This is a genomic window from Agrobacterium sp. 22094, from assembly GCF_052046015.1.
GTDB lineage: Bacteria > Pseudomonadota > Alphaproteobacteria > Rhizobiales > Rhizobiaceae > Agrobacterium > Agrobacterium cavarae.
On sequence record NZ_JBQEPX010000001.1, the window covers coordinates 2,050,572 to 2,106,415 of the forward strand.

Consider the following 55,844-nt stretch of genomic DNA (forward strand, 5'->3'; position numbering starts at 1 on the left):
CCGACCGACTCGACCGAAACCAAGATCACCGACGACGGCATCGTTTCGGTGCGTATCGGCCAGTCGAACCAGATGACCGAAGTCGGTCAGCTGACGATGAGCAACTTTGCCAACGAAGCGGGTCTGCGTCCGCTCGGTGATAACCTCTTCGCCCAGACGGATGCCTCGGGTGCGGCTGTCGACGGAACGCCTCAGTCGGTTGGCTTCGGCTATCTGAAGCAGAGCTATCTGGAAGGGTCCAACGTCGATTCGGTCAAGGAAATCACCGACATGATTTCCGCCCAGCGTGCGTATGAGATGAACTCCAAGGTCATCACCACCGCCGACCAGATGGCTCAGATCGTCAGTCAGAACCTAAAATAAGTGGAAGGTAGGGTAACATGAAGTTCCGCCCGAAAATCATGCCTGTTCAAGGTTACAAGGTGACGTTTGCGTTGGCACTCGCTTTTGCGATGTGCGCTCCGCACGGTGCCATGTCGCAGCAGAAGTTCGCTGTCGTCCCCACGGTCACGATTCTTTCGGGCGAGATCATCACCCAAGGCCGGGTGACGGAAGTTCCCGTCACCAACCCCAACATCGCTCCCGGCTATTCCCAGTCGATCGAGGAAGTGGTGGGCAAGGTCTCCAAAAGGACACTGGTTGCCGGGCGGACCATTCCAATCGGCGACCTGCGCGACCCTTATGCGGTGGAACGCGGCGCTGCAGTGCGCATCACCTACAACAATAACGGCATGAACCTTTCGGCCTCCGGCGTTGCCATCGAAGACGGCATGGCCGGCGATATCGTTCGCGTGCGCAACAAGGACACCGGCGTGACGGTGAGCGGAACGGCGAAGCTCGACGGGACCGTGGAGGTTTTCCAAAAATGAGTTTTCGTCAGCGTTTTTTCGCCGCGGCAGTTGCGGCAATGGCTTTTCTCGCAGCCGCCCCGGAAGGCTTCGCCCAGACGATGGCGCGCGTGAAAGATATTGCGTCACTCCAGTCAGGGCGTGAAAACCAGTTGATCGGCTATGGTCTTGTCGTCGGCCTGCAGGGGTCCGGCGACAATATGCGTGCCTCGCCCTTTACCGAGCAGTCGATGCGCGCGATGCTGCAAAATCTCGGCATCTCCATGCAGGGCAACCAGACCTCCTCCAAGAATGTCGCCGCCGTCATGGTGACTGCCAACCTGCCGCCTTTCGCAAGCCCCGGCAGCAGGCTGGACGTCAATATCAGCTCGCTTGGCGACGCCTCGTCGCTTCGCGGCGGAACGTTGATCATGACCTCGATGTCCGGCGCAGACGGCCAGATCTACGCTGTTGCTCAAGGCTCCGTCATCGTCTCCGGCTTCAACGCCGGAGGTCAGGCGGCACAGGTGACGGAGGGTGTGACGACGGCCGGTCGCGTCCCAGGCGGCGCGATCATCGAGCGCGAGCTTCCCTCGCAGTTCAAGGATTCCGTCAATCTCGTCCTGCAACTGAGAAACCCTGACTTCTCCACCGCCATTCGCATTGCCGATACGATCAACAGCTACGCCCGCACCTCCTACAACGAGCCGATCGCCGAGGCGCGCGATTCTCAGGTCGTCTACATCCAGAAGCCCCGCACAGCCGATCTTACCCGCCTGATGGCAAGCATCGAGAACCTTGCGGTGGAAACCGATACGCCGGCGAAGGTCGTCATCAACGAACGGACCGGCACGATCATCATCGGTGCAGATGTCCGAGTATCGAGGGTTGCCGTCAGCTACGGCACGCTGACAGTCCAGGTTACCGAAATGCCGCAGGTCGTGCAGCCAGCGCCCTTCTCACGCGGACAAACCGCGGTGCAGGAGCAGACCGACATTCAGGCTATGAAGAGCGGTGGCCCGGTTGCTATCCTCGAAGGTCCAAGCCTCCGGTCGCTGGTGGCGGGTCTCAACAATATCGGCGTCAAACCGGACGGCATCATCGCCATCCTCCAAGGCATCAAGTCCGCAGGTGCGCTCCAGGCAGAATTGGTACTACAATGATGATCGCCATCTCCAAGATCTTTACGCCTCAACGCGTTCTTCTGGCACTCTTCGTGGTCGCTGGTTCGCTTCCTTCGGCGCGTGCGCAGGAGCAGGTGCGCGTCACCACCGGCGAGACCAGCGGACAGGAAATCCAGCAATACTGCACCAACATCGTCGATCAGGCGCGCGACCAGCGCTATCTGATGCAGAAGCAGGATCTCGAGAAGCTTCAGGAAGACATCAACGAGCGTGTTGCCATTCTGGAAGCCCGCAAGGCCGAGTATGAAGACTGGCTGCAACGCCGTAACGACTTCCTCAAGCAGGCAGAAACCAACCTCGTCGAAGTCTACAAGACGATGAAGGCGGATGCGGCTGCTCCCCAGCTTCAGGAACTCGATCCGGGAATGGCTGCGGCCATCATCATGAAACTGCCACCGCGCCAGTCCGGGCTGATCCTCAGCGAAATGAACGCGAAGAAAGCGGCGACCGTCGCTTCGATCATGGCCAGCGCGACCGATAAAACCACATCAAGAGATCCGTCATGAACAAAGCGCTCATTCTCGCCCTTTCAGCCGCGAGCATCCTCACGGGGTGCCAGAGCGTCACGGAAAACCAGACCCTCAAGGAAATCGGCAACGCGCCGGCAATGAGCCCGATCGGCAGCGGCTTGCAATTCAACCAGGCACCGCAGCTGGCATCCTATCCGAAGCAGCCGCTTCACGCGGCAAGCGGCTATTCGCTCTGGAGCGACAGCAAGGCGGCGCTCTTCAAGGATTCACGCGCGCTCAATATCGGCGACATTCTGACGGTGAACATCCAGATCAACGACAAGGCGTCGTTCGACAACGAGACCGACCGCAGCCGCAAGAACAACCGAAAGACCGGCTGGAAGGCAGATGCGGAAATCCTCGGCTGGAAGCCGAAGGCGGACTCGTCTTTAAGCTTCGACAATGACAGCGAAGCCAATGGCAAGGGCTCAATCAACCGCGCGGAAAAGCTTACGCTCCTCGTCGCAGCGGTTGTGACCGGCATTCTGGAAAACGGCAACCTGCTGATCAGCGGTTCGCAGGAAGTGCGCGTCAACCACGAGATCCGCATTCTCAACGTCGCGGGTATCGTCAGGCCGCAGGACGTCAATTCGGAAAACACCGTATCCTACGAAAAGATCGCGGAAGCGCGTATTTCCTATGGTGGTCGCGGACGCATCATGGAAGTGCAGCAGCCACCGGTGGGGCAGCAGGTCGTCGACCTCTTCTCGCCGATCTAAGACGCTCGAAATGCGATGCTGATAAATCGCGGTACGATCTTGCGAGGCGTTCGACATGGCAGATGAGGTTGTCTCGTCCAGCCGGGTACAAATTGAGAAACAGGCAACAGACCTATGACCGACCAGTTGGCACTTGACGGACCGACACCGAAGAAGAGCTCGCCTATCCCGGCCATCGGCGCGATCGCGGTGCTGTGTCTTCTGGGTCTTGGCGGGGGCTGGTTCGTCGGCAAGATGCTCTTTGTGCCCGCCCCACCGGCTGCGGCCGCACCGGCCCATGAGGCTCCAGCGGAAGTTGCAGCAGCGGCAGAGCATGGCGAAGCACCAAAAGCCGAGGCTCATGGCGAGCCCGCCAAGGATGGCCATGGCGCGCCCGCAGGTCCGAGCCTGGTCTCCCTCGATCCGATCATCACCAATCTCGGTTATCCTGCCGAAAATTGGGTAAGGCTCGAACTTGCACTGCAATTTAATGGTCCTTCAGACCCGTCCGTGGTTCAGGAGCTCCATCAGGAGCTCATGGCCTACATCAGAACCGTTCCTCTCCAGCAAATTCAGGGCCCGCGTGGCTTTCAATATCTTAGGGATGACCTGAGAGAGATCGTTGACCTCAGGACGAAAGGGCGCGTATCCAAGGTTTTATTCAAAACCTTCGTGATAGAATGATTCGCACCCTTATCTGCCTGATTGCTTTCGCCCTGATCCCAGGGATTGCTTTTGCGCAGCAGTCACCGGCAGATTTGTTAAATCTGCCTGTCGACGGCTCCGCCGCGGCATGGATCATTCGTACCTTCGGATTGCTGACGATCCTTTCGATCGCGCCCGGCATCCTAATCATGGTCACGAGCTTTCCCCGCTTCATCATCGCCTTTTCCATTCTTCGGTCCGGCATGGGACTTGGCACGACGCCATCCAACATGATCCTGACGAGCATGGCGATGTTCATGACGTTCTACGTGATGGCGCCAACCTTCGAGCGCTCTTGGAACGATGGCATCCAGCCGATGATGCAGAACCAGATTACCGAGGCGCAGGCAATCGAGAGGGCCGCCGAACCCTTCCGCACCTTCATGCTTGCCAATACGCGCCCGAAGGATCTTGCACTCTTTGTCGATCTTGCAAGCGAGCGCGGCCAGGAAACGATGAATGGCACGCAGCCGCAATATCGCATCCTCGTGCCGGCCTTCATGCTGTCTGAAATCCGCCGCGGCTTCGAAATCGGCTTCCTCGTCATCCTGCCCTTCCTTGTCATCGACATGGTGGTGGCAACGATCACGATGGCCATGGGCATGATGATGCTGCCCCCGACCTCGATCTCACTGCCGTTCAAGATATTGTTCTTCGTGCTGATCGATGGCTGGAACCTGCTGGTCGGCTCGCTGGTGCGGTCCTTTTATTGATACGAGTTCCGAAAAGTTGAGCTGCCGGCCTGCCGCTTGGCCGACGCCCGTCACGTCCACTTTTTCATCTGCCTCGGCAGGCCGGGCGCCAGATCCAGCCACCCCCTACCATCGATGCGCGATTGCGGCCTCTGCCAACGCGCGCCGAGAAGATGGATTCCACTCTGTCGGACAGGCGGTCTTAATAAAGCTCGCCCGGGAACGGAGCTTCCTTTACCGGGCGGACTTGAGAAGACGAGACGCGTTTGCGGAGGGAACCGCGACACGCCCGACCGCTAATGGTCGTCAATGGGATGGGCTGGCTGCTGCCGCCTTTGGCGGCTCGGGATCGGTGTTGATCACGATCTTCTGCGGCTTGCGGGTGGAGTCCCTGGCGTCCAGGATCTCCTTGGTGATGTAATCCATCTGCTGGATCATCACGTCGCGGACAAGCGGCTTTTCCATACGGGCGTTGATGCCGTCTTTGATCTTGGTCTTGAAGCCTGCGACATCGAACTTGCCGACCTCCTTGACGTCGAGGATCTTGTCGCCGACCAGCAGGCCGAAAAGCTCGTCCGTCATATAAGCCGTCATCGGTGCCTTGACGTCCTTCATGATGACGGAGTCGACCAGAAGCGTAGAACGTATCAGGAAGTAGCCGGCCACCGCGCCATTGGAAAGGACAGGCAGCGTCATCAGATCGCCCTGCACATATTGCGGCGGCGGCGGCGCATCGACCTTGTGATCATCCGCGGGGGGCTGGCCAAACTTGACGGCGGCGAAGACGCCGCCAAGGGTCATGACAAGCACCAGGACCCCTGTGGCAATCAGCTTTATCATTGCGCCTCACGAGCGAACTGTTGCAGCGAATAGGTGCCATCGTCCTCGGCATTCTTCTGCGCGTCCTTCAGCAGCTCAACGACCGCCTTGACGGCCTTCATGCTCGCTTCGACGCGGCGGGTATTGATGGCGAGCTTTTCCTTGATGTCGAGGATCTGCTGACGATGCACCTCGGCGATCTTCGGGCTTTCGACGTCGCGGATCAGCATGGTGAGTTCGTAGAGGCAACGGCTCTTATGGGCGTTCGACAGTTTGAAGTCGAAGTCAGGTTCTTTGCCGATCCTAGCGTTCTCGTTGTCGATGACCGCTTCGAGACGACCAAGCACAGCCTGAATTCTGTAGTCGTTGTTGACAATTTCCATGTTACTTCAGCGCTCCGCCTGACTCAGCTATTGGTTTTTTTGGTTTCGGTGTCGGAGAAGATGCGTCGCTGGAAGTCAGTGACCATGCTCATGGCAATCTTCTTGTCGTCTTCATTAACGGCAGAGACGGGGGCGGCATTGCGCTGGCGCTGCAGCGCCTGCGAATAGACCTGCTCGGCGATGCCGATGCCGCCCTTCTTGGACATCTCGTCGGCCATCTGCTCGGACATCATGCCTTTCCAGAACTCGCCTGCTGAGCCTTTGCCATAAACCTCTTCGGTATCGGATGGCATCATGTTCTGGATAAACGTGTTGAGAACGCTCGCCTCGAACTTGCGGTAGGTTTCAGGGATCTTTTCGTGATGCTCCGGCCTGTGGATGTTTCCGAGGCCCGCCTTGCTTGCTGGTGTCTCGATACTGTTGATCGCGGACTCAAAGCCGGCATTGCTGGCAGTCAGGACCGAAGCTTCCCGCGTCGCGCTCACCGCGCGCAGCTTTTCACGGGCCGCGGAGACCTGCATCGGGTCGGCCGCATTGACCACATCAAGCACAAGATCGCTTGGAGGAGAAATCGCCACGTCGTCATCCTTTCCGTTTTGATCGGATGACGATAGGCGCCTAACCTTGCTGGAGGCTGGAGGCCTTCATGCTGATCTGCAGATCGATCAGCTCATAGATGCTGTTGTCGTCACGCACCCTCGCCTCGTCCTCGCGGGCGCTGTCGCGCTTGTCTTCCAGCTTCTCGCCCTTCTTGGTTTCCTTCAGAAGCTGCGTTTCCTGCGCTTCCTGGATGGATTCAAGACGGACATCGCGGGCCATCAGACGGCTGTGTCGCATGACGTAGTGCTTCAGCATGTCCTGATGCAGCGGATCATAGGAGGTCAGATAGCCGGACAGTGTCTCGATCTTCTCGGCAAGCTCGGCGCGCTCACGCGTGGTGATGGCAAGTTCATTCTCGACCATCTTCGTCAGATGCCCCTGCACCTTCACCAGCCTGTCGAGTTTCTTGGATTTGGAAAGATCCGCCATCTCACTCACATGTTCGAGAAAACGAGGAAGAAGCCATTGACGAACTGGTTTATCACCGCGGCAATGCCGAAATAGAGCAGCAGCAGACCGCCGGCCAAAGCATAGGGGGTAGAGATGAAGTAAACCGGAATCTGCGGTGCGAGCTTGTTGATCAGGCCGATCGCCACGTTGAACAGAAAGCCGAAGAGGATGAAGGGGCTTGCCACCCGGATCGCCACATTCATCGAGGCCACGAGCGTATCGGTCAGCGTGATCAGCATGCGCTGGGCTGAGATCGGTCCGCCGAGCGGGATCGACGAGTAGGATTCCACCAGCGCTTTGAAGATGACGTGGTGAAAATCCAGAATGAACAGCACGAGCAACACGCCGAATGTCAGCATGGCCGCAAGCTGGCTTTCGGAGGTATCTTCCAGCACATCCTGCGCGGGCGGGCCGGTGAAGGAAATGGCCGTGCCCATAACGGTTGCGGCAAACTGCATTCCCAAGAGATAGAGATGGGCGATCAGGCCGAACATCGTGCCGATGAAAGTCTCATAGAGCATGGCCCGGAAGAACGTCACCGTGTTGCCCTGCGTGACGGGATAGATGACATCCCAGAGCAGCGGCAGTAGGGCAATGGAAAGCGTCAGCGCAAGGAAGAGCCTGATCTGGACAGGAAGCCTGGCAGAGGAAAAGCCAGGCATCGCCATGAGGCAGGAACCGATCCGGCAGAAAGCCAGGAACAGCGCCATGATGGTTCCTTGCGGGTCAGAGATCATGAAATGGAGCCGAGGATCTTGATTTCCGTACCCTTTGCCAGTTCGACATGTGACAGCACCGGCAAGGTGCTGAAGAGTCGTTCCGTAATCATTCTTACATATGCGCGCGTTTCCGGCAGCGTGACAAGCACGAATGGCAGGCCGACATCCATGTATTCACGGATTACTTGGGTCGCCTCGTTGGAGAACTCTTCCACCTGGCGCGGATCGATATCGAATTCGATGACATCGCCCTTCGGATCGCGCTTCAGCGCCTGCTGGAAGATGACGTCCCACTTGGTGCCGAGGCGCAGGACGCGCAGAACGCCATTGTCGGAGAGGTCGCCGCAAATCTGCTGCGCCATACGGATACGGACATGCTCGACGATCTGTTCGGTCTTGCGCAGATGTGGGGCCAGTTCCGCCACGGCTTCGAGGATCAAGTGCAGGTTTCGGATGGAAACGCGCTCTGCCAGAAGAAGCTTTAAGATTGCCTGAAGGCCGGAATAGGACATGTGCGACGAGCAGATCTCGTCGGCGAGCTTCTTGTATTCTGGATCGAGCCGGTCGATCAGGACCTTGACGTCCTTGTAGGAGAGAAGCATCGGCAGGTTGTTGCGGATGACTTCGCTGACATGCGTCAGAAGCGCGGAAATGTTGTCGATCGGGTGGAAGCCTTCGCGTCGCAGATCTTCGACGAAATGCTCCAGCACCGAAACCGCTGGCATGCCGAAAGCGGGTTCTCTGACATCGTCACCTGGAACAGATGGACGTCTGCCCTTGCCGGTGATGACCAGCACTTCCCCGACGCGCAGCGTATTGGCCGCAACCGTCGTTCCGTGAATGCGGATCTGGTAGGATTTGTCGGGAATGGCGATATCGTCGGTGACTTTGATTTCAGGCACGACGAAACCGTATTGCGCGGCAAACTTCTTGCGCATCTTGCCCACCCGGAAGCCCAGCTCCTGGTGCGCGCCAAGAAGGCGTGGCGAGACCTGTTTGCCAAGTGCGAGCTCGATTTCCGTGGTGCGCAGAACGCTCTTCACCGTCTCGCTTTCGGCCTGCGTGGCGTCAGCTGCCTTCTGGTCTTCTTCCGCACGAGCAACATCCTGTTCGCGCTGCAGCTGGCGAGGAATGAACCAGGCACCCAGTGCCAAGAGGCCGCTGAGGAACATGAAGGGAATGAAGGGCAGACCCGGAACGAGGGCAAGAATGAACATCAAGCCGGCAGCGACGGAAAGCGCCTTGGGATAGCCGCTCAACTGGTTGATGACGGCAGTATCGGTGGAGCCGAGCGTGCCGCCGCGCGTGACGATAAGACCGGCCGCGAGCGAAACGATCAGCGCCGGAACCTGCGAGACGATACCATCACCGACGGAGAGCTTGACGAAAACGTCCGCCGCTTCGCTGACCGGCATGCCGTGACGGAAGACACCGATGATGATGCCGCCGCAAATGTTGATCATGGTGATGAGCAGGCCGGCGACGGCGTCGCCACGCACGAACTTCGACGCACCGTCCATCGCACCGTAGAAGGAGCTTTCTTCTTCCAGTTCGCGACGGCGAAGCTGCGCTTCCTTCTCATTGATGATGCCGGCGGACAAATCCGCATCGATCGACATCTGCTTGCCGGGGATGGCGTCCAGGGTGAAGCGCGCGCCGACTTCGGCGATACGCGTGGCACCCTTGGTGATGACGATGAAGTTCACCACGATGAGGATGAGGAAGACGATCAGACCGATGACGAAGTCGCCGGACATGACGAGGCTCGAGAAGCCGGCGATCACGCCGCCGGCGGCATCGTGGCCCTGGTGACCATGGGACAGAATCACGCGCGTCGTCGCAATGTTGAGCGCGAGACGGATCATGGTGGAAATCAGCAGGATCGTCGGGAAGGAGGAGAAGTCGAGCGGACGATGAATCCAGAGCGACACCATCAGGATCAGCACGGAGAAGGCAATCGAGAATGCCAGTCCCATATCGATGATAAAAGGCGGGATCGGCAGGAACAGGATGCACAAAATGGCAACGATGCCCGCTGCAAACCCAATGTCGCGCCCTCTGGGGGCGACTTTCGGAAGTGGCATTACGCTGGGCGGGGTAGCCATTCTAACTCCATCTCATCATGAGAACCGGCAGGACGTCCGGACCCTTTCCATCATGAAAAGGCCTTGCCGACCCGTTGGACGCAGATCAACGACCGAGGCTTAATGGGTCAAGCTTGCGCGAGAATGGAGACAGGGTGAGCAATGGGCGCGAGACCCGACGAGGCGCAAAAAGCCCGCAATTTCCGCATTTCGATGGACTGAAATGGATTTTTAGCTTTGGTCAACCGTCATCTTGTAATATGATCGAGTTCAACATTTGCGCCATGACCGCGTATCCGTCGACCATGAAGGGTCTTCAACGAACTAGGGCTCGTCATGGTTCTGTCGACATACAGCAGTTATCTCACCGTCAATCGGGATATGAAGGCCTCTCTCTCCAAGGTCGAGAGCCAGGCTCCGGTCAAGCGCGATACCGAATATTACGAAGCCAATATCGGCAAGGTGAAGACTGTCGACGACTTGCTCGGCGATTACCGTCTCTATTCCTATGCGATGCAGGCCTATGGTCTTGGGGAAATGACCTACGGCAAAGCCTTCATGCGCAAGGTGCTGGACAGCGATCTCAGCGACACCAAGAGTTTTGCCAATACGCTGACCGACAAGCGCTACCTCCAAATGGCCCAGGCCTTCAACTTCAACGGCGATGCCAAGGTAGCGCAGAGCACGGCGCAGGCCGATAGCACGACCGATGCTTACAAGGCCTCATTCCAGACCGAAGAGACCAATATCAAGACCGAGGCTGCGTATTTCGCCTCGAAGATCGGCGCAATCACCAATGTCGACGATCTGGTCAACAACACGCGGCTTCGCACCTATGTCCTAGATTCGGCCGGCCTCGATACGACCTTCACCTCCAAGGCCTATCTGAAACAGGTTCTGACAAGCGATCTCGCCGATCCCGACAGCGTTGCCAACCAGGCGAAAAATCCTGCCTGGAAAAAGCTCACGGGGTTCTTCAATTTTAATGCGGACGGCACGGTCAACGGCCAGGCACAATCCGCCGACCAGACGGAAGATCTGAAGCTCGATTACGTTGCCAGCATGTCGACCTATCCGTCGGCCACATTGCTGGATGCCAATCAGCGCTACTGGGACAAGCATGTTCCCCAGGTCCAGAGTGCGCAGGATCTCGTCAAGGACAGCCGTCTCGTCGCTTACGTCAAAACGGCTTTCGGCCTCAACCCCACCATGCTTGCAAGCAGCGTGGCGAGCCTGATGTATAGCCAAAACTTCGCTCAGACCTACGGCAACACCAAGCTGCTCGACGCCTTCGAGTTTTCCAGCGATGGCACTCTTCCTGCCGGCACGAGCGCGCAGACGCCCGCACAGATGTCAGCGGTAGCAAAGCAGTACACAACTGAGTTCAGGAAGGACGCGGACAAGAAGATCGCGGATGCGGTCACCAATTACGAGACCCGCATCGCCAAGATGACGAAGCTGGACGACTTCTTCGTCTCCAACAAGAAAGACGACGACAAGAAGAACGACGAGGTCAGCGAAGTCTGGGACGTGGCTTTGCGCGCCTTCGGCATCAATCCGGATGAGGTCTCCAAATCCGAACTCAAGAAAATCCTCTCAAGCGACGTGACCGACAAGAAAAGCTACGTCAACAGGCTGGACGACGACCGCTATGTCAACCTCGTCAAGGCCTTCAATTTCACCGCCGATGGGGGAACGGAGGCACCATTGACCGCGCAGTCGCAGCGCATGGTGGCCCAGGTGACTGCAGACTACAAAGCCGTAAAGCTCCGAGCTTTGACCGGTACAGCCAAGGAAAATGCGTCCAAGGCCGCGGACAAGGAAATCGCCTACTACACCTCGACGATTGCCGGGATCAAAACCGCCGATCAGTTCCTGGCGGATAGCCGGCTGACCAAATTCGTGCTGGAAGCCAATGGTCTCGACCCGAAAGAGGTGACGGCCACCGATCTGCGCAGGATGTTCAAGTCGGACCTTTCCGATCCAAAGAGCTTCGTTAACACACAGAGCAACGGCAAGTTTGCAGAAATCGTCGCGTCCTTCAATTTCAGCGCCAAGGGACAGTTGGATGCTACGGCTGCCGAGGGCGTTCAGCAGCGCGGCGCGATTTTGGAGACGACCAACCAGTATCTGCAGCAGACACTGGAAGTGCAGCAGGGCGAGCAGAATGACGGCGTTCGCCTGGCGCTGTACTTCAAGCGCAAGGCACCGGAAATTACGAGTCCCTACTCCATCATCAGCGACAAGGCGCTCTTCACCTTTTTCAAGACCGCCTACAATCTGCCGACTGCCATTGGCAATATCGACGTGGCCAAGCAAGCCGATCTGGTGAAGAAATACATCGATGTTGGGAAGCTCGGCGATCCGGACTATGTCGACAAGATCGTCAAACGATTTACCGCGCTTTACGATACGCAGAAGAACGGTCCGACCTCAACGTCGCTCAGCCTCCTGGGACGGTCGGCCTCCATCAGTGCGGATACGCTTCTGGCGGTCGCTCAGCTCAGAGCGGGTTGATAGAGTCCGGCTGAACTCGCATTGCGTCAGCGCCCTCGCAAAGCGAAAGCGGCTGCGGTAGCAGCCGAAGCCACGCTTAATAATCGCTGTCGTTATCCGTGCGGCGCTGGTTGTCCGCAAGCTCCTCGTCATCGGTGACGGGAATGGCATAGGAGCCGTTCAGCCAACGGGATAGATCAAGCGACCGGCAGCGATCGGAACAGAATGGATAATCTTCGCGGGTCGAGGGCATGCCGCATTCGGGGCATGGCTGTGCCTTGCGAAGAGGCGTAACTTTAGGATCCGACGTCATGCTTCTCAGCCTTCCTGCCAGCCCGACGTGACTTCGAAGCCTTCGCCCGCCAGGAGGGCGGCCGTTTCGTAAAGCGGCAGTCCCACGACATTGGTGTAGGAGCCCGTCAGCTTCTGGACGAAGCAGCCGGCGATACCCTGGATAGCGTAGGCGCCAGCCTTGCCGCGCCATTGGCCGGACGCGATGTAGTTTTCAATTTCGAACTGCGACAGACGCTTGAAGCGGACCTTGGTTTCGGCCACCTTCTGACGCACCTTGCCGTTCGGGGTGATCAGGCAGATGCCCGTATAGACCCAGTGGCTTCTGCCGGAGAGGAGATGGAGCGCCGCCGAAGCGTCCTCGATATATTCGGCCTTGCCAACGATCCTGCGACCGACGGCGACCACCGTATCGGAACCGAGAATATAGGCATCCCGCCAGGCCAGTTCGCCCTTGACCGCTTTGTGAGCGGCCTGTGCCTTCTGCAAAGACAGGCGGCGGCAGAGTGTGCGGGGATGTTCGAGGCGTGCGGGTGTTTCGTCGATGTCCATCGGCATCAGGCGCGTGGGCTCGATACCCACCTGATGCAGGAGCTCAAGACGGCGTGGCGATCCGGAAGCCAGAATCAGCTTTTGTTTTGGGTCTGTCATGCTCTGCCAGCCGTCCGATCTATCGGGCGATTACTTGAAACGGTAGGTGATGCGGCCTTTGGTGAGGTCGTAAGGGGTCATTTCGACCAGGACCTTGTCGCCAGCCAGAACACGGATACGGTTCTTGCGCATGCGTCCCGCCGTGTGAGCAATGATCTCATGCTCGTTTTCCAGCTTCACACGGAACGTCGCATTGGGCAGGAGTTCGGTCACGACGCCCGGGAATTCAAGAACTTCTTCTTTTGTCATATAGGTTTGTTTCTTCCTGTTGATGATGCCAGGCGTAAAGTGCCCGGGAAAATTGCGCGGAAACTACACAATCGCCGCACATTTGTGAACCTAAATTGTCGTCCGCTTTAAAGCGTTTCCGAAAATGGCTGCGCGCGTTGCGGCAGGCGCTCGGAAATGAGCTTTTTCAGGTGATCGCGAACCTCGCGATAGGCTTCCAGCCTCTGCTCTCTGGAGCCCGTTTCAACCGTCGGATCCATGGTCGGCCAGTAGACGACGTCGAGCGCATTGTACCGCGTCAACTCGAGTGCGGCGTGATGGGCCTCTGGCGTCAAGGTAATGATCAGATCGAAGAAGTCGTCCTCGATCTCATCCATGGTGCGCGGTTTGTGCTTGCCAAGCGTCAGGCCGGCTTCGTCCAGAACCGCATCGACGAAGGGATCGCGATCGCCTGCCCTGACGCCTGCGGACTGGATATAGATGCCGGGAGCGACGATCTGCTTGGCGATGACCTCTGCCATGGGAGAACGGATGGAGTTCATGCCGCACATGAATAATATGGCGCGCGGGGCCTTGTCTTTCAAGTCTGGAGCGGCCGGACCTTCCATGCCTAGCCTCGCCAATAAAGGACACAGACGAGGGTAAAGAGGCGGCGTGCGGTATCGAAGTCCATCTTGATCTTGCCCGAAAGACGATCCATCAGCGTTTGCGATCCATCATTGTGGATACCGCGCCTGCCCATATCGATCGCCTCGATCTGGCTGGGCGTCGAAGACCGGATCGCTTCGTAGTAGCTCTCGCAGATCAGGAAATAATCCTTGATGATGCGGCGGAAGGGCGTCAGCGACAGAATGTGCGTGGCCACATCTGTCCCCTCCTCCGTAGTGATGGAGAAGACGAGCTTTGCATCCACCAGCGAGATATTCAGCCGGTACGGCCCGCCCACATGCCCAATCGGCTCAAAGATGTTTTCCTCGATCAGGTCGAAGATCGCGACGGCGCGCTCATGCTCCACATCAGGCGTGGACCGGCCGATACTCTCATCCAGCACCACGTCGCAGAGTCTGAAGTCGCCTGCCGCCATCTGCTACCCTTCCGGATTGAGGCGAATGCCGACAGACCGTGCATGCGCATCGAGCCCTTCGGAATTGGCAAGCGTGATGGCAGCGGGTGCGAGCTGACGCAGCTGATCCGGGCCTAGTCTCAGGATCGACGTGCGCTTCACGAAATCAAGGACCGAAAGACCGGACGAGAAGCGTGCCGAGCGGGCGGTGGGCAAGACGTGATTCGATCCGCCGACATAGTCGCCGATCACTTCGGGCGTATAGCGGCCGACGAAGATGGCGCCCGCATTGCGAACACCCGCCATCAGCGCATCGGGGTCATCGACGGCAAGTTCCAGGTGTTCAGCGGCGATGCGGTTGGCAAGCGGGATAGAGGCGGCAAGATCATCCACCAGGATAATCGCGCCGAAATCGCGCCAGCTGGCGGTGGCGGTCTGCGAACGGGAAAGCTGCTTCAATTGGCGCTCGACAGCCTTTTCGACAGCGCGGCCCAGCTCCGCATCATCGGTGATCAGAATGGATTGAGCGCCCGGATCATGTTCTGCCTGGGCCAGAAGATCGGCCGCGAGCCAATCCGGATCGTTGTGTCTATCGGCAATCACCAAGACTTCGGAGGGTCCGGCAATCATGTCGATGCCGACCGTCCCAAACACATGGCGCTTGGCCGCAGCCACATAGGCGTTGCCCGGTCCGACGATCTTGGCGACGGGTGCAATGGTCTGAGTGCCGTAGGCAAGCGCTGCGACAGCCTGTGCACCACCGATGCGGTATATTTCCTCAACGCCTGCGACGCGCGCTGCCGCTAGCACCGCCGGATTGATCTTGCCGGCATTGGCGGGAACGACCATGACGATGCGTTCGACGCCTGCGACCTTGGCTGGAACGGCATTCATCAGCACCGAGCTTGGATAGCTTGCCGTGCCGCCTGGAACGTAAAGACCGACAGCCTCAATCGCCGTCCATCTGGAACCGAGGCCGACCCCGATATCGTCTTCGTAGATATCGTCTTTCGGCATCTGCCGCGCATGGTGCTTTTCGATACGCTGGGCTGCAAACTTCAAAGCATCGAGAACGGCAGGATCGACTTCCGCAAGGGCGGCGTCGATTTCCGCTTCCGTGACGCGCATCGAGATCTTCGAGAAATCCAGCCCGTCGAACTTCAGCGAGTAATGGGCCAGCGCCTCATCCCCACGCTTTCGAACATCTTCGATGATATCACGAACGACAGCGTTCACATCTTCCGAAACCTCGCGCTTCGTCGTCAGGAACGCGGCGAAAGCCTGTTCGAAATCAGAAGAGGATTGCTCCAGCCAGATTGCCACTTCACGTCACCCTTTTCGAGAGCCTCGCGTTGGATGCGAGGCAAAATTCTCTGCAGCCTCAACGATGAGACGGCACATGGGTATGTGGCATAAATCGAAACATGCGGGCAAGGCAATTCCCTGCCCGCTTCGTCAGCTCAAGATTTAGTCTGCCGGATGGAAGGGGCGGGATTCGGTTTCCCATGCACCGCTGAGATCCGTCAATTGCGCCTCGATGCATTCCACGTCGAGCGCGATCGCTCCCCCGCCGGAAAGCGTCAGCTCGATCGTTCCATCGGGGCCCTCTCCCTTCTGGATGAAGCGTATGGCGAGAAGGGAATGAACCTGCTCCTTGTCGGTGCGGTTTATGCCGCTGGAGCGGACCGCCGACACGCGTTTGAGAACCAGGGCGGAGCGGCAGCGTTCTGGTGGATGGTTCTTCTTGGCGCCGTGTTCCCAGACAAACCGGTTGGCTGAGAGAACGAATTGGCCGGGCCGAGGCTCGAAGGACACGTCTTTCAACTTGAAGACGCTGTCCTGCATGTGGGTAGAAATGATGGCAAGGTCTTCGCCATCCAGCGCCATGAGTTTAAGGCCGCTCATCGTCTCTTGGTCCTCATCTCGCGGACAGGTCCGCTATCTCGCGTTCAACATGTGTGAAACACGACGCGTGCCGCACGCGGCATTTGCGTCGTCGTTCAAGTGGTTGATCTGGAGATAGGCAGTCGGGGCCGGTTCTTCAACGGACACGGCCCCCTCATCGAGAATCGGCGATGAAGGATCAATCGCTGACGCGCTCGACTTTCGCGCCGCAGCGGTTCAGCTTTTCTTCGAGACGCTCAAAGCCGCGATCCAGGTGATAGACGCGCGACACCATGGTTTCGCCCTCAGCCACCAGTCCGGCAATGACCAGCGAGACGGAGGCGCGAAGGTCGGTCGCCATCACAGGCGCGCCGCGCAAGCGGGAGACACCTTCGATACGCGCCATCTGGCCTGACAGAGAAATCTTGGCGCCAAGGCGGGCAAGTTCCTGAACGTGCATGAAGCGGTTTTCAAAGATGGTTTCGGTGATGTGCGAAACGCCATCGGCACGCGTCATCAGTGCCATGAACTGCGCCTGCAAGTCCGTCGGGAAACCGGGGAAGGGTTCGGTGACGACATCGACCGGGCGGATGCCGTTGCCGTTGCGCACGACGCGCAGGCCACTCTCCGTTTCGGTGATGGTTGCGCCGGCAAGCCGCAACGTATCGATGGCGTTGTCCAGCAGCGATGCGCGCGTGCCTTCCAGAAGAACGTCGCCACCCGTCATCGCAACCGCCATGGCATAGGTGCCCGTTTCGATACGATCGGGAAGGACCCGGTGACGGGCGCCGGAGAGTGACGTCACACCTTCAATGGTAATGGTCGAGGTGCCGGCACCTTCGATCTTCGCACCCATGGCACTCAGGCACTGGGCAAGGTCAACAACTTCGGGCTCACGAGCCGCGTTGTGAATGATCGTCGTGCCGCGGGCGAGCGTTGCCGCCATCAGCATCACATGCGTTGCGCCAACGGAGACTTTCGGGAAGGTGTAGGTGGCGCCGATCAGACCGCCGGCAGGCGCTGTCGCGTTGATGTATCCGCCATCGATTTCCATGGTTGCGCCTAGCGCCTCCAGTCCTTCGATGAAGAGGTCGACGGGACGTGTGCCGATGGCGCAGCCACCGGGCAGCGAAACGCGCGCCCTGCCCTCACGGGCAAGAAGCGGGCCGATGACCCAGAAGCTTGCACGCATCTTGGAGACCAGCTCGTAAGGAGCGGTCGTATCGACGATCGTCCGGCAAGTGAAATGCACGGTGCGGGAATAGCTTTCGCCCTGGCTTTCACGACGGCCATTGACCGAGATGTCGACGCCGTGGTTGCCGAGAATACGGATCAACTGTTCCACGTCTGCCAGATGCGGCACGTTTTCCAGCGTCAGCGTATCGCTGGTCATCAGCGATGCGATCATCAGCGGCAGTGCTGCATTCTTGGCGCCGGAAATAGGGATGATGCCGTTCAGCTCGTTCCCACCTGTGATTCTGATGCGATCCATTCGTCCCTTACGAGCTTCGCGCTCGCCTTTCCTTGATGCCGTCGAGGCATGTGTTGGTGCCGGCCTGCCGACAAACGGCAGCACAGCTGAAAAAGAGTTGATGCCGCCCACTCAGACAAGAGTCGACGCGAAAGATGAAACCCCTGTCCGTTTCAATTTCCCCGGTCTGTTGTTGTCAGCACGATTCGTTCGTTTTTGCGGCAGGAAGTCCGATTGTATCGTCTTCGTCACCTGCACGGCGGGCGCGCAACTGCTGTTTGCGGCGAGCAAGGTTTTCACGCAGCTTCTTTGCAGCCCGCGCCTTGCGTTCCGCCTCTCGCTGCTTTGCCTTTTCGCCGGGTCCAGTTTGCCCGGATGCCAGCGGCTTTTGCAGGGTTTCATCGTGATCATCGTCCATAAGCGGTGTCATAAACGAATTTCGCGCGGTCCAACAGTGTCCGTCGCTTTTTTCAGAAAGGTATGGTGAAGTCGCACTTTGACGCTTGCGCTCATCAAAAACCTATGGCAATAGGCGCCCACTTGATGTCGAGGCAGCGCTTCGACGACAGATGCTGCGGTAGCTCAGTGGTAGAGCACTCCCTTGGTAAGGGAGAGGTCGAGAGTTCAATCCTCTTTCGCAGCACCATTCAATTCTCCCACACTGTACAGAGTTTTTTCGCTCAATTGCTGGTGACGCCCGACCGTCGTTATGCTTTGGGCTTAATTGGATTTCCGAAAAGATCGACGGGTTCAGGCTCTGGAGAAACGCCACTCTTGTGGGCCGAGAGGCGACCGCTACACGACCGCAGGCTGTTCGGGCGTCCTGCCCAGAGCGCGAGTTCGACTTTCTCTCCTGCCTTGATATCGCGGTCTGCGATGAAGTAGCCGCGATGGTCAGGAGCGGTTTCGTGCCCAGCTTTTTCGTTTTCAAACAAACAAACATCTCCGGGCTTTGCATTGTAAGCCATTCAGCGTCCTCCCTTTCAATGTGAGCCACGGCTTCGGGTGATGGATCTATATGGTGGATGGGGAATGCTGAGGCTAGGCTAAGCTGTGACGAGGGCTCAATAAACGCTCGGCGGCGGATCCTTAATGTCCGAAGTCTCGTCGCCGCGTGCTTTGGCGGCTCGATCCAAGTCTCACTCGCCCATCCACGCGCAGACGAGCGCAGCCAAGGAATCCCCGAAAGCCTTCCTTCCAAAATCTGGACATGACAGGACGCGCACTTGAAAGCTCATACAGCCATCATCACATGAACGTAGAGAGAACATTCATAGGAGCCGTCATAATGACATCTGGTGAAAAACAGCTTTCACGAAGTGCAATCCGCTCGTTGTCGGCGATCCACCAGTATCGTTATCAACGGCGTTCGGGTCGGGTGTGGCTGGTTGGCGACAAGCGCATCTCGACCTCAACCGTCGCTAGCCTTGAAAGAGAAGCCTTCGTGCGAGAAATCGCTTCGAATGGCGCGCCTCGCCTTGTTCTGACTGACGAAGGCAAGCGCTTTATCTCTCAGGGCGGCGGCTGAAGAGTACAAGTGTCGACGAGACAGACGGCGCGGCTCCTATAGTGCAGTTTAGGTTTCAGTTAGTTCACGAATATAAGACCTCTAGTAATGTGAGCGTTCTGGGATATAAAATTGGCGCAAAATTGCGTTGGGGATCGCATCAATGTTTGTTAAGCGTTTCTTGGTGGGTGCAGCCATTGCCGCTTTGTTGTTTCCCGCCGGGGCCACGGCGCTGACGTTTTCTACCGAGCCCATTGATGCAACGAAGTCTGTAATCCTCGTTTCGGGCGTGTTTGAGCCAAGCGAAAGTCTGTCGTCGTTCGTATCGCTTGCGAAAGGGCTCGGCACACGTTCTGGAATCGTCGTCTTCAACTCCATAGGAGGCAACCCCTCCAAAGCTATAGAGCTTGGCAGGCTTATCCGTGCTCTTGGCCTTCCGACGTTTCAGATGCGAGGAATGGAATGTTCTTCCGCCTGCGCTCTAGCTTTCATGGGTGGAACTGTCCGTTTTGCCGAGACGGGTTCCATAGGCGTTCATAAGACTTCTTTCGCCGACACCTCAGCAATCTCTGTGGATGACGCGGTATCCTATATCCAGCACCAGACAGCAGAGACAATCGGCTACATGACAGAAATGGGGATCGACCCATCTCTGCTGCAGTTATCGCTGCGGTACGAGAAGAACGATATGCGTTACCTATCTAAAAGCGAGATGCAGCAGTACCGCGTCACAACTCTTGGAAACGTACCGCCTCCTCCTGAAACGGAAGTCTCAGCGAACACGCAGCCTTCAGCGTCCGAAACTGCAGCGCTGCCGGCATACCGTATCGCTGAAGACGATCCTCGCTTCCAAATACCGCTCGCGAAAACTGGAAAAATTCGTGTCCCCAAAGGTAAGGAATTTTTACGAGCTGGCGAAGATCAAAAGTCGGAGAAGCTGATCTTGTTACGTAACGGCGACAAGGTAGACATACTGGCTGTTGGAGATAGATGGTACTTAGTACGAACAAAGGGGAAAGAGGGCTACGTGCACCATAATTGGGTAAAAGTAGACCAATTTCTCAGTCAGCCGTTCGACAACAGGTTCATCCAGATCAAAAGCTTCGATAATTTCGCAGAAGCGGCCGCTTATGTTCGGGGTTCCTCGCTGCCGGTGACAGCGTATCTTGCGACCAACAACTGGTTTGCGGTTGCGCTGATGCGTTCACTTCCCCCGGATGAGGCCGCCGGACTTCTCAAAGATTTAAAGGACAAAGGCTCTGTGCCGGACGACGCGTTCATGACCGTCGGCAACACTTATGTGAAGAGCGTTTGCTGCTCCAACTGATTGGAGAACGTCCTTGCGGCGGGTGTTAGTATCGCCCCTAGGGCTTCTTTTTCGATGCTAAACCGCAACGGCTGATCGCCATTCTCGCTGCTTCGCCTGCGCGTTCTACAGCATCAGCCCGTCCTGTATGCGTCCATTAGGACGCACGGCGTTTAGGACTCGTGTAACTTTCGCTGCATGCCCCTCGATGACTGAACAGCAGACGATAGAAACGCCAATCGGGGGGCCAACAAACGCGGTCGCTTGGTCCAGATCAGAATCCCGACTGAATGCGGGAGAACACCAGATTGGTGAAGAGGGAGATCTGCGCACCGACAAAGGGCGCTGAAAAGGCGATGGCCACCATGACGGCGATGATCTTCGGCACGAAGGTGAGAGTCATTTCCTGAATCTGGGTCAGGGCCTGCACGAATGCGATGATAATGCCGACTGTCATTGCGGCAAGAACCGCAGGACCCGATGCGATGAGCACGGTCCATATCGCATTTTGCATGATATCGAGAGCGTCTGCCTCGTTCATCTCGGTCCGCTCGTCTCATTCGGCTAAAGGATGCCGAACCTGAAACGGTGGGCATGGCCGCATGATGCGACCATTAGAGATGCTATATGATTCGACAGAAGGCGTTAAGACGCCGTCTGCGAGATTTTGATGCCTTGGCTGATTGCAATCGTTGAGCCGGCAACCGTGGTGGCGGAGAGGCCCTCGGCTGTAACTTCCACCGACTTCACGACACCGCTGGTCTGGCCGTCTGCGCTGGTAATCGTCTTGCCGATATAGGAAGACGCGTTCGACAGCGACGATGCCGAGATCAGGCTTTCCAGGTTCGTATTCATCTTGATCGACTGCTCGACCTGCGAGAAGGTTGCCAACTGGGCGACCTGCGCACTCGGATCCATTGGATTCGTCGGATCCTGGTTCTTCATCTGGGTGATCAAGAGCTTGAGGAAGTTGTCGTAATCCAGCGACGCCTTTTTGGAGTCGGTTTTCGATGCAGAGGTCGTCTGTGTCGATGTGGCACTCGCTACAGCGTCTACCATGGTGCGATTTCCCTTCGCAATTCGTTGACAACAGCCGGCGTGATTTCATGGCTGTTGAGAATGGTCTCTTCCTTGGCGTAGAGACCACGGATGGTCTTCAGCGCGTCGAAGGGACGGCCAGACGAGACGGTGGCGTCGATGCGCTTCAGCTCAGAACGGATCTCTTCGTTCTTGAAGGTCGCAAGCAGCATGGTGATCGACTTGCGGAAGAGTGTCAGAGACTGCTCCTTGCCTTCCGGATTGATCAACATCATCTGTACGATGAAGTACAGCTGCCGCAGAGGTGTCGTCGTATCCTCAAGCTGCAACACATGGTTCTCAAGCAGAAATGTCACATCATTGAGGAATTCCAGGGAAACCTTCCGGTCGACGCGAAGAACGGCGCCGTTGATGAAGATCTTTTCCCCAGACTTCAAGGAAATCCGCAGTGTACTTTTCATTTAAGTCCATCCTTGATGATGGTTGTCACGTCAATAATGCCTTGGTAGTTCGTCGAATTACGCTTGCGTATCTGCTCGCATTCTTTGAGAATCCAGATGGCGATGGAAATCAGGTTGGCTTTGAGTTCAACCGGCAGTTCATTTTCTGGCTGCTGGAGATCATCTACGAAGCGCGTCCAGACCCGCCTGGTGTAGAAAATCGCCTCGATCCCGTCCTTGCCATATTTTTCCTGTCGCTTGGCGACCTCCAGGAGTTCGATAGATCGCTCAAGGACCTGTCTCTCCCTGTTGCGGGCAATATGGGGGTCATCCTCCATGATCTCCGCATATGAAAACTGGAACATTTATCTTTCCTTCATGGCCCGATGTGCCGCCCGTCATCGGCGGAATTATTCCTGCTAGATGAAATTGACGAGGCTAAGCCCCTGGATCTTCGATGTAATTGTATATGACGTCTCGACCTGGTTCAGAAGGGTCGTAAGGCGGGTCGACGCCTCGTAGGTGTCGATGCCAACAAGATCGGTCAGCTGGGTATCGATGATCGTCTTCTGCGCGCTCATATAGGTATTCGCCTTCTCCACTCGCTCCTGGGACAAGCCGATTTTGGCGCGCTGGGTATCGATGTTGGAGATGGCGGAACCCGCGAGCTTCGTCGTGGCGTCATTGACCACCGAAAGCGCGTCGGGGCCGAGACCGGCATCGACCAGCTGCGAGGAGATGACCGTCGCCAGGACAAGGTTCTTGAACCCGGATTCATTGGCGCTGGCGGATGTCGAGACGGTCTCCGAGGTGCTGATCCGGCTGCTCATGGCCGTATCGGAAGCGTTCGTCCAGGACGGCCAGTCGAAATTGTCCTGGTAGTCCTGCAGGAAGGCTGCAACGTCGCTGGCAGAGGCCGTCGATGGGTCCGGAAAAGCAGTGTCGAAAGCCGACTTGAAGTTGCTCGTGATGTTGCCGATGAACCCATCATCCAGCGTCTGCGCGTCGGTGTTGATGCCCGAAAACAGGAACTCGCCGTTGACTGCGGTGTTCGCGTAGCTCGTGAAGTTTTCCAGCACCGACATCGCTGTCGTCTTCGCCACACCGAGGCTGCTTGCGTCGGTATTGCCGCTGAGCGCGATGACCGAGTTCAGCAAGGTCTGCGCGGAATCCGACATGTTCTTCATCGCCAGCTGCGAAGCATCCATGCGCTGCTCGGCCACGGAGTTGGAGTCGACGATCGCCTGAAGGCGTTTGCTTTCACGCGTATAGTCGAGGCTCGTGGAGGTCCGCGTTCCAAGTTCCACGCCGACGTCGGAATAGGTACCGGTGACGGCTTCCTTTTGCAGCTTACTGATTTCAGCCTGCGCATTGGACACCGTCAAATGCATGGCCGTGCTAACGCTTTGGGATGAGATCGAGGTGGTTTTCATATCAGTTCGCCGCCGCCAACAGTGTCTTCAGAAGTTCATCGACCGTCGTCATCAGCTTCGCCGCAGCCTTGTAGGACTGCTCGATGTCAAGAAGCTGGATCAGTTCCTCATCGAGATTGACGCCGGTCGCGTTCGAGTAGGCCTCTTTCGATTTCGTCAGCATCGCAGAGGTACTATCCGCCGCCGACGTGGCGTTGCTCCGATACTCTTCGGCAAAGCCGACCGAATCCGTCGCAAAGCTGAGCAACGTCGTATTTCTCGAAATGCCTGCCGCCGGATCGAATTCGATCGGCGTGTTCATCGCGGTCGCATATTTGTACAGGACGTTGGAATAACCGCTCGATCCGTCCACATTCGGGCTGACGCCCGCAATGTCGCCATCGCGCAGCTTCGTCGGGGTCGCGACCGCATCGGCCGAAACAGAGATCAGCCCGGCAAGACCCGGAATCTTCTGCGGTGTTTCGAAATCGACCGTCGAGCCATCACGGGTGGTGAACAGGCCGGCAACCGGATTTCCACCCCCATCCTGTTCGGCAAACGTGCCCATGAGGCCGCGGGCGATTTCGTCAAGCTGTGCCTGATAGGTTGGATAGACTTCGTCACGCAGCTGCAGAAGTGCCGGAAGGCTACCCTTCGCCGTGGTGTTGCTGCCAGAGCCCGTCTTGACCATCACGCCGTCGATGAAAATCCCGGAACCCGTCGTGTCCGCATCATAAGCGGCGCGGGACTCGAAGGAGATCTTTCTTGGCGTCGTTTCGAAAAGGGTCGTGCCGTCCGTTGTGTAGATGGCGACATCATTGCCGGGACGGGTCGCTGTAGAGACGCCGATGATCCCGGATATTTCCTTGAGCAAGCCCTCACGCTTATCGAGCGCATTGTTCGGGTCGCGTCCGACCTGGGTCGCATATTTGACCTGATCGTTGGCATCGCCGAAGTCCTTCAGCAATTGGTTCAGCCGTGTGATTGCCGTGTTGATTTCGCTGTCGGCATCCACCCGTAACTGCTGAACAGCCTTTGTGGAGGTATTCAACGCATTGGTCGTATCGGTAGCGGCACTGACGACAGCAGAGGCCAGCGTGATGTCCGTTGGCGATGCGGCGTAGGTATTCAGGGCATTCTGCAGGGATGCGAGATAGGTGGACGGGGCAGCGGTGTATTCCTCACCGCCCATCACCACGCTCAGCGACTTCATACCCGCCAGGAATTTCTGCTTGCCCGCATCATCGGAAGCGGCGGAAAGATACTGCTTCAAAAGAGCGCTATCTTCGGCACGCTCGATCTTGACGGTAATTGCTCCCGTCAGCGTATTGACCGTGGTGACAGCGGCGCGGCGGTTATAGTCGCTTGAGCTTGCGTTCGAAATGTTATTCGAAACGACGGCACTTGAGAGTGACGTGTTACCCAGAGTGGCCTTGGCCGTATTAAGTGTCGTACTGAGCGCCATTCACCCGCCTCCAGAAACCGTTATCGTGCCAGATTGATGAGGACGTCCATCATATCGGAGCCTGTTTGGAAGACTTTCGAGTTGGCGGTGTAGCTGCGCTGCGCCTGGATCATTTCCGTCAGTTCGTTGGCGATATCAACGTTCGACTGTTCCAGCTGCTTGGACGCAATGGAGCCGTAGCCTGTCTGACCGGCGAAGCCCAAGGTGACCACGCCCGATTCGGCGGTCGTCTGGAACGCGTTACCGGAGAGAACCTTCAGATTGTCGGGGCTTGCCACATCGGCCAGCGGCACACGATAAAGCGGACGCGGCGAGGACTTGGCGTAGGTCGCATAGACCGTGCCATCAGCCGTAATAGAGATCGACTGAACCGCTTCGGCCGCGTTACCATTGACGCCACCCTTTGAGATCGTCGACTTGTCGGCGCCCAGCTGAGACATTCCCGAAAGATCGAACGTCACTTCCATGTCGTTGGTGGTATCGTCGAGGGTGATCGTCGGAGGATCGTTTTCCAGCTTCCCGGCATCATACGTCAATGTCTCGGTCAGCAGGGCTGGTTGAGTGTACGGGAAACCACCTGGATCTGTCGCGAACTTGGAGTCGAAAACGGAGACTTCCCACTGATTGTCTGCGGTCTTCGTGAAATAGAAATCATATTTGACTGAGTTACCCAGCGGATCATAACCGGTGACGGACGTTTTCAGCGTGCTAACCTGGTCGACATTCACGGAGGATGCGGTTGCACCGGGCGCTGACGGGCGATTGGCGGCAGCCACAATCGGTGCCGAAGAGGCCAGATTGCCTGTCAGCGAACCAAGCGTCGATGCCGTTGCCTGCATGCCGTCGGCAGACGCATTGACAGGCACAAGACCGTCATAGCTGTTGACGACGGTGGTTGGCGTGGTGCCATCATATTTGTAGCCCAAGAGCTTGAAGCCGGAGGCATTGACGAGGAAGCCGTCTTCGTCGGGAACGAACTGGCCTGCGCGGGTCAGGAAGACGTTTCCGCTCGGGTCCTCGACCACGAAGAAGCCATCGCCCTGAATGGCGATATCGGTCGGCGATTGTGTCGACTGCAACGGTCCGTTCTGCGTGATGGAGTAATTGACCTTCGTCATCACGCCGCCGGAATTATAGGTGCCGCCGTTCGCGCCCAGAACGAGCGTCGAAAAGGAGGTCGATGCGCTCTTGTAGCCAGTGGTGCTGGCGTTGGCGATGTTATCACCGACGGTCCCGAGCTTGTTTGCCTGAGCGCCCATGCCGGATACAGCAGTTTTCATCGTTCCAAAAAGGCTCATGTCGAATCCTCTATTCCTGTTCCTGATGACGTTAGGATGCGGGCCTTGCGTGAGGCTGTCTGTTTTCTCCACCACGGAAAATTTCGGCGCGGTTGGGGGACACAGAGGAGCGGCGAACGCCAGAAACGAAAAAGACCGGCGCGGGCCGGTCTTCGAGAATGGTGTTGCTGAAATGAATAAACAAAAATCGCGGGCGTTTTGAACCCGCGATGACGTTCAGGACCAGTCGATGCAGTATCCGAGGAACCGCTTGGAGTCGATTGGATCGAAGCCGAGCTTCTTGCGCAGCTTCTTGCGCAGCTTGCTGATGTGGCTTTCCACCACGTTTTCTTCGACTTCCTCATCGAAGATGCCGTAGATCGCGTTGAATATCTGCGCCTTGGAAACGCGACGACCGCGGTTCGCGATTAAATATTCCAGGATGCGTCGTTCACGACGTGGGAGTGGGAAGACCTCGCCCGTCACTTCCGGATCGCGACCATCGGAGAAAACCCGGATGGGACCGACATCGGTAAATTGCGTGATGACGTTGAGCCTGCGCCGAATTGCTGCCGCCCGAGCCAATATCTCACGTGGATGTACTGGCTTGCGGACGACATCGTCGACGCCGCAATCGAACAAGGCCAGTGTTGCATCGAGAGAATGCTGATCGCTGACCGCAATGACAGGTGCCTGGGAACGATCACGGATCGTTCTTGGCAGTTCATACGTTGTATCCGCCTGACCAATCAAAAATGCTTCAATCGCAGCGATGTCCGAATCCGCTGCGGTGTTCACCCATTCTCCAAATTCTGCTGGATCAAATCCAGTCGAGGGTATCCCCTCTCGTCCAAACAGGGCTGTATACCCTTCCTTAACGAGCTTGCGCTCATCAACTACCACGATCATTCGTCCGCCTCCGAATCAGTGTAGCTCACCTACGTCCTAGGGTGTACGAATCGGGTGAATCTCTCACAATTACAGGAAAACACAGGTAATTATTAATAGTTGATTAACCATACTGTGCCGATTTGGACTATATCTAGTATGCGTTAACCAAAAATGGGATATTTTTTCATGGGATAAACCTGTGGAAGATAATAGGGGGATTGACTCACCTAATTTGGCCCATTCTTGCCGCAATTCAAAAACGGGCAAAAATGGAACTCGGTGATGCAACTTAGGATTGGTTAAGCCTGGCAAAATTTGCGAGCGTTGGCGGTCCATTGACCGTAGCCCGTTGCGACCAGATTGCTGATGACCCGGCAGACATAGCGCTGTTGCGCGGGGTCATTATTGGGGCCGGCATGGTATCTTGCGACCGCCATCGTCCATGTCTCATGCCGATCGTGGAGCTGCTTTAGGAAGCGCGCAGCATAGGCGACGTTCTTCGCAGGCTCGAACATCTCGCCAATCGACCTGAACTCCGCCCCATGAAAATAGACGTTGATCTGCATGCATCCGACATCGATCAACTTGGCGCCACGTGCTCGCGCTTCCTCCACCAGACGATAGGCTTCCGCCCTGCTTTCCGGAAAAAAAGCCTTGCCTTCGATGTTGATCGCGTAGGGGCTGAGCGAGCCTTTGCGTCCCGTTTCCGTCAGCCCCACCGAATATAATATTCCTTCGGGAATACTATACTGGCCAGCGGCATCATGAATCTGCCGCTCGCATTCGACCGCTGCGGCAGGCTGGGAAGCCTCACAGGTAAACGTGGTCAGGACGAGCGCTGGTATCGCGAGGAAGTGTTTCAGGCTGAGCCGAAATATCATTGCCATTGACCTCTTCGGGCGCGCTCTGACGCGTCTGCCGATAGAATTGCTCCTGCGATCGATCGTCGTTGCCACGCTGGCCCTGCTGTGCGCCTTGCTGGTTCAGATCGTTCGGCTGGCGATTGGTGTTGCTGTTGGTGTTATCCTGACGGTCGGATGTGGAGGAAAGCGACACGGTCACCTGGTCAACGCTGAAGCCCTGGGACTTCAGGGCATCCAGAATGGCAGAGCTGTCTTTCTGCAGCTCGGCATAGCCCTTCAGCGTATGGGCCGTCAGGTGAACGCTCAACTCATCGCCAACCAGCTTCATGGCGGCCGTCACATGACCGAGTTCGACCGGGCTCATCTGGATCTTGAGTGTGTGAACGACCTGCCCGGTGGACGTCACCAGAGGCGCTCCGCTGGTCTTGGCCGCCATTGCGGTTGCCCAATCCGGGTCGGTTGCCATCGACGCCGTCACGTTGGCGGCATTCGAGGTGGGCGAGAGAGCAAGATAGCGCCTGCTATCAAGGACCTGCACCACGTCGACGTTCGGAGCAGAGGATAGGGATGCATCAACCTTCAGCGACCCATCCTCATGCGATGCGATGTGGAGATCGATCGCCGGGGCATCCCCCTTGGAAAGCCTTACCACGGTCGTGGGCATAGCCAGATCGTCTTCGGATGGTGGAGCCACGGGAAGCAAGGCTGCGCCATCAGCAGGCTTGGCCTTTGCCTCGGCATGCACCGGCACCACAGGCTGGTCCGTCGGCGCGGTTGTGGCTGCGAGAAGCGACATCAGGTCGGCACTCGTGCTGGCAACGTTGGTCAGATCAGCATCGTCTGCAGGTTTGTCGCTGTCCGTATCGTCCTTATCGCCTTCAACCGGCACTTCGCTCGTATTCGTGGCCTTCGTCAGCGTCTCGATGAATTTGACCAGATCTGCCAGTGACGTAGCGGGCTCCTCAGTCTCGGTCGGGGCTTCCGCGACGACAGGTGCAACAGGCGCAGTTTGAACGCTCACGCTCGTATCGACGAGCTTCAGCAGGAGAGCAGGTTTGCTCTGCGCCGCCTCATCGACAACCTCGCCTTCAGCGGGTGGTTGCTTGTCGTCGGCGCTTGTGGAACGGGCTGGCGCAGCATCCTGAGATTTATCGGCAGGGCGATCGCTGACCGTTTGCTTCGTATCGGTCGGCGCGGCGCTGGACGGAGCGCGCTGGGCCTTATCACTATCTTGCGCCTTGGAATCGGCGTTGGCATTGTTCGCCGGTGCAGGTTGTCGCGCAGTGCGGTCACCCGCAGCGCCAAGCGCATCCGAGAAGCCCGATCCGCCTTGTTTGGACGATCCGCCACGGTCCCGACCATTTGTGACCTTTACGGCCTCGGCGTGGCTCGGCACCAAGTTGCTCAGGACGTTCATATTATCCCCCTTCCTGCTTCAGCATGGAGTCGATCTCGTTCAATCGAGCGCGGTTCTTGTCGAAAAATGTCTTTAGTGGCGCCGCATCGGCTGCCTGAGACGCCGCCTCCTCGGTCTTTCCGGCCGGCACAGGAGCCCTGCTACCCTCGGTCGCAGGGCCGCTACTGCTCGAAACAGTCGTCGCGGCGGTAAGAGACGGCGGCTGCATAATCTGTTCCGCAATGGTTTTTGCCGCGTTGCGTAGCGCGAGGTCACGCGGCGAAAGTTCCGATTCCGGGATGCTTGCCAGCTTTTCCTGTGCGGCCAGAACATCCTGTCCTGATATGTCGGACAGCCCCGAATAGAGCTTGGAGAGAGGCTCACGGGTGGTGTCACCCGTGTCCTCAGCAATTCCATTGGCTTTCTCTGCCGCAAACTGGGCAAGCTCCATCTTGCCTTGCAAGGATGCTTGCCGCGCGATGCGCAGATAGATTTCCTGCGCTCTCTCCGCATCCATCAATTCGGCGATCTCACCGATGTCCTTGGTCGTCACGGGGCCAAAGCTATCGATGGCGAGGCTGACAAAGAGATCGGCAAACTGCGACGCATAAGGAGAATGCAGAAATCGGACGGCGTATTTGCGCGCGTAAACCATTCCCTTCTCGGGCTGCTTCAACTGCATCGTCGCCATGATCGAGCGGCGCAGCGCGGCTTCCTCGATGATCGTGCCTGGCGCGCTCAACCGGGCATCGTCGAAGAATGGCAGGGCTGCAGCCGGGTCTTTGGTATAGGCGATGTTGCCCGCAATCAGCATGAGATAAGGTCCCAGGCGATTGTTGCGATATTCCGGAATGAGATCGGAGACGACCTTGTCCACCAGGCCGCCACGACCGCTCAGATATTTTTGCAGGACGTTGACCACGCGCGAATCGAAGTATCCCTGCACGTCCTTGGCGACGAGATAGTTCAGCGTCGCGGGATTTCCGCCGCTCATGATGTAGATCAGTGCCGCGTCGGCGTTCTTCGTGTCGGAAAAGACCGACATGTCCGAGGTGCGCAAGGTGGTGTCGAAAGCGCTCAGCAAAAATTTCTGCATGTCGCGCGCGGAATGATCGCCCATGACGACCGAATCCTGCACGAACTGCAGAGACCGCAAGATCTTGGCGGGCGGCAGATCGCTCTGGGCCTCGGCCTGGCCAGCCGCCAGAAGCAAGGACACCCCCATCAACAATCCAGCAATATGAGTGGCTCTCATCATCCGCTGGCCTCAACCGTCCTCGAGCAATATCTCGATGCGACGGTTCGCGCCGTTCATCGGGTCGTCGGTACTTTGCAAGCGACGGTCGGCAAAACCGGACAGCTGCTTGATCCGTCCTTCATCCAGTCCGCCGCGCACCAGCATGTAATAGGCCGCATGGGCGCGATCCATCGATAGCGTCCAGTTATCCTTGCCGCCACTACTATAGGCTCTGCCATCGGTATGGCCGCGAATGACGACGGCGCCCTTCTGCTTGCTGAGAACCTCGCCGATCTTGCCCATTGCCAGGACGAGATCGCGCTGGGGTATGGCAGAACCGACACTGAACATCGCAGTGCTTGCCTTTTCCGAAATGGTGATCAGCGTGCCGCCTTCGGCAGGGGTCACGACAATGCCCTCGGCCAGCTTGCCGGCCACGCCGGAAACCTGTTGCGAGATTTCCGCGCGCAACGCGTCGGCGGCCTTCTCGCTCTTTTGCGATACCTTGACGGGCGTGGCAGGCTCGCTTTCAGAGTCCTGCTTCACCTCAGCGTCCTGTTTGGCCGGTTGCTTACCGGATGCCTGATCGGGCTTGGGGCTGGGCACGGGAATGGCCATTGCCACTTCCGTTGGCTTTTGAGCCTCCGGATCCAGATCGTCTGCCGCAACCTGCTCGGCTTTCGCCGTCTTAGCATCAGGTGGTGCTCCAAGCTCGTTGGGGTCGCCGATAATGCCTGCGACATCTTCCTTCGGGGGCGTTTGCTTCACGCTTTCAGACGTCTGCTCCTTTTCAGGGAGCTTGGTGTCCTGGACCACCACAGAAGGGTTCTGCTGAGCGGTGTCGATCTGCTTGCTCCAGAAATCCGGATCGAAGGGATCGCGGTAGGCTTCACCGCCGGAGGCGCCGGTCGAAGGGCCGGATTCGCTTGCACCGCCCTCCCCCTTGGCGCTGACATTGGCTTGCTGGCCGACCTCCTGGGCAATCTCCGCAAGAACCGCATAGGGGTTTTCGAAGAACGCCGCTTCGGAGAAATTGACGTTCTGACCGGACGTCGTGGTCGAATCCTCGCCGCTTGCAGCCGCACTGCCTTCCGTCGATTTGGTCGACTTGGTGTCGGACTTTGCGCTATTCTCCTCGCCTTGCTCCTTCTTGGCGGGCTGCTTCAACCCACGTTCGGCCGGCTGTTCGTCCGTCAGCTTGATGGGATTGAAATAGCTGGCGACCGAGGCCGTCGTCTTCTCATTGGAAGCGTTGACGAGCCACATAACGAGAAAGAAGGCCATCATCGCCGTCATGAAGTCAGCAAAGGCGATCTTCCAGGCACCACCATGCGCACCGTCATGCCCACCCTTGTGACGCTTGACGATGATGATTTCATTCTTGCCGTGATGGTGATTTTCGCTCTCACTCATCCGACAAGCCCCTCAAACCTTGGAAAAACTCCGACAGTCTCGTCATTAGAACTGAATTATCCATTTGAACCTGAATATCGATGTCGTCCGACACCTCGTAATCGACAGGATGGTCAATTTCTTCCAGGCCTTTGCGCATCTTGGAAAGCAGTTGCTCCGGCCCGCTGATCTTGACCGTGCCAGCGTAGCCGTCGCGGATTTCGCGGAGAACTTGCGCTGCCATTTCGGCTGCCGTCTTCTGTGCAAGCTCCTGCTCGACAAACTGGCTGAGAACCTTGAGACAAGCGGCCTCGACGTGCTCGTTCATGACCTGCTTCATGGTGATGACCGAGGTCGCAAGGTGACCGGCAATCTCTTCCTCGAACCGGACACGTTGGGCCTCGAGCTCTTCCTCATGGCGCAGCTTCAACGCGTCGAGTTCGGCCTGATGGCTTTCTTCGAGAGTCTGTTTTGCGGATTGCTCGCCATCCTCGAAAGCCTTGCGCTTCTCTTCCTCAAGATCGACCAAAGGCTCGAGAGCAGCCGCCCAGTCATTCTCAAAGGTCACTGCCGGCAACTCGATATCGAGTGCCACGGGTTCTTCAACCGGTACGAACTGGCTGAAATCCTTCAAGTATTTTGTCAGCGCTGCACTCATCGACGCACCTGATGACAGACATCACATCTGTCGTTTTCAATCCGGGAAGCCTTGCGGGAAAACCGCAAGGTATTCGCAACTGCCTCAGCGAAGGAGAAGAGTCCTGCCATGACAGCTTTTCATCCGGCAGGGTAAAGAGCCAAACTTGTGCGAGGGTGAACCTCTCCACCATTAGCGCGACCGACCGACGATATTGCGGAAGAGGATAGGTCTATTGCGGCAGACAAATGGGGTAATGGCCATGATATGCTGCGGCATTTCAGGCAGAACGACGTAGCTCTTCTTGTGACAACGACATGCGTCGGGCGCAGAATTCGAGCGGACATTCGCCTGCGAGATCAACACCGTTAAGGCAAGCACGCCGGCGAGGTTTGCGGTCTTCGGACTGCCATCATGCCACTCGTGGGATCGCTCCCCCGAGTGCCTTCTTGTGGTCCAAACCTTAGCCTTGGAACAGACTTGCAAGGCTCTTTCGGAAGCTATTGGCCATCGAAACGACCTCGACCGCCAAATCACGCTGCGATTTATAGGCGGCAAGCTTGGTCGATTCTTCTTCCATATCCGCGTCAACAAGACGGCTGACGCTTTTGTTCAAGGAGTCGCCAAGCGCACCCACAAAGGATTGCTGCTGATCGATGCGGTTCGACATGGTCCCGAGAGAGCTGCCGAGCCCCTTCAACTTGGCGGAAAGCTCGCCAACGACGGCCACCATGTCGTCAAGTTCTTCCTTCGTCGTGCTCGACGAAATGGCAATTTCCTGACCGCCCGGTGGCGTCGCCCCGTCGGGGCTCATCAAGTAGTATTCGCGGGGCGTGCCGGAACCATTGGGGTTTAGCGTGTCAGCATCAGTCGCCTTGGTGAACAGACCACGGCTCGGGTCGCTTGAATCGATGAGAACGGTGTCGGAGGTCTTGATGCTCAGATATTGCAGGCTGACCGCACCGTCTGCTCCCTTTTTGTAAGAGAAGGGGATGGACTTGCTGTCTGGCAGTTGCGGGGTGGTGTTCAGGAGCCAGTTATCGCCGGAAAAGGATGCCGCCTGGGCGACCGACGCCAGATTTTTCTTCAGTGCTGCGATCGACCCATTGATGGTGTCGCGGTCCGTGCTTTCCTCGTAACCGGTGATCAGCTCAGTGGTAATCTTGTCCAGAATGTCGATCGCGGAGGCAACGCCTTCGTAGGTCGTGTCGACCTTTGAGGCGCCGAGGCTCAGCGCATCGCCAACGCTGCTCAGAACGTTGCCTTCAGATGTCAGGTTCTTGGCGGTGGACCAGTATCCGGCATTGTCCGCAGCCTTGCCAATCTTCAAGCCGCTACTTGTGATCTGCTGGGTCTTATCCAGATTTTCATTGCTGAACAGCAGCGTTTGAAGGGCGCTCTGCACGTAGCTAGAGGTCATGATTTTTGTCATGTCAGCAATCTCAAGGCGAGGGAAGAACATGCCATTTTTGGCGGTCGCAGCCTCATCGTCATGAAGAGGCGAAGGTCATGGGAATCAAAGCGGCCAGACAGGCGATCAAACCATGGGCAAGCTTGCGCGAAACTGGAGAAAAACCTCTTTGATCGTGACATGCCCTTAATGACGAAGGCCGCGCTTCCAGAAAACGCGGCCTTTGCCATAGATTGAAGCGAAACCTTACTGACGGAAGAGCGAGAGAAGGTTCTGCGAGCTGGAATTGGCAATCGACAGCGACTGGATGGCAAGCTGCTGTTGCGTCTGGACCGCGGAGAGTCTGGCGGATTCTTCTTCCATGTCCGCGTCGATCAGACGGCTGACACCGGCCTCGATCGCATCTGAAAGCTTGCTGGAATACTTGTCCTGAAGTTCGACGCGAATCTGAAGAGCACCGATCGCTGCCGCGGAATCGGTCATCTTGCTCAATGCCGCTTCGACAATATTCATGAAGCCATCGATATCGCCCTGCGTCGAGACGCTGGTCAGCGCGACCGACATGATAGAGCCCAGAACACCGCCGCTTCCGAGGCCGTTGGCGCCGATCGTCGAGAACAAGGCGTAGGTCCCGACATTGAAGGTCGCAACGGTAACCTTGACCGTGCCATCCGCTTCGCGAACAAATCCGTCCACGACATTGGCTTGCGTGTTTTGAGTGACCAGCCAGTTTTCGCCCGAGAAGGAGGCACCTTGAGCGATCGCCGAAAGCTGTTCCTGCAACTTGCTGATTTCGAGCTGAATCTGTCCCTTATCAGTGGATTGTTCGCTTGCTGTTACAAGCTTCGCCTTGATCTCGTTGACAGCACCGATCGCGCTTTCCATCGCCGCGTAAGCGGTGTCAACCTTGGCTGCACCGACGCCAAGTGCGTCGGCAGCGGCGTTCAAGGCCTTTTTGTCAGAATTCATCGTGGTGGAGATTGACCAATATGCAACGTTGTCACTGGCCTGAGCGACCTTGTAGCCGGAAGAAACCCGGTCCTGGGTATTGGACAGGCTGGTATTGATCGAACGCAATGTCTGCAATGCGGACATAGCGGATGTATTGGTCAAAATACTGGTCATTTGAATTGGCCCCTTTGGCAATCTCTGGAAGAAGGGACATTCCGGTCGTACCGGGAAACGCGGCAGGTAGCTTCATGCTTACCGAATGGTTGGTCCGGTGCGCTGTTTCGATGGCCGCAGAAAACCGCTTTATGGTTAACAAAGCCTTAAATTTAGGGAAGTTTTTACTTGAATGAACGCCGTGTTAACGGAGACGCCCTCCGTTAACGTTGACTAACAAATTGATAAAAAATGATATTTTTGATTTTTGTCGCGGCGAAATTTTGTTGTCGAGACAAACAAAAAAAGCCGCGCTAGAGCGCGGCTTTTATCGTTGAAGCGGAAGCGATTAGCCTCTGAAGAGCGAAAGCAGCTGCTGAGAACCGGAGTTCGCGATCGACAGCGACTGGACGGCCAGCTGCTGCTGGGTCTGAAGTGCCGAGAGACGAGCAGATTCTTCTTCCATGTCTGCATCGACCAGGCGGCTGACGCCCGACTTGATGGCGTCCGAGAGCTTGCTAGAGAAATCGTCCTGCATGTCGATGCGGGTCTTCAGTGCACCGAGAGCTGCGGCACCGTCCGTGAGGTTATCGAGGGCGGTCTGAACCGTGTTCAGGAAGGTATCGATCTGGCCCTGCGTGGTTACGCTGGTCAGTTCGATGGTCATGACTGCGTTCAGAATACCGCCGCTGCCTACGCCGCTCGCGATTGTCGAGAACATGGCGTAGCTTCCAGCCTGGAACTCGGCCGTGTTGACCTTGACCGTGCCGTCCTCTTTACGGATGAAGCCATCGACAACGGTCGCCTTGGTGTCGTTGACCATCCAGTTTTCGCCGTTGAAGGATGCAGCCTGGCCGATCGCCGTCAGCTGTTCCTGAAGCTTGTCGATTTCAAGCTGGACCTGCTTCTTGTCGACGGAGCTTTCGCTTGCCGTCGTGAGCTTTGCCTTGATTTCGTTGACGACGTCGATCGCGCTATCCATTGCAGCATAGGCGGTATCGACCTTTGCAGCGCCGACGCCGAGAGCGTCTGTCGCAGCGCCGAGCGCCTTGTTGTCGGACTTCATGGTCGTGGAAATGGACCAGTAGGCGACGTTGTCAGATGCCTGTCCTACGCGAAGGCCAGAGGAAACGCTGCTTTGGGTATCCTTCATATCCGAGTTGATCGAACGCAGAGTCTGCAATGCGGACATCGCGGAGATATTGGTCAGAATGCTGGTCATAAACTGCCCCTTTGGCAAGTATAGGGAAGGGACATTCCGGTTTCACCGGTTAAACGACGTATAGCTTCATGCTCGCTGAGCCAATCCATTAACGCTCCAGCCGTCGTTTTGATGGATTCATCTAAGGCTATTAAGGTTAACACCGATATAATATTGAATTAACAGATAGTAAAATTTGAAATTAATTGGTTAATACTTATTAACTCAGGTTAATAAAAAGAAAAGGCCAGGTCTTTCGACCTGGCCTCTTTAACATTTTCTTTACCGATTGGCTTAACGGAAGAGCGACAGAATGCTCTGCGAGCTGTTGTTGGCAATCGAGAGCGACTGCACTGCGAGCTGCTGCTGGGTCTGCAAGGACGCCAAACGAGCGGACTCTTCTTCCATGTCGGCGTCTACCAGCTTGCTGACGCCAGCCTTCATGGCATCGCTGATCTTGCTGGCGAACTTGTCCTGAAGATCGATACGCGTGGACATCGCGCCAAGGGCCGCCGCACCCTTTGTCAGTTCCTTCAGAGCGGTTTCGACGGTAGAAAGGTAGGTGTCGATCTTGCCCTGCGTCGCTGCGCTGGTCAATTCGATGGTCATGACGGCGCTGAGAATACCGCCGCTACCAACACCGCTCGCGATGGTCGAGAACATGGCATAGCTGCCAGCCTGGAACTCGGCCGTGTTGATCTTGACGGTGCCGTCTTCCTTGCGGGTAAAGCCATCGACAACGGTCGTCTTGGTCGAGGTGACCATCCAGTTTTCGCCGTTGAAGGATGCAGCCTGGCCGATAGCCGTCAGCTGTTCCTGAAGCTTTTCGATTTCGAGGTTGACCTGATCCTTGTCGACCGAGCTTTCGCTCGCTGTGACCAGCTTGGACTTGATCTCGTTGACGACGTCGATCGCGCTATCCATTGCGGCGTAAGCCGTGTCGACCTTTGCAGCGCCGACGCCGAGAGCGTCCGTCGCAGCGCCGAGCGCCTTGTTGTCGGACTTCATGGTGGTGGAGATCGACCAGTAGGCAACGTTATCCTTAGCGGACGAAACTTTCAGACCGGTAGAAACGGTGTTCTGTGTGTTCTGCAGCTTGCTGTTGACGTCGCGCAGAGTCTGGAGAGCGTTCGTCGCGCTGGAGTTGAAGTTAATGCTAGACATGATTGCCCCTTTTAACGAGATACATGAGAGGGACATGCCGGATTCCACCGGCGTAAACGGTTCGGCCTCATGCCACTCGGGTCCATTTTCTGAAGGACACCAAACCCGTCACGTGAGGATGAAAATGACCCTCAACGATTGCCAACTTCTTAATTTGAACGATCGAATCCCCCCTTCCCCGACCTATGGTTAACCCCGTGTGAAAGCCTTTCCTCAGACTGGGAAAGCCACGTGAAGGTGTCCCGTTTCGAGCAAGCTTCATCCTGTAGCGTTTGGTGAATTTTTATATCGCCGCAGATCGGCCGCGCCCCAACAAGACCTGCCGAGCAAGAGGACGCAACGTATCCATGTTAAACGAAATCAGCTATTCAGCCGCCTCCAAGCACTTCAAGACAGGGCGCTACACAGACGCGCTGAGGACGTTGAACCGGCTGATCGACATCAACCGTGATGCGCGCACCTATGCCCTGCTTGCCAAAACGCTGCTGCAACTCGGGCTGAAAGAACAGGCCGCCACGTCCTACGAACTTGCCTATCAGCAAAACGGGCTGGATGCAGAGACCTACCTGGTTGAAAGTATCAAGCTCTTCTACGAGTGCGACCAGAAGGACAGGGCACTCGCCCTTTCCAACAAGCTCATTCACCGTTTTCACAAACATCCGGATATTGCCTATATCGTCGGTTCGCTGTTGATCGAACGTGGCGAAAATCGTATCGCCCGCACGCTGAAAAGCATCCTGATGAAAAGCGAGGATATCGAGCACATCAAACTCGGTGCGCGTATCGCCATCACGACATGGGATCTTTTCGATCCAAGCGACATCGAAACGGCGCGCGTTCTGTTGTCCAAACTGCCGCGCAACAACCCGGTTCGTCTCATGTATCTGGTGTTCAGCCGTGAACACAGCAAGTTCGACAATATCGAGAAACATCAGCCGATCATCGATGCCGCTGTTGCTGCAGGCGATACGTCCTTCGTTTCGCTCGACGGCACCTTCTTCAATCTTCACTGGAGCGGCGACGAGTACATCAATCAGTTGGCGCGCTCGAACACGCCGGTCTTCACCCCCGACATAAAAGAGCGCCGTCGCGCGATGCCGCATGAATGGGGCAAGAAGATCCGCATCGGTTATCTTTCTTCGGACTTCTTCGACAAGCACGCGACGATGAAGCTGATCCGCCGGGTCTTGGAATTGCATGACCGCGATCGTTTCGAAGTCACGCTCTTCTGCCACTCCGATCCTAAGCTTCTTGGCACGAACGAGGCCGATCGCAGCCTCTGGGGCGATGTCGTCACCATCCGCGACATGACGGATGAGGAGGCACATGCGGAGATGCGGTCACGCAACATCGACATCATGGTGGACCTGAAGGGTCACACTGCCGGCAACCGCACGGCAATCCTGAACATGGGCGCCGCCCCCCTTCAGGTGGCATGGATCGGCTTCCCGGGCTCGGTCGTCAATATCGATCTGGATTATGCCGTCGGCGACCACTATGTGCTGCCGGACAGCTCGAAGCCCTTTTATCACGAGAAGTTCGTTCGCTTACCCGAGACCTATCAGCCGAACGATCCGGTCAATCGCCCCCTGGCAAAACAGGTGACGCGCGCAGAAGTCGGGCTGCCTGAAGATGCCTTCGTCTTTGCCTCTTTCAACGCCAACCGCAAGATCACGCCGCGCGTGATGGATTTGTGGTGCGATATCCTCAAAAAGGTGCCAGACAGCGTCATCTGGGTGCTGCATAACAGCCAGGTCAGCGCCGTGAACATCATGAAGAAGTTCAACGAGAACGGTATCCCCGCCAAGCGCGTCTTCCTGATGGGCAAGTTGGACTTCGAACTTCACCTCAATCGTATCACAGCCGCCGATCTCGGTCTCGATACCTTCCCGGTAAATGGCCATACGACGACCTCGGAACAGCTCTGGTCGGGCCTGCCTGTGCTTACTGTCAAGGGCACGAACTTCGCTTCGCGCGTCAGCGAAAGTCTGTTGAATGCCATCGGCACTCCGGAACTCGTGGCTGAGGACGAAGAGGACTATGTGAACCAGGCGGTGTTCTATGCCCAGAATCCCGATCGCCTCAAAGAAGTCCGCGAGCGGGTCGCGACAAATCGCTTCGTCACGCCGCTCTTCGATGCGGAGCGCTTCTGCCGTCACCTTGAGAGCGCGTATGAGATGATGGTCGAGCGCGCCAAGCAGGGGGCTGAGCCGGATCATTTCGATGTTCCCGCGCTTCCAAAGCGCGACGGCCCCTTCCTCGAACGATAACGCCGAACACGAAAAAGGCCGCCTCGAAGAAGCGGCCTTTTTTCATGTGATCTTAAAAGACCCGTCTTCTCTCATGCGAATAGGCTGCCGGTGTTAACGGCGCTCCATCTTCTGCAGATTGACGAATTGTACTTTCCGGCAATCGGGCTATTTGCGCTCCGATGTGGTCGGACGATCTTTGTCGTCCGTCGCCTCCGACGTTATTCGGAGTAAAGCTCGCCGGCAGACGTCACGATCTTCCATCGTCCGTCCACTTTGGTCATTGAGAGAAGCTTGCTCTCATCTGGCAGGACCGAGCCAATCTGCACCAGGAACATGCCTGACTTGTCCTCGATCAGCGCCCGTCCGTTCGAGACATGCAAGAGCTTGAAGTTCACGCCACCCGGGAAGGGCTGCTGCACCGCTGAACTGTCTGAAATGATATCCTTGTCGATGGCGGGAACCGTCGCGGTTATGACGTTATCAACGATCGCATCCTTCGGCTCGATGGCGGCGGAGTCGTCGCCATGGGGAATGACCGCCTCCCCGCCGCCGCCGCCGCGTTGTGGGACGTTCATCAACGCTTCCCAACCCCGGCCGCTCATGCCGAATTTCTCCGGGTTGAGGAAAACGTACCATGGGAGAGCCGCTGCCGCTGCCGCAACGGCAATAAGCCCGCCCGTCAGAACCCGATCGAATTGTCTGGCGGCATCGGCCGCGGTGGTGGTCTTGTCGCGCTTTTTGAACTTCATGATCAGGGTCCTCGCCGCTGTGCAGCCGCCTGGTTGTTAACGGGCGCATTTCTCAGCGCGTTTGCCAGTTCTGCGTAGGCGTCGATCACCGTCGGATCGCCCGGAGACTGCTTGAGAACTTCATAGACAAAGGGCACCTGCTTGACCGCCATATCGAGTTCGGCATCGACGCCAGGCCGATATCCGCCGATGAGGCGCAGATCCTTTGTTTCCTCGAAATTGTGAATGAGCGATTTCAGCCGCGAGACCAGCTTCTGCTGATCGGGCGTCCAGGCCTTGTGGGAAAGACGCGAGATGGATGCCAGCGGATTGATCGGCGGATAACGCCCCTCATCGGCGAGCGAGCGATCAAGCACGATGTGACCGTCGAGAATGCCGCGTGTGGAGTCCGCAATCGGATCGTTGTGATTGTCGCCGTCCACCAGGATTGAGATGATGGCGGTAACCGTTCCTGTCCCCTCCTCGCCCGGCCCTGCCCGTTCCAGAAGCTTTGGAAGTTCGGTGAAGACAGAAGCCGGATATCCACGCGCGATCGGCGGCTCGCCGGCAGCGATCGCCACCTCGCGGATGGCATGGGCAAAACGGGTGATGCTGTCGGCGATGAAGAGGACATTCTCGCCCTTGTCGCGAAAATGCTCGGCAATGGTCATCGCGACGAGCGGCGCCGTCTTTCGCAGCATGGGGCTCTCATCGCTGGTGGCGACGACGGCTATCGACTTCCTCATATTGTCGCCGAGCGTGTCTTCAATGAATTCGCGAACTTCACGACCGCGTTCGCCGACCAGTGCGATGACTACCTTGTCGAAGGCATCCGCCTTGGCGAGCATGGAGAGCAAGGTGGATTTACCCACGCCCGATCCGGCAAAGACACCGAGACGCTGGCCCAAACACAGCGGAGTGAAAATATCGATCGCCTTCACCCCGGTCCGGAAGCCGGAAATGACGCGGCTTCGGCTCATGGATGGTGGGGGCAAGGCCATGACGGAGCGCTTGCGCGCACCTTTCATCAAGGGGCCCTTACCATCGATCGGTTTGCACAGCGAATTGATGGTGCGACCGCACCAGCTATCGTCGGGCTGAACACGAAATTCGCCCTCTCGCAGCACGACGTCGTTGACGCCGATCGGCTCGCCAGGTTCGATGGGGCAGACATAGATGAGGTCCGGCTCGACGCGCACCACCTCACCCAGATGCAGGCCCGTCGCGCTTTTGTGTACGACAAACTCGCCAAGTCGCACATGTTCCGAAAGCCCGTTGACCGTGTAGTGCCCGGCAGCGATGGTGCGCACTCGCCCACCATGCGAAACGGGCGCGCCAGAGGCCAGTTGAGCGGCCGCGATCTGCGCGAGGGCATCCAGTTTGTGAAACGGCGAAGGCTGCGGTTGGCTATCCATTGGGGTTCATGCCGATTACTGACCGCCGCCCAGCGTCCGCAGCGCCTGGGACAGGTTTTCCTCGGTCGATTTCATCATCGACGAAATGCCCTCAAAGGCCCGATTGACCTGAATAAGCTGCGTCATCTGCGAGACGCCGTTGATGTTGGAGGATTCCAGGAAGCCCTGCACGACGCCGGCGCGATCTGCATCCACGACTGGCTGTGGCGCCTGAGAGAAGATCACGCCGCTGTTTTCATAGCGAACGAAACCCTTTTTCGCATCAGCGGTGAACAAGCCGATCTGGCCCATCGTCCTACCATTCTGGGTAATACGACCGTCCGAGCCGACCGTTGGCTCGCCTGCAGCCAGATTGAGCTGGATCGGCGCACCGCCTGGATCGAGGACCGGATATCCCTTGGTCGAAATCAGTTCGCCCGTCGTCGACATGGAGAAGCGGCCATCACGTGTGAGGACCTGACCGGACGGTGTATTGATGGCGAACCATGCATCGCCCTTGACGGCAAAATCGAAGGGGTTTCCTGTCCGCTCGACTTCGCCGTTGACGGTCGACAGATAGTCGTTGCCCTGCGTCACGAAGGCGATATTGGCACGCAAATCGTTCTTCGTCTCCGCCATGACCTGGTTGAACTTCACCTCGGTGCCACGAAAGCCGACCGTATTCATATTGGCGATGTTATCCGCGATGGTCGTCAGGCGGCGTTCCAAGGCGATCTGGGACGAAATACCAACATAGATACCAGATTGCATGTCGTTCTCCTGTTCGGACTTCCAGCCAAGGACGTGCGGCCAAACTCGGCGCATCATGGCTTCAAGACCTAGAGGGGTTTGCTTGCGCGAAACTTTTGGGTTCGGCTCTGCGACCGGCCTGCAAAGAATGAGCAGTGCTGATGATGCCAGAGCGCCACAACATGACGCGATGGCGTTTCAGACAATGTGGTCCCTGCGGCGAAACACCTCAAAGCCAGCCTCGCGCAAGGCCTGATGCCTAACCATTCAGGAGGAAAATTGGCTGCAGGTGTGAGCGTCAGATGAATATCGTTATTGGACTGGTTATTACTTTCGGCTGTATTCTCGGCGGCTTCATGGCCATGGGCGGCCATCTGGACGTCCTCGTTCAGCCGTTCGAGCTCGTGATCATCGGCGGTGCGGGTCTCGGCGGCTTCATCATGTCCAACCCGATGAAGGTGGTGAAGGATTCGGGCAAGGCGCTTGGCGAGGCCTTTAAATTCGCGGTGCCGAAGGAACGTCACTATCTGGACGTGCTCGGCGTCCTCTACGGGCTGATGCGCGATCTCCGCACGAAGTCGCGCAACGAGATCGAAGCCCACATCGACAATCCGGAAGAATCCTCCATTTTCCAGACGGCTCCGTCGGTTCTCAAGAACAAGGAACTGACAGCCTTCATCTGCGACTACGTTCGCCTGATCATCATCGGCAACGCCCGCAGCCATGAGATCGAAGCGCTGATGGACGAGGAAATCGAAACGATCCTCTACGATAAGCTGAAGCCGTACAACGCGATCACCGCGATGGGTGACTCCTTTCCGGCCATCGGTATCGTCGCGGCCGTTCTCGGTGTTATCAAGGCGATGGGTAAGATCAACGAGCCGCCTGCGGTTCTCGGTGGCCTGATCGGTGCCGCGCTCGTGGGCACCATGCTCGGGATTCTGCTTTCCTATTCGATCTGTAACCCTCTCGCTTCTCAGGTGAAAATCGTCCGCTCGAAGCAGCACAGACTGTATGTCATCGTGAAGCAGACCCTGATCGCCTATATGAACGGCTCGGTTCCGCAGGTCGCGCTGGAATATGGACGAAAGACGATTTCCGGTTACGAGCGTCCATCCATCGACGCGGTCGAGCAGGAAATGATGAACCCTGGCGGCGACCAGAAGGCGGCTTGATATGGCGATTGCTGCGGACCACAGCTCTTCCTTGGGAATGGAACCCTCCTTGCTCGCCAAGCTCACCGGTGGGCTTGGTGACAGCAAGACGGTCACCAAGATCGGCAACGAGATTGGCCAAGTCTATGGCACATTCCTTCCCGATGTTTTTCACAGCCAGACCGGCATCACCATCGAGGTGGATTATGAGGCTTGCGAATCCGGCCTCATGACCGATCTCATTGCGAAGCTCGGCAAGGATTATGCTGTCGCGGATTGTTCGCTTCGCAACTGGTGCAACAACTTCATGCTGGGTGTCGGCAACGCTTTCGTCATGGCTTTGATGGAGCGCATGCTGGGGGCTGCTCCCGATACGATCATGGAACCGGAAGTCCGCGCGCTGTCGGCGATCGAGCTCGATCTTGCAGCTCTGATCCTCGACCGAATCGCTGGCGTGCTGCGCTCTGCGGTCAACGCGCCCGGTGGCTTCGAAGTGACGATCGAGCCACCCTTCAATGCAACCGGAAAGAGCACCTATGAGGAGGCCATGTTCGGCCAATTCGGCATGCTGATCCGGTCGACGATCACAATCGGCAAGGTGACCTCTGAATTTGCGCTGATTATTCCTCAGCGCACCCTTCTCAAGACGAAGATCGTCACGCCGAAGCCTTCGGCCGGAGCCTTGAAGAAGCAAGAAGAGTGGATGGAGATGATTTCCGAGCAGGTCAAGCGTTCCCAGGTGACGCTTGAGGCGAAAATCAGACTGCAGACACTGACACTGAAGACGATATCACGACTCGTGGAAGGAGACGTAATTCCTTTCCGGGACGCGAAGCAGGATGATATCTGCGTCGAAGTAAGCGCAAACGGAGCAAAAATGTACAATTGCGAGTTTGGGCGAGCCGGGGACCGCTACACGGTTCGGGTCAAGAACAACGTCTCTACGGATGACGAAATCCTAAGACACCTGATGGGTTGAGATCGCTCAATACTACCTTAGGTTTTAGGCAGGCTGACGCAAGTTTCAAAAGGAATAATTATCGCATGGCTACGAAAAAGACCCCTGTAACCGACGACGACCTGATGCCTTCGCTCGATGACACGGGCGAACTGGATCAAGCTATCGGTGGGCTGCGCGACGTCTTGAAAAGCGACGCGGATGGTTCGCTCTCCAGCTTCGGCGATTTCGGCGACTTTGATGGCGCCGCTGCAAGCCCGCTGGGCGATGACCTCGACGCGTTTGGCTTTGACGCGGGCGCAACCGCTTCCGCAGCGCCGCTTGGCAGCGGACTGGCGGATAATCTGGACCTGATCATGGACATCCCGATCGATGTCCAGATCGTTTTGGGAACCAGCCGCATGCTGGTATCAGGTCTGATGGGCCTGGAAGAGGGAGCAACAATTGCGCTCGATCGACGAATCGGCGAACCTGTTGAGATCATGGTGAACGGTCGTTGCATTGCACGCGGCGAGATTACCGTTCTGGAAGACGACGATACACGTTTCGGTGTGAAGCTGATCGAAGTGCTGAGTACTAAGAAGACCTGATCCCTGTGGGGACGGAGAGGAAAGACCATGATGGACTTTGAGGATTTCGGTAACCCGGTCTTAGGGAAACCGTTGTCTCAGGCTGAAAAGGCTGCCGCCGTGCTCCTGGCAATGGGCAAGGGCGTGGCTGGAAAACTGTTGAAGTTTTTCACCCAGGCCGAGCTTCAGACCATCATCAATTCCGCTCAGACTCTCCGTGTCATCCCTCCGGACGAACTTGCCCAGATCGTTGCCGAGTTCGAGGACCTCTTCACCGAGGGAACCGGTCTCATGGACAATGCCAAGGCGATCGAAGCCATCCTTGAAGAAGGGCTCACGCCAGACGAAGTGGACGGCCTTCTTGGCCGTCGTGCGGCGTTCCAGGCATTCGAGACATCCATCTGGGATCAGCTGCAGGATTCCGATCCGCAGTTCATCGGCAAGTATGTGATGCGCGAGCATCCGCAGACGATCGCCTATATCCTTTCGATGCTGCCCTCCTCCTTCGGTGCCAAGGTTCTGCTGACCATTCCTGACGAACAGCGTGCGGACATCATGAACCGTACGGTGAACATGAAGGAAGTCAGCCCGACTGCCGCGCAGATCATCGAAAAGCGCGTCTTGGCGCTGATCGCCGAAGTCGAGGCAGAACGCAACGCAACCGGCTCCATCAAGGTCGCAGACCTTATGAACGAACTGGAAAAACCCCAGGTCGATACGCTTCTCAGCTCGCTCGAAACCCTCAGCCGGGAATCGGCGAACAAGGTCAAGCCGAAGATCTTCCTCTTCGAAGATCTCATGTACATGCCGCAGCGCAGCCGTGTTACGCTCCTCAGCGATATTACCAGCGATGTCCTCACCATGGCGCTGCGCGGCGCCACGACGGAAATCAAGGAATGTGTGCTGTCGAGCATCAGCCCACGCCAGCGCCGCATGATCGAGTCCGACCTTTCTGCCGGCGGTCCGAACATCAACACCCGCGAAGTTGCAGTGGCACGCCGCACCGTGGCGCAGGAAGCCATTCGCATGGCCAATTCCGGTCAGATCGTCCTCAAGGAAGCCGCTCCAGCCGAGGGTGAGCCAGCGGCGGCATAAGCTTCGCAGTTGATAACACTTGCTGCAGGACGCTGCCGTCTTGCAGGTCGCCTCCCAAAACTGTACCTTCTTTCGTAGACCTGCCAGGACAAGGCGGGTTTTTTCAGTTTGGGCGTCCCGCGATCTTTGTGTCGCGTCTGACGTTCAAGTCTTTGTCTTAACGCATTCCGTTATCGCAAAACCGCTGAAGATTTTGCGCGATATGCCTTAGGGAGGTCTTGCCTTGGCAGACGACGACAAAGACAGCAAAACAGAAGAACCATCAGAGAAAAAACTTCGCGACGCGGTCGAGAAGGGTAACGTCCCCGCGTCAACGGAAGCGTCTCTGTTTGCATCTTCGCTCGCTTTCTACGTCTATCTCGTTTTCTTTGCGCCGGATGGCGCAAGGCGCCTCGGCGAATCCCTGAAAGACGTGATCGAGCGGCCGGAACAGTGGCGCCTGAATACGGCAGGCGATCTCGTGTCCCTCGGCCTCCATCTCGCAAAGGAAGCAGGCTCGCTGCTTCTGCCAGCGGCGATCATGTTCATCATTTTCGGCCTCGGCCAGTCTTTCGCTCAGAACCTTCCGCAATTCGTTCTCGATCGAATCACCCCGAAGGCCGAGCGAATCTCGCCCGTAAAAGGCTTCAAGCGAATCTACAGCGTCGACGGTCTGGTGATGTTCGGCAAATCGCTGTTCAAGGTCGCCATCGTCGCCATCATCATGACAATGGTGTTGAAGGGGGATTACTTCAGGCTTCTCAACGCGCTCAACACCGACCCGCAGATGATCGTTCCGACAGGCTACGAAGCTTTGAAGAAGATGATGATCGTCATTCTCTTTTCGACGGGCATCCTCGCGGTCGCCGACTATTTCTGGACCAATCATCGCTGGTACAGCAACCTCAGAATGACCAAGCAGGAAGTCAAGGACGAGCACAAGCAGTCGCAGGGCGATCCGGTCGTCAAGGCCCGCCAGCGCTCGATTGCGCGCGATCGCGCCCGCCGCCGCATGATCGACAGCGTTCCAAGAGCCACGCTCATCATCACCAACCCGACCCACTATGCCGTTGCATTGCGCTATGTAAAGGAAGAGAGCGATGCGCCGATCGTCGTCGCAAAGGGCCAGGATCTGATTGCTCTGCGCATCAGAGAGATCGCCACGGAACACAATATACCAATTTTTGAGGACCCGCCGCTCGCTCGCTCCATGTTTGCGCAAGTCTCGGTCGATAGCGTCATTCCGTCAGTATTTTATAAGGCTGTGGCGGAACTCATTCACAAGGTTTACGCCGCACGTCAGAACAAAAGACGGGTAAACTGATCGATATGAAAAAATGCCCATATTCGGCTCAACGAGAAGAGATAGTTGCACGCGCAATCGGTCCCGTAGCGGCCGAGCTTCGTCTGATTGACGCTGCTGATCTGATATCTCTTTTAAAGTTTGAATATTACAACAGCTTGTCGGATCTCGTGGATTCGGCGGCCGAACTCTACTTCCACCCGGGTACTGTTCACTTCGGCATCGGGGGCGACTACACGCTTGACTGGGACACCTATCCTGAGATCACGCTCGATCTTGAGATCAAGCCGAAAGGTGTCACGATCTATGCGCAGTTGATGCTCGGCAAGGACCATGCCGGCGTCAATATCAACTACATCAACTTCCAGAATCCCTCCACCGATCCGAACGAGAATACCGCCTTCCTGGCCGATAGCCTGCGCTACGCCACCTTCTACAAGAATGCGGACTCCGCTGCGATGAATGCAGCGCACTAAAATCCTGACCGTTACACCCGTATAGTATTTTCATCCTCAGATGACAGACGAGGTGCATGGGACGATGCGCCTCTTTTGTTCTGTGCAATAGAGCGCTGTGCGTCCTTGGACCGCACAGAGGATGGATCTTGCTTTTTGATTCTAAGCATCGTCCCGAACATCGATTTCGATGTCCGGGACGATACTGTAATCGTGGTTGCGGGTCTTTAACTCAGGCGTGAAAACCTCACGCTGACTTCTTCAAGATGTAGTCCGACAGTCTCTCTGCGGCATCGGCAATCTGCGCTGGATCGCGCAGGAAGCAGGCGCGCAGGAAGAGTTCTCCGCCCGCGCCAAATGCGTTGCCCGGCGCCAGTCCAACGCCGACCTTGTCGACGATGTCAAAGGCCGCCGCGCGCGTATCCGTCACGCCATCGATCTTCAGGAACGCGTAAAGCGCACCATCCGGCTTGAGGGTTTCAACCCGATTGGTGGCGATCAGCGCATCGCAGAGAATGTCGCGAGACTGCGCCGCACGGGCAAAATTCTTCGCCAGGAAATCATCGCCATGGTCAAGTGCTGCAATTGCGCCGCGCTGCATGAACTGCGCAACACCCGACGTGGAATACTGGATCAGGTTTTCGATCACCTGACCGATTTCTGGCGGAGCCACCAGCCACCCGACGCGCCAACCGGTCATCGACCAGTTCTTGGAAAAGGAATTGGCGAAGATGATGCGGTCGCCCTCTTCCATGATGTCGAGGAAGGATGGCGCGCGGCCACCTGCATAGTGATAGAGCGCATAGATCTCGTCAGCCACGATCCACAGACCATGCTTTCTCGCCAGTGCCAGAATATCGCGCAGATTGTTCTCGGTGGCCGTCCAGCCGGTCGGATTGGACGGCGTATTGATGAACAACGCCTTGGTCTTCGGGGTGATGGCGCTTTCGAGTTTGCCGAGATCGATGTCCCATTTGCCTTGGGTGAAGTCGATTCCGACGGGCACGGCCTTGGCACCGGCAATCCCGATAGCAGACACGATGTTCGGCCATGTCGGTGTCAGGTAGATCATTTCATCGCCGGGTGAGGTCAGAGCTTGAACAGCCAGCACGATGGCCTGCATCCCGGATCCCGTGACATAGAAGTGCTCAGGCGACAGCGAAGCGGCGAAATGCCGCTGATAGTAGCGGCCAAGCGCGTCGCGAAGTTCAGGAATGCCGCGCTGCCAGGTGTAAAATGTCTCGCCGGCATTCAGCGCGTCAACGGCGGCCTTCGAGATGAAGTCCGGCGTGGGAAGATCGCCCTCACCTACCCACAGGGGCAGAAGATTTTCGCGGGCGTGGGCGTATTTCTTGACCTCGACGATACCACTTTCCGGCGCTGCCAGAGAGCGGACACTGAGACTGTTCAAAACCGACATAGAAGGCACTCCGTTCGAGTGCCTTCTTAACGCATCGCTTGCACCCTTTGCATGATATTCCGTGAAGAAACCACGGATTTTGCTGATGGGTGGAGGCTAGCTGGACTAGACTCGCTGCGTCTTCAACAGATCGCGGATCTCGCTCAGCAGCTTGATATCCTCCGGCGGCGGGGCCGGCGCCTTCTTCTCTTCCAGCTTGTCACGCTCGACAGAGGCGCGGATCTTGTTCACGCCCTTGACCATGAGGAAGATGATCCAGGCGAGGATGAGGAAGTTGATGACGATGGTGATGAAGTTGCCGTAAGCGATAACCGCGCCCTGCTCACGCGCGGCGGCCAGCGATGTGGCGGTTACGGAAGAGCTTAGCGGAATGAAGTAGTTCGAGAAATCGAAACCGCCGAAAATCGCGCCGACGAGCGGCATGATCAGGTCGTTGACGACGGAATCGACGATCTTGCTGAACGCCGCACCGATGATGACGCCGACGGCCAGGTCCATGACGTTGCCGCGCGCGATGAATGTCTTGAATTCGTTGAGCATAAAGATGTCCCTCTTGAAGCCCTCTTGCCTGCCGGGACGAGACGCCACCGACGCTCTGACAATAGCAGTCCGGTTGCCATTGTGCAGGTATTATGACGCGCGATCCGTGTATTTCGTTCCATGCATCTGCCGGTTGATTTCCTACCCTGTGCCTGTCTGTTGAACTTTATGCCAATGCGGTGCCAATTCTCATTTCACTGGAAGTGTCATAAGCTTCTTGGGATTGTGTGGAGGGGACACCGCATTGCTGCCTGGGTGGATCATATTCGTCTCGGCCTTCGCCTATATTCTGCTGCTCTTTGCAGTAGCGAGTTACGGCGACCGCAAGGGACGACGCAAGACCGCTCCCAACAAGGGGCGGCCCATCGTCTATGCGCTCAGCCTTGCGATCTATTGCACGTCCTGGACCTATTTTGGTGGCGTGGGTCTTGCCTCCGAACGCGGGCTCGAATTTCTCGGCATCTATACCGGCCCGATCCTCGCCTTCACGCTGGGAATGCCCATCATCCGGCGTATCGTGGAACTGGCGAAGGCCGAGAAACTGACCTCAGTCGCGGACTTCATTGCGGCGCGCTATGGCAAGAACCCGACTGTTGCCATGATCGTGTCGATCATCGCGCTGGTCGGTGCCGTTCCCTATATCGCGCTCCAGCTGAAAGCGGTCTCGAGTTCGGTCGCGACGATGGTGGACCCACGCGATTATGGCATCGGCAGCGGCAATCTTCATTTCCTTGACCTTCCGCTGATTGTGACGGTGGTGATGGCAGGCTTTGCCATCATGTTCGGCACGCGCCATACCGATGCGACGGAACATCAGGACGGACTGATCCTGGCGATCTCGATGGAGTCTGTCGTCAAGCTGTTGGCAATCTGCACCGCGGGCGTCTACGTCGTCTTCTTTCTCTTCGACGGGCCAGCGGAACTCTGGCGGCTTGCTTCCGAAAATACCCAAGTGATGGAGGCGGTCTCCTACCAGACGCCGATCAGCCGCTGGATTGTTCTGACGCTTCTCTCTGGCTTTGCCATCATCCTTCTGCCGCGGCAATTCCATGTCACGGTGGTGGAAAACCGCACACCGAAGGAACTGCGCACCGCAGGTGTTCTGCTGCCACTCTATTTGATTGCCATCAACATTTTCGTCCTGCCGATTGCGGTCGCCGGCCTCCTGACGATCGGAAATAATGGCAATGCCGACCTCTATGTCCTGCAGCTACCGCTGTTTAATGGCATGCCGGTCGTTTCGCTGATCACCTTCATCGGCGGTTTCTCTGCGGCCACCGCAATGGTGATCGTCGCTTCGGTGGCGCTGTCGATCATGGTGTCCAACGATATTCTGATGCCGATCTTCCTGCGACAGAAGCTGCTGACCCGCTCGCCCCACAGCGACGACTTCGCCAAGACGCTCCTCAATATCCGCCGCACGGCGATCTTCATCGTCTTGCTGCTTGGCTATTTCTACTACCGGGCAGCAGACAGCACATCGGGTCTCGCCTCCATCGGATTGCTGGCCTTCGCGGCCATCGCGCAGATGGCGCCATCGCTTTTCGGCGGATTGCTCTGGCGGCGGGCCAATGCGCGCGGCGCCATCGCCGGCCTCAGCTCCGGCTTCCTCGTCTGGGCCTATCTTCTGTTTCTGCCGAGCCTCGGTGGCCCCGATTACTCCTATGTCGCGGCAGGCGTTTTGAGCTTCATTTTTCCCGGAACCGAGATGTTCAGCGGGCCGGGCGCCGATCCGCTCGTCAATGCCGTGACGCTCAGCCTGCTTATCAATACGCTCGCCTTCGTGCTCGGCTCGCTTTCGCGAAACCCTCGTCCCGTCGAGCGCATCCAATCCGGCATCTTCGTCAAGCGCCACTCCAAATCGCAATTTGCCACGCGCGGGTGGAAGACGCGAGTCAGCGTCGGGGACTTGAAAAGCGCGGTTGCCCGATATCTCGGCGAAGAGCGGATGCTCCGTTCGCTCTCCGCCTACGAGAAGACTGCCGGTCGAAAGCTGGAGGATGAGCAGCCGGCCGATATGGCGCTGATCCATTTCTCCGAGCAACTGTTGGGCAGCGCCATTGGCTCCTCCTCAGCGCGTCTGGTGCTGTCCCTCATCCTGCAAAAGGCAGAGGACACCAGCGCCGACACGGCGTGGCTGCTGGACCAGGCGAGCGAGGCCCTGCAATATAATCAGGATATGCTGCAGACCGCCCTGGCGCAAATGGATCAGGGGATCGCAGTCTTCGATGCCTCGCAGCAGTTGACGATCTGGAACAGACGCTTTCGCACCCTTCTCGACCTGCCGGAGCATTTCGGCCGCGTCGGTCTACCGCTCGGGGAGATCGTCGCGCTTTTGGAAGAGCGTGGGGATATCGAGCCTGGCGATCATGGCGAGCGAATCAATCAGTTCCTGACGATGGATCGTCCCTTCTCCCTGGTGCTTAGCGGCGGCGCACGCATTATCGAAGTGCGCTCCAACGCCATGCCGGACAAGGGCGTGGTTGCGACCTTCACAGACATCACGCAGCGTGTTGCAAGCGACCAGGCGCTCAAACAGGCCAACGAGACGCTGGAGCAACGCGTGGCGGAGCGCACCGGCGAACTCACGCGGGTCAATCGCGAGCTGGCGGAGGCACGCGCGGCTGCCGATGAGGCCAATATCGGCAAAACCCGGTTCTTCGCCGCAGCCGGGCACGATATCCTGCAGCCGCTTAACGCCGCGCGGCTTTATTCCTCGGCGCTCGTAGAGCGTATCGGCCATTCGGAACATACCAATCTGGTGCAGAACATCGACTCCGCTCTGGAATCGGTCGAGACGATCCTGGGCGCAGTACTGGATATTTCTCGCCTCGATACCGGCTCGATGAAACCGCGCATGGCAAGCGTGCCGCTGAACGACCTCTTAAAGCGGATCGAAACCGATTTTGCGCCCATGGCGCGGGAGAAGAACCTCGAATTCGTGGTGATGCCCACATCCTTGACGGTGCGCTCCGACATCAATCTGCTGCGCCGCCTCATCCAGAACCTGGTGTCCAATGCCATCAAATATACGATGTCAGGCAAGGTGCTGGTCGGCGCGCGCCGTCGCGGTGGCGATGTGGTGATCCAGGTGATGGATTCGGGCATGGGCATTCCGGCCTCGAAGTTCCGGACGATCTTCAAAGAGTTCACCCGGCTTGATGGGGGCATGAAGGCGGCGGCGGGTCTCGGTCTCGGCCTTTCGATCGTCGATCGACTTTCGCGGGTGCTGCATCACCCCGTCCAGCTGTCCTCAGTCGTCGGCAGAGGCACCTCGTTCCAGGTGCAGTTGCCGCGCGAAGCGCAGAGCACCAAACGGGGCAAGGAGGCGGGCGTTGCGACCGCGTCCCCTCAACAGACACAACTCTCCGGCTTTCATATTCTCTGCATCGATAATGAGCCAAAGATTCTCGAAGGCATGTCAGTGCTGCTGAGCGGCTGGGGCTGCGAAGTCTCGCAAGCGGCCTCAGAGGGAGATCTCGATGCCGTTCTCGGCAAAGTGGGCATTCCCGATCTGGTCGTCGCCGACTATCATCTGGCTGAAGGCACCGGTATCGATCTCATCCTGCATCTGCGCGAAAGGCTGAAGGCACAGATCCCTGCCCTGCTGATAACGGCCGACCGTACCCCAGAGGTCCGCGCCGAGGCCGAGAAGCACGGTATCGGCGTTCAGCACAAGCCAGTGCGCCCCGCGGCACTACGTGCTTACGTCACCCAGGTCTTCAACACCCGGCGAGCCGCAGCGGAGTAGAATATCCCGGCGCGCAAATGATAGATGCGCCGGCACGCGCTGACAAGAAAAGCCGCCCCACAGATGAAGGGCGGCTCCTATCGTCAAGTTCTCATGTTTGTTCAGGCTGCCCGGCCGTACTGGCTATGTCGCGCAGCGCCGGCATGAGACTGCTCCATGCGGAACCGCTGGAGGAGACCAAGCAGTGCTTCGACTTCATCGGCGAGCATCTGACTTGCTGCGCTCGACTCTTCCGCCATGGCAGCGTTTTGCTGGGTCATCTGATCCATCTGGTTGACGGAGCTGTTGACCTCCTGCAGCGCAGACGCCTGGTCGTTGGTGGCCGTGGCAATTGTTTCGACATGCTTGCTGACGGTCACGATCTGCTGGCTGATCGAGGAGAGAACCTGACCTGCTTCCTGCACCAGCAGCGAACCGGAGTTGACCTCCTGCGTCGACTGGTTGATCAGTGCCTTGATTTCGTGAGCGGCGTCTGCAGAACGCTGGGCGAGTTCACGCACTTCCTGCGCCACGACGGCGAAGCCCTTGCCCGCTTCACCTGCACGCGCGGCTTCGATGCCAGCATTCAGCGCGAGAAGGTTGGTCTGGAAGGCAATGTCGTCGATGACTTCGATGATCTGTTCGATCTTCTGCGACGCTTCCTCGATGCGACCCATGGCATCGACAGCGTTCTTGACGACCGAGCCGGAGTTGTCGGCGCTCTCCTGCGTGATGCGAACGGCCTTGTTGGCTTCGCGGGCACGCTCGGCGGAGGATTTCACGGTAACCGTGATTTCTTCGACGGCTGCGGCTGTCTGTTCCAGCGACGCGGCTTGCGATTCGGTGCGGCGCGACAGATCATCGGATGATTTGCGCATCTCGGCGCCATTGTTCTGAATGATGAAGGTGCGCTCACGCACCTGCTGAAGCACATCCTTCAGGTTGGCGAGCGAAGTGTTGAAGTCCACCCGAAGCTGTTCGAGACGACCGGAGAAAGGAACGTCGAGCGTCTGGGTGAGATCACCATCGGACAGGCGTGCGAGACCGGCAGCGAGTTGGCCGACGGCGAATTCTATCTGGCGATCGGTGTCGAGCTTCTCGGCATCGTTGCGAGACCGTTCGGCTTCCGCCTGAGCACGCTCTTCCACGCTCTGGCCTTCGATTCGAAGCTTCTCGCGTGCATTGTCGCGGAAGACTTCCAATGCCCGGGCAATATCGCCGAATTCGTTCTTCCGCTCCATGTAAGGAACGTCGGTGTCGAGCTTGCCCTGAGACAGGGATCTGATCGCATCCGTCAGGTTGCCGAGAGGGCGCATGCTGCGCTTGATCACGAAGTAACCGAGAATGCTGAAAGCAAGCATGACAGCCGCACCGACAACGAGGATCATGTTGCGCAGACCGTCAATATGGCCCTGGTAGAACTCCAGGGGCACGCCGACGAAAAGAATACCCACCGGTGCTCCCTTTTTGGACAGAACCGGCATGTAGCCCGACATGTAGTTGCGGCCGAACAGAGTTGCGGGACCGAAATAAGACTCGCCCTTGGTGATCTTCGCATAAGCAGCACCGTCGACGGCAAGCTTGGTGCCAACGGCGCGCTCGCCCTTTTCATTCTTCAGGCTGGTCGAGATGCGAAGAAAATCCGTGCCCTGCGCCTGGAAAACGGTTGCCACGCCACCATTTGCCATACCGACACGATCCACCAGATCGAAGTCGAGCAAGGTGCCGATGCTGGGACGGCTGACCGATTTCAACTCACCGTTTTCGATCGCGAGCGTGGTTCCGCCGACCTTCATCTCATAGAGAATGGCCATGCTGCGGACGGCACGTTCCGTATCCATCAAAGCCGTCTGCATGACGTCTTCTTTCAACCGCACATAGGTCGAAGCACCGACGGCAACGATACCAAGGAAGATGAGACCGATGGCCAGACATACAATCTGCACCACGATGGATCTCGAAACGAAACGCCCCATTGCTAAACCCCAATCTTAACGAGTTTAGGCAATTTGAAGCAAAAGG

At 57.3% G+C, this 55,844-nt stretch carries 57 protein-coding genes and 1 tRNA gene (1 of these 58 only partly in view); 19 read left to right on the forward strand and 39 right to left on the reverse strand.

The window, feature by feature from the left end; genetic code table 11:
* The 7 genes from flgG to fliP form a co-directional block, all read left to right on the forward strand.
* On the forward strand, positions 1–363 hold the final stretch of the coding sequence (gene flgG / locus ACTJK5_RS09970; RefSeq protein ID WP_062426049.1) for a flagellar basal-body rod protein FlgG. Its footprint begins 426 nt before the window's first position; 363 of the gene's 789 nt are visible here — the last part of the coding sequence; its start codon lies off the left edge, out of view; it ends in the stop codon at positions 361–363.
* A 17-nt stretch (positions 364–380) separates the two neighbouring features.
* Entirely contained in the window at positions 381–869 is a 489-nt protein-coding gene (gene flgA / locus ACTJK5_RS09975) for a flagellar basal body P-ring formation chaperone FlgA (protein WP_082479160.1), read from the forward strand.
* A complete protein-coding gene (locus ACTJK5_RS09980; RefSeq protein WP_062599334.1) occupies positions 866–1,990 on the forward strand; it encodes a flagellar basal body P-ring protein FlgI in 1,125 nt (374 codons plus the stop codon). The genes flgA and ACTJK5_RS09980 overlap by 4 nt, the downstream gene beginning before the upstream one ends.
* Positions 1,990–2,517, forward strand: a complete 528-nt coding sequence (locus ACTJK5_RS09985; RefSeq protein ID WP_440612593.1) for a MotE family protein — start codon at positions 1,990–1,992, stop codon at positions 2,515–2,517. Before ACTJK5_RS09980 ends, ACTJK5_RS09985 begins: the two co-directional genes overlap by 1 nt.
* Positions 2,514–3,239 (forward strand): flagellar basal body L-ring protein FlgH, encoded by a 726-nt coding sequence (gene flgH, locus ACTJK5_RS09990; RefSeq protein ID WP_062438741.1) that lies wholly within the window; start codon positions 2,514–2,516, stop codon positions 3,237–3,239. The genes ACTJK5_RS09985 and flgH overlap by 4 nt, the downstream gene beginning before the upstream one ends.
* 114 nt (positions 3,240–3,353) lie before the next feature.
* Positions 3,354–3,902 (forward strand): flagellar basal body-associated FliL family protein, encoded by a 549-nt coding sequence (locus ACTJK5_RS09995; protein ID WP_440612334.1) that lies wholly within the window; start codon positions 3,354–3,356, stop codon positions 3,900–3,902.
* Positions 3,899–4,636, forward strand: coding sequence for a flagellar type III secretion system pore protein FliP (fliP, locus tag ACTJK5_RS10000; RefSeq protein WP_062426055.1), 738 nt, complete (start codon positions 3,899–3,901; stop codon positions 4,634–4,636). The genes ACTJK5_RS09995 and fliP overlap by 4 nt, the downstream gene beginning before the upstream one ends.
* Positions 4,637–4,921: 285 nt before the next feature.
* Here fliP and ACTJK5_RS10005 read toward each other — a convergent pair whose 3' ends face one another.
* The 6 genes from ACTJK5_RS10005 to flhA are packed head-to-tail and all read right to left on the reverse strand — an operon-like array spanning position 4,922 to position 9,691.
* Complete coding sequence (locus ACTJK5_RS10005) at positions 4,922–5,455, reverse strand: hypothetical protein (RefSeq protein ID WP_062599332.1); 534 nt, start codon at positions 5,453–5,455, stop codon at positions 4,922–4,924.
* The gene (locus ACTJK5_RS10010) at positions 5,452–5,817 is read right to left on the reverse strand and encodes a hypothetical protein (protein WP_062426057.1); all 366 of its coding nucleotides are present in this window, start codon (positions 5,815–5,817) and stop codon (positions 5,452–5,454) included. Before ACTJK5_RS10010 ends, ACTJK5_RS10005 begins: the two co-directional genes overlap by 4 nt.
* Before the next feature lie 23 nt (positions 5,818–5,840).
* The gene (locus tag ACTJK5_RS10015) at positions 5,841–6,395 is read right to left on the reverse strand and encodes a rod-binding protein (protein ID WP_062438752.1); all 555 of its coding nucleotides are present in this window, start codon (positions 6,393–6,395) and stop codon (positions 5,841–5,843) included.
* Positions 6,396–6,435: 40 nt separating this feature from the next.
* A complete protein-coding gene (locus ACTJK5_RS10020; RefSeq protein ID WP_082447257.1) occupies positions 6,436–6,846 on the reverse strand; it encodes a hypothetical protein in 411 nt (136 codons plus the stop codon).
* A gap of 5 nt (positions 6,847–6,851) precedes the next feature.
* On the reverse strand, positions 6,852–7,604 hold the full coding sequence (gene fliR / locus ACTJK5_RS10025) for a flagellar biosynthetic protein FliR (RefSeq protein ID WP_062599331.1): 753 nt from the start codon (positions 7,602–7,604) through the stop codon (positions 6,852–6,854).
* Positions 7,601–9,691 carry a flagellar biosynthesis protein FlhA gene (flhA, locus tag ACTJK5_RS10030; protein ID WP_062426061.1) on the reverse strand — a complete coding sequence of 697 codons (2,091 nt, stop codon included), beginning with the start codon at positions 9,689–9,691 and terminating at the stop codon, positions 7,601–7,603. The genes fliR and flhA overlap by 4 nt, the downstream gene beginning before the upstream one ends.
* Before the next feature lie 315 nt (positions 9,692–10,006).
* On the opposite strand from flhA, the gene ACTJK5_RS10035 reads away from it, so the two are divergent.
* Entirely contained in the window at positions 10,007–12,187 is a 2,181-nt protein-coding gene (locus ACTJK5_RS10035) for a DUF1217 domain-containing protein (protein ID WP_440612335.1), read from the forward strand.
* Positions 12,188–12,263: 76 nt separating this feature from the next.
* On the opposite strand, the gene yacG is transcribed toward ACTJK5_RS10035, so the two are convergent.
* The 9 genes from yacG to ACTJK5_RS10080 form a co-directional block, all read right to left on the reverse strand.
* Positions 12,264–12,479, reverse strand: a complete 216-nt coding sequence (gene yacG / locus ACTJK5_RS10040) for a DNA gyrase inhibitor YacG (RefSeq protein ID WP_440612336.1) — start codon at positions 12,477–12,479, stop codon at positions 12,264–12,266.
* A 5-nt stretch (positions 12,480–12,484) separates the two neighbouring features.
* A complete protein-coding gene (locus ACTJK5_RS10045; protein WP_062426064.1) occupies positions 12,485–13,108 on the reverse strand; it encodes a Maf-like protein in 624 nt (207 codons plus the stop codon).
* 30 nt (positions 13,109–13,138) lie between these two features.
* Positions 13,139–13,357, reverse strand: a complete 219-nt coding sequence (gene infA, locus ACTJK5_RS10050) for a translation initiation factor IF-1 (RefSeq protein WP_027673809.1) — start codon at positions 13,355–13,357, stop codon at positions 13,139–13,141.
* A gap of 107 nt (positions 13,358–13,464) precedes the next feature.
* Positions 13,465–13,944, reverse strand: a complete 480-nt coding sequence (locus tag ACTJK5_RS10055) for an arsenate-mycothiol transferase ArsC (RefSeq protein WP_062426065.1) — start codon at positions 13,942–13,944, stop codon at positions 13,465–13,467.
* Between the two features lie 2 nt (positions 13,945–13,946).
* Complete coding sequence (locus ACTJK5_RS10060) at positions 13,947–14,420, reverse strand: UPF0262 family protein (protein ID WP_062599327.1); 474 nt, start codon at positions 14,418–14,420, stop codon at positions 13,947–13,949.
* A gap of 3 nt (positions 14,421–14,423) precedes the next feature.
* Positions 14,424–15,722, reverse strand: a complete 1,299-nt coding sequence (gene hisD, locus ACTJK5_RS10065; RefSeq protein WP_113259926.1) for a histidinol dehydrogenase — start codon at positions 15,720–15,722, stop codon at positions 14,424–14,426.
* A gap of 144 nt (positions 15,723–15,866) precedes the next feature.
* Positions 15,867–16,304: a DUF2948 family protein gene (locus ACTJK5_RS10070; RefSeq protein ID WP_062426068.1), complete on the reverse strand. Its 438-nt coding sequence runs from the start codon at positions 16,302–16,304 to the stop codon at positions 15,867–15,869.
* Between the two features lie 178 nt (positions 16,305–16,482).
* Entirely contained in the window at positions 16,483–17,775 is a 1,293-nt protein-coding gene (gene murA / locus ACTJK5_RS10075) for a UDP-N-acetylglucosamine 1-carboxyvinyltransferase (protein ID WP_062426069.1), read from the reverse strand.
* 175 nt (positions 17,776–17,950) lie between these two features.
* The gene (locus ACTJK5_RS10080) at positions 17,951–18,184 is read right to left on the reverse strand and encodes a hypothetical protein (protein WP_376781990.1); all 234 of its coding nucleotides are present in this window, start codon (positions 18,182–18,184) and stop codon (positions 17,951–17,953) included.
* A gap of 141 nt (positions 18,185–18,325) precedes the next feature.
* Here ACTJK5_RS10080 and ACTJK5_RS10085 point away from each other — a divergent pair.
* Positions 18,326–18,400 (forward strand) — tRNA-Thr (locus ACTJK5_RS10085).
* Between the two features lie 61 nt (positions 18,401–18,461).
* Here ACTJK5_RS10085 and ACTJK5_RS10090 read toward each other — a convergent pair.
* On the reverse strand, positions 18,462–18,722 hold the full coding sequence (locus ACTJK5_RS10090; RefSeq protein WP_440612337.1) for a hypothetical protein: 261 nt from the start codon (positions 18,720–18,722) through the stop codon (positions 18,462–18,464).
* A gap of 320 nt (positions 18,723–19,042) precedes the next feature.
* Here ACTJK5_RS10090 and ACTJK5_RS10095 point away from each other — a divergent pair, with 320 nt between their 5' ends.
* Entirely contained in the window at positions 19,043–19,282 is a 240-nt protein-coding gene (locus tag ACTJK5_RS10095) for a hypothetical protein (RefSeq protein WP_130977282.1), read from the forward strand.
* A 142-nt stretch (positions 19,283–19,424) separates the two neighbouring features.
* Positions 19,425–20,588: an SH3 domain-containing protein gene (locus ACTJK5_RS10100; RefSeq protein WP_335322891.1), complete on the forward strand. Its 1,164-nt coding sequence runs from the start codon at positions 19,425–19,427 to the stop codon at positions 20,586–20,588.
* A 253-nt stretch (positions 20,589–20,841) separates the two neighbouring features.
* Here ACTJK5_RS10100 and fliQ read toward each other — a convergent pair whose 3' ends face one another.
* From fliQ to ACTJK5_RS10185, 17 genes are all read right to left on the reverse strand, one after another.
* Complete coding sequence (gene fliQ, locus ACTJK5_RS10105; protein WP_062426073.1) at positions 20,842–21,108, reverse strand: flagellar biosynthesis protein FliQ; 267 nt, start codon at positions 21,106–21,108, stop codon at positions 20,842–20,844.
* 104 nt (positions 21,109–21,212) lie between these two features.
* Positions 21,213–21,626, reverse strand: coding sequence for a flagellar hook assembly protein FlgD (gene flgD, locus ACTJK5_RS10110; protein WP_440612338.1), 414 nt, complete (start codon positions 21,624–21,626; stop codon positions 21,213–21,215).
* On the reverse strand, positions 21,620–22,066 hold the full coding sequence (gene flbT, locus ACTJK5_RS10115) for a flagellar biosynthesis repressor FlbT (protein ID WP_062426075.1): 447 nt from the start codon (positions 22,064–22,066) through the stop codon (positions 21,620–21,622). Before flbT ends, flgD begins: the two co-directional genes overlap by 7 nt.
* Positions 22,063–22,410 carry a flagellar biosynthesis regulator FlaF gene (gene flaF / locus ACTJK5_RS10120; RefSeq protein ID WP_062426076.1) on the reverse strand — a complete coding sequence of 116 codons (348 nt, stop codon included), beginning with the start codon at positions 22,408–22,410 and terminating at the stop codon, positions 22,063–22,065. Before flaF ends, flbT begins: the two co-directional genes overlap by 4 nt.
* A gap of 54 nt (positions 22,411–22,464) precedes the next feature.
* On the reverse strand, positions 22,465–23,478 hold the full coding sequence (locus tag ACTJK5_RS10125) for a flagellar hook-associated family protein (protein WP_111848296.1): 1,014 nt from the start codon (positions 23,476–23,478) through the stop codon (positions 22,465–22,467).
* A gap of 1 nt (position 23,479) precedes the next feature.
* On the reverse strand, positions 23,480–24,922 hold the full coding sequence (gene flgK / locus ACTJK5_RS10130; RefSeq protein WP_062426078.1) for a flagellar hook-associated protein FlgK: 1,443 nt from the start codon (positions 24,920–24,922) through the stop codon (positions 23,480–23,482).
* 20 nt (positions 24,923–24,942) lie between these two features.
* Positions 24,943–26,220: a flagellar hook protein FlgE gene (locus ACTJK5_RS10135; protein WP_116493163.1), complete on the reverse strand. Its 1,278-nt coding sequence runs from the start codon at positions 26,218–26,220 to the stop codon at positions 24,943–24,945.
* 216 nt (positions 26,221–26,436) lie between these two features.
* Positions 26,437–27,108 (reverse strand): response regulator transcription factor, encoded by a 672-nt coding sequence (locus ACTJK5_RS10140; protein ID WP_062426080.1) that lies wholly within the window; start codon positions 27,106–27,108, stop codon positions 26,437–26,439.
* A gap of 281 nt (positions 27,109–27,389) precedes the next feature.
* Positions 27,390–27,977, reverse strand: coding sequence for a transglycosylase SLT domain-containing protein (locus ACTJK5_RS10145; protein ID WP_082479156.1), 588 nt, complete (start codon positions 27,975–27,977; stop codon positions 27,390–27,392).
* Positions 27,901–29,370 carry a flagellar hook-length control protein FliK gene (locus tag ACTJK5_RS10150; RefSeq protein WP_440612339.1) on the reverse strand — a complete coding sequence of 490 codons (1,470 nt, stop codon included), beginning with the start codon at positions 29,368–29,370 and terminating at the stop codon, positions 27,901–27,903. The genes ACTJK5_RS10145 and ACTJK5_RS10150 overlap by 77 nt, the downstream gene beginning before the upstream one ends.
* A 1-nt stretch (position 29,371) precedes the next feature.
* On the reverse strand, positions 29,372–30,574 hold the full coding sequence (locus ACTJK5_RS10155) for a chemotaxis protein (protein ID WP_440612340.1): 1,203 nt from the start codon (positions 30,572–30,574) through the stop codon (positions 29,372–29,374).
* Between the two features lie 42 nt (positions 30,575–30,616).
* Positions 30,617–31,999: a MotB family protein gene (locus tag ACTJK5_RS10160; protein ID WP_113274290.1), complete on the reverse strand. Its 1,383-nt coding sequence runs from the start codon at positions 31,997–31,999 to the stop codon at positions 30,617–30,619.
* Positions 31,992–32,636, reverse strand: coding sequence for a hypothetical protein (locus tag ACTJK5_RS10165; RefSeq protein ID WP_440612341.1), 645 nt, complete (start codon positions 32,634–32,636; stop codon positions 31,992–31,994). Before ACTJK5_RS10165 ends, ACTJK5_RS10160 begins: the two co-directional genes overlap by 8 nt.
* Before the next feature lie 442 nt (positions 32,637–33,078).
* Positions 33,079–34,035: a flagellin N-terminal helical domain-containing protein gene (locus ACTJK5_RS10170; RefSeq protein WP_333631294.1), complete on the reverse strand. Its 957-nt coding sequence runs from the start codon at positions 34,033–34,035 to the stop codon at positions 33,079–33,081.
* 237 nt (positions 34,036–34,272) lie between these two features.
* The gene (locus tag ACTJK5_RS10175) at positions 34,273–35,151 is read right to left on the reverse strand and encodes a flagellin N-terminal helical domain-containing protein (protein ID WP_130977274.1); all 879 of its coding nucleotides are present in this window, start codon (positions 35,149–35,151) and stop codon (positions 34,273–34,275) included.
* A 328-nt stretch (positions 35,152–35,479) separates the two neighbouring features.
* Positions 35,480–36,352 carry a flagellin N-terminal helical domain-containing protein gene (locus ACTJK5_RS10180; RefSeq protein WP_112519932.1) on the reverse strand — a complete coding sequence of 291 codons (873 nt, stop codon included), beginning with the start codon at positions 36,350–36,352 and terminating at the stop codon, positions 35,480–35,482.
* A 273-nt stretch (positions 36,353–36,625) separates the two neighbouring features.
* Complete coding sequence (locus ACTJK5_RS10185) at positions 36,626–37,495, reverse strand: flagellin N-terminal helical domain-containing protein (RefSeq protein WP_062438792.1); 870 nt, start codon at positions 37,493–37,495, stop codon at positions 36,626–36,628.
* Positions 37,496–37,842: 347 nt separating this feature from the next.
* On the opposite strand from ACTJK5_RS10185, the gene ACTJK5_RS10190 reads away from it, so the two are divergent.
* Positions 37,843–39,765 carry an O-linked N-acetylglucosamine transferase, SPINDLY family protein gene (locus tag ACTJK5_RS10190; protein ID WP_113227160.1) on the forward strand — a complete coding sequence of 641 codons (1,923 nt, stop codon included), beginning with the start codon at positions 37,843–37,845 and terminating at the stop codon, positions 39,763–39,765.
* Between the two features lie 200 nt (positions 39,766–39,965).
* Here the strand turns inward: ACTJK5_RS10190 and ACTJK5_RS10195 are convergent, their stop codons facing one another.
* Genes ACTJK5_RS10195 through flgF form a run of 3 tightly spaced genes read right to left on the reverse strand, consistent with a single transcriptional unit; the run spans position 39,966 to position 42,640 of the window.
* Entirely contained in the window at positions 39,966–40,496 is a 531-nt protein-coding gene (locus ACTJK5_RS10195) for a flagellar protein (RefSeq protein ID WP_112358790.1), read from the reverse strand.
* 2 nt (positions 40,497–40,498) lie between these two features.
* Positions 40,499–41,890, reverse strand: coding sequence for a flagellar protein export ATPase FliI (fliI, locus tag ACTJK5_RS10200; protein ID WP_440612342.1), 1,392 nt, complete (start codon positions 41,888–41,890; stop codon positions 40,499–40,501).
* 15 nt (positions 41,891–41,905) lie between these two features.
* Positions 41,906–42,640, reverse strand: coding sequence for a flagellar basal-body rod protein FlgF (gene flgF, locus ACTJK5_RS10205; RefSeq protein ID WP_062425120.1), 735 nt, complete (start codon positions 42,638–42,640; stop codon positions 41,906–41,908).
* Positions 42,641–42,921: 281 nt separating this feature from the next.
* Between flgF and motA the strand changes: the two genes are divergently transcribed.
* From motA to ACTJK5_RS10235, 6 genes are all read left to right on the forward strand, one after another.
* Positions 42,922–43,794 (forward strand): flagellar motor stator protein MotA, encoded by an 873-nt coding sequence (motA, locus tag ACTJK5_RS10210; protein ID WP_062425113.1) that lies wholly within the window; start codon positions 42,922–42,924, stop codon positions 43,792–43,794.
* Between the two features lies 1 nt (position 43,795).
* Complete coding sequence (locus ACTJK5_RS10215) at positions 43,796–44,752, forward strand: FliM/FliN family flagellar motor switch protein (RefSeq protein ID WP_062425112.1); 957 nt, start codon at positions 43,796–43,798, stop codon at positions 44,750–44,752.
* Between the two features lie 65 nt (positions 44,753–44,817).
* Complete coding sequence (gene fliN, locus ACTJK5_RS10220) at positions 44,818–45,321, forward strand: flagellar motor switch protein FliN (RefSeq protein ID WP_062438808.1); 504 nt, start codon at positions 44,818–44,820, stop codon at positions 45,319–45,321.
* A 27-nt stretch (positions 45,322–45,348) separates the two neighbouring features.
* Complete coding sequence (gene fliG / locus ACTJK5_RS10225) at positions 45,349–46,395, forward strand: flagellar motor switch protein FliG (RefSeq protein ID WP_062425110.1); 1,047 nt, start codon at positions 45,349–45,351, stop codon at positions 46,393–46,395.
* A gap of 223 nt (positions 46,396–46,618) precedes the next feature.
* Positions 46,619–47,698 carry a flagellar biosynthesis protein FlhB gene (gene flhB / locus ACTJK5_RS10230; protein WP_062425109.1) on the forward strand — a complete coding sequence of 360 codons (1,080 nt, stop codon included), beginning with the start codon at positions 46,619–46,621 and terminating at the stop codon, positions 47,696–47,698.
* 5 nt (positions 47,699–47,703) lie between these two features.
* A complete protein-coding gene (locus ACTJK5_RS10235; RefSeq protein WP_062425108.1) occupies positions 47,704–48,153 on the forward strand; it encodes a hypothetical protein in 450 nt (149 codons plus the stop codon).
* 226 nt (positions 48,154–48,379) lie between these two features.
* On the opposite strand, the gene ACTJK5_RS10240 is transcribed toward ACTJK5_RS10235, so the two are convergent.
* On the reverse strand, positions 48,380–49,552 hold the full coding sequence (locus tag ACTJK5_RS10240; protein WP_113259912.1) for a pyridoxal phosphate-dependent aminotransferase: 1,173 nt from the start codon (positions 49,550–49,552) through the stop codon (positions 48,380–48,382).
* 105 nt (positions 49,553–49,657) lie between these two features.
* Complete coding sequence (mscL, locus tag ACTJK5_RS10245; protein ID WP_062425106.1) at positions 49,658–50,092, reverse strand: large conductance mechanosensitive channel protein MscL; 435 nt, start codon at positions 50,090–50,092, stop codon at positions 49,658–49,660.
* A 244-nt stretch (positions 50,093–50,336) separates the two neighbouring features.
* Here mscL and ACTJK5_RS10250 point away from each other — a divergent pair, with 244 nt between their 5' ends.
* Entirely contained in the window at positions 50,337–53,843 is a 3,507-nt protein-coding gene (locus ACTJK5_RS10250; RefSeq protein WP_440612343.1) for a PAS domain-containing hybrid sensor histidine kinase/response regulator, read from the forward strand.
* Between the two features lie 101 nt (positions 53,844–53,944).
* Here ACTJK5_RS10250 and ACTJK5_RS10255 read toward each other — a convergent pair whose 3' ends face one another.
* Positions 53,945–55,798, reverse strand: a complete 1,854-nt coding sequence (locus tag ACTJK5_RS10255; protein ID WP_113259910.1) for a methyl-accepting chemotaxis protein — start codon at positions 55,796–55,798, stop codon at positions 53,945–53,947.
* Positions 55,799–55,844 lie beyond the last annotated feature (46 nt).

Bases quoted from the DNA above. Each gene is read 5' to 3' on its own strand.
- fliI (WP_440612342.1), bottom strand. From the start codon at position 41,890: ATGGATAGCCAACCGCAGCCTTCGCCGTTTCACAAACTGGATGCCCTC.
- ACTJK5_RS10190 (WP_113227160.1), top strand. From the start codon at position 37,843: ATGTTAAACGAAATCAGCTATTCAGCCGCCTCCAAGCACTTCAAGACA.
- ACTJK5_RS10090 (WP_440612337.1), bottom strand. From the start codon at position 18,722: ATGGCTTACAATGCAAAGCCCGGAGATGTTTGTTTGTTTGAAAACGAA.
- ACTJK5_RS10195 (WP_112358790.1), bottom strand. From the start codon at position 40,496: ATGAAGTTCAAAAAGCGCGACAAGACCACCACCGCGGCCGATGCCGCC.
- ACTJK5_RS10150 (WP_440612339.1), bottom strand. From the start codon at position 29,370: ATGAACGTCCTGAGCAACTTGGTGCCGAGCCACGCCGAGGCCGTAAAG.
- flgF (WP_062425120.1), bottom strand. From the start codon at position 42,640: ATGCAATCTGGTATCTATGTTGGTATTTCGTCCCAGATCGCCTTGGAA.
- yacG (WP_440612336.1), bottom strand. From the start codon at position 12,479: ATGACGTCGGATCCTAAAGTTACGCCTCTTCGCAAGGCACAGCCATGC.
- flgK (WP_062426078.1), bottom strand. From the start codon at position 24,922: ATGGCGCTCAGTACGACACTTAATACGGCCAAGGCCACTCTGGGTAAC.
- ACTJK5_RS10165 (WP_440612341.1), bottom strand. From the start codon at position 32,636: ATGAGTGCAGCGCTGACAAAATACTTGAAGGATTTCAGCCAGTTCGTA.
- fliP (WP_062426055.1), top strand. From the start codon at position 3,899: ATGATTCGCACCCTTATCTGCCTGATTGCTTTCGCCCTGATCCCAGGG.
- ACTJK5_RS10145 (WP_082479156.1), bottom strand. From the start codon at position 27,977: ATGGCAATGATATTTCGGCTCAGCCTGAAACACTTCCTCGCGATACCA.
- motA (WP_062425113.1), top strand. From the start codon at position 42,922: ATGAATATCGTTATTGGACTGGTTATTACTTTCGGCTGTATTCTCGGC.
- ACTJK5_RS10240 (WP_113259912.1), bottom strand. From the start codon at position 49,552: ATGTCGGTTTTGAACAGTCTCAGTGTCCGCTCTCTGGCAGCGCCGGAA.
- ACTJK5_RS10035 (WP_440612335.1), top strand. From the start codon at position 10,007: ATGGTTCTGTCGACATACAGCAGTTATCTCACCGTCAATCGGGATATG.
- murA (WP_062426069.1), bottom strand. From the start codon at position 17,775: ATGGATCGCATCAGAATCACAGGTGGGAACGAGCTGAACGGCATCATC.
- ACTJK5_RS10070 (WP_062426068.1), bottom strand. From the start codon at position 16,304: ATGAGCGGCCTTAAACTCATGGCGCTGGATGGCGAAGACCTTGCCATC.
- ACTJK5_RS10235 (WP_062425108.1), top strand. From the start codon at position 47,704: ATGAAAAAATGCCCATATTCGGCTCAACGAGAAGAGATAGTTGCACGC.
- flbT (WP_062426075.1), bottom strand. From the start codon at position 22,066: ATGAAAAGTACACTGCGGATTTCCTTGAAGTCTGGGGAAAAGATCTTC.
- flgD (WP_440612338.1), bottom strand. From the start codon at position 21,626: ATGGTAGACGCTGTAGCGAGTGCCACATCGACACAGACGACCTCTGCA.
- ACTJK5_RS10005 (WP_062599332.1), bottom strand. From the start codon at position 5,455: ATGATAAAGCTGATTGCCACAGGGGTCCTGGTGCTTGTCATGACCCTT.
- infA (WP_027673809.1), bottom strand. From the start codon at position 13,357: ATGACAAAAGAAGAAGTTCTTGAATTCCCGGGCGTCGTGACCGAACTC.
- flgH (WP_062438741.1), top strand. From the start codon at position 2,514: ATGAACAAAGCGCTCATTCTCGCCCTTTCAGCCGCGAGCATCCTCACG.
- fliG (WP_062425110.1), top strand. From the start codon at position 45,349: ATGATGGACTTTGAGGATTTCGGTAACCCGGTCTTAGGGAAACCGTTG.
- ACTJK5_RS10155 (WP_440612340.1), bottom strand. From the start codon at position 30,574: ATGGGGGTGTCCTTGCTTCTGGCGGCTGGCCAGGCCGAGGCCCAGAGC.
- ACTJK5_RS10135 (WP_116493163.1), bottom strand. From the start codon at position 26,220: ATGAGCCTTTTTGGAACGATGAAAACTGCTGTATCCGGCATGGGCGCT.
- ACTJK5_RS09980 (WP_062599334.1), top strand. From the start codon at position 866: ATGAGTTTTCGTCAGCGTTTTTTCGCCGCGGCAGTTGCGGCAATGGCT.
- ACTJK5_RS10180 (WP_112519932.1), bottom strand. From the start codon at position 36,352: ATGACCAGCATTCTGACCAATATCTCCGCGATGTCCGCATTGCAGACT.
- fliR (WP_062599331.1), bottom strand. From the start codon at position 7,604: ATGATCTCTGACCCGCAAGGAACCATCATGGCGCTGTTCCTGGCTTTC.
- fliQ (WP_062426073.1), bottom strand. From the start codon at position 21,108: ATGAACGAGGCAGACGCTCTCGATATCATGCAAAATGCGATATGGACC.
- ACTJK5_RS09995 (WP_440612334.1), top strand. From the start codon at position 3,354: ATGACCGACCAGTTGGCACTTGACGGACCGACACCGAAGAAGAGCTCG.
- ACTJK5_RS10170 (WP_333631294.1), bottom strand. From the start codon at position 34,035: ATGACCTCTAGCTACGTGCAGAGCGCCCTTCAAACGCTGCTGTTCAGC.
- mscL (WP_062425106.1), bottom strand. From the start codon at position 50,092: ATGCTCAACGAATTCAAGACATTCATCGCGCGCGGCAACGTCATGGAC.
- ACTJK5_RS09985 (WP_440612593.1), top strand. From the start codon at position 1,990: ATGATCGCCATCTCCAAGATCTTTACGCCTCAACGCGTTCTTCTGGCA.
- flaF (WP_062426076.1), bottom strand. From the start codon at position 22,410: ATGTTCCAGTTTTCATATGCGGAGATCATGGAGGATGACCCCCATATT.
- ACTJK5_RS10095 (WP_130977282.1), top strand. From the start codon at position 19,043: ATGACATCTGGTGAAAAACAGCTTTCACGAAGTGCAATCCGCTCGTTG.
- ACTJK5_RS10045 (WP_062426064.1), bottom strand. From the start codon at position 13,108: ATGACAGACCCAAAACAAAAGCTGATTCTGGCTTCCGGATCGCCACGC.
- ACTJK5_RS10175 (WP_130977274.1), bottom strand. From the start codon at position 35,151: ATGACCAGTATTTTGACCAATACATCCGCTATGTCCGCATTGCAGACA.
- flhA (WP_062426061.1), bottom strand. From the start codon at position 9,691: ATGGCTACCCCGCCCAGCGTAATGCCACTTCCGAAAGTCGCCCCCAGA.
- ACTJK5_RS10020 (WP_082447257.1), bottom strand. From the start codon at position 6,846: ATGGCGGATCTTTCCAAATCCAAGAAACTCGACAGGCTGGTGAAGGTG.
- ACTJK5_RS10215 (WP_062425112.1), top strand. From the start codon at position 43,796: ATGGCGATTGCTGCGGACCACAGCTCTTCCTTGGGAATGGAACCCTCC.
- flgA (WP_082479160.1), top strand. From the start codon at position 381: ATGAAGTTCCGCCCGAAAATCATGCCTGTTCAAGGTTACAAGGTGACG.
- ACTJK5_RS10060 (WP_062599327.1), bottom strand. From the start codon at position 14,420: ATGGCGGCAGGCGACTTCAGACTCTGCGACGTGGTGCTGGATGAGAGT.
- ACTJK5_RS10140 (WP_062426080.1), bottom strand. From the start codon at position 27,108: ATGATCGTGGTAGTTGATGAGCGCAAGCTCGTTAAGGAAGGGTATACA.
- ACTJK5_RS10255 (WP_113259910.1), bottom strand. From the start codon at position 55,798: ATGGGGCGTTTCGTTTCGAGATCCATCGTGGTGCAGATTGTATGTCTG.
- ACTJK5_RS10185 (WP_062438792.1), bottom strand. From the start codon at position 37,495: ATGTCTAGCATTAACTTCAACTCCAGCGCGACGAACGCTCTCCAGACT.
- ACTJK5_RS10080 (WP_376781990.1), bottom strand. From the start codon at position 18,184: ATGACACCGCTTATGGACGATGATCACGATGAAACCCTGCAAAAGCCG.
- ACTJK5_RS10125 (WP_111848296.1), bottom strand. From the start codon at position 23,478: ATGAAAACCACCTCGATCTCATCCCAAAGCGTTAGCACGGCCATGCAT.
- ACTJK5_RS10100 (WP_335322891.1), top strand. From the start codon at position 19,425: ATGTTTGTTAAGCGTTTCTTGGTGGGTGCAGCCATTGCCGCTTTGTTG.
- ACTJK5_RS10055 (WP_062426065.1), bottom strand. From the start codon at position 13,944: ATGGAAGGTCCGGCCGCTCCAGACTTGAAAGACAAGGCCCCGCGCGCC.
- ACTJK5_RS10010 (WP_062426057.1), bottom strand. From the start codon at position 5,817: ATGGAAATTGTCAACAACGACTACAGAATTCAGGCTGTGCTTGGTCGT.
- fliN (WP_062438808.1), top strand. From the start codon at position 44,818: ATGGCTACGAAAAAGACCCCTGTAACCGACGACGACCTGATGCCTTCG.
- ACTJK5_RS10160 (WP_113274290.1), bottom strand. From the start codon at position 31,999: ATGAGTGAGAGCGAAAATCACCATCACGGCAAGAATGAAATCATCATC.